Origin of the sequence: Acidicapsa acidisoli, from assembly GCF_025685625.1 — a bacterium.
In the GTDB taxonomy this organism is placed as follows: Bacteria; Acidobacteriota; Terriglobia; order Terriglobales; family Acidobacteriaceae; genus Acidicapsa; species Acidicapsa acidisoli.
In genome coordinates, this window is record NZ_JAGSYI010000004.1 from 403,700 (window position 1) to 461,370 (window position 57,671).

The 57,671-nt window shown below is 56.0% G+C and carries 47 protein-coding genes and 3 pseudogenes (2 of these 50 running past the window's edge); 24 read left to right on the forward strand and 26 right to left on the reverse strand.

Annotation, left to right across the window (positions count from 1 at the left end):
* Positions 1-1,468, reverse strand: the 5' portion of a protein-coding gene (locus tag OHL23_RS23670; RefSeq protein ID WP_263354507.1) for a tRNA nucleotidyltransferase/poly(A) polymerase family protein. Its footprint begins 533 nt before the window's first position; the window shows 1,468 of its 2,001 coding nt (coding positions 1-1,468); it begins with the start codon at positions 1,466-1,468; its stop codon lies beyond the left edge, outside the window.
* Between the two features lie 194 nt (positions 1,469-1,662).
* Here OHL23_RS23670 and OHL23_RS23675 point away from each other — a divergent pair, with 194 nt between their 5' ends.
* From OHL23_RS23675 to OHL23_RS23690, 4 genes are all read left to right on the forward strand, one after another.
* Positions 1,663-2,229 (forward strand): DUF6982 domain-containing protein, encoded by a 567-nt coding sequence (locus OHL23_RS23675; protein WP_263354508.1) that lies wholly within the window; start codon positions 1,663-1,665, stop codon positions 2,227-2,229.
* Positions 2,230-2,269: 40 nt separating this feature from the next.
* The gene (gene lpxD, locus OHL23_RS23680; RefSeq protein ID WP_263354509.1) at positions 2,270-3,334 is read left to right on the forward strand and encodes a UDP-3-O-(3-hydroxymyristoyl)glucosamine N-acyltransferase; all 1,065 of its coding nucleotides are present in this window, start codon (positions 2,270-2,272) and stop codon (positions 3,332-3,334) included.
* Complete coding sequence (locus OHL23_RS23685; protein ID WP_263354510.1) at positions 3,331-3,699, forward strand: hypothetical protein; 369 nt, start codon at positions 3,331-3,333, stop codon at positions 3,697-3,699. Before lpxD ends, OHL23_RS23685 begins: the two co-directional genes overlap by 4 nt.
* Positions 3,700-3,903: 204 nt before the next feature.
* The gene (locus tag OHL23_RS23690; RefSeq protein ID WP_263354511.1) at positions 3,904-5,790 is read left to right on the forward strand and encodes a sensor domain-containing diguanylate cyclase; all 1,887 of its coding nucleotides are present in this window, start codon (positions 3,904-3,906) and stop codon (positions 5,788-5,790) included.
* A 4-nt stretch (positions 5,791-5,794) separates the two neighbouring features.
* On the opposite strand, the gene OHL23_RS23695 is transcribed toward OHL23_RS23690, so the two are convergent.
* From OHL23_RS23695 to OHL23_RS23720, 6 genes are all read right to left on the reverse strand, one after another.
* A complete protein-coding gene (locus tag OHL23_RS23695) occupies positions 5,795-6,760 on the reverse strand; it encodes a hypothetical protein (RefSeq protein ID WP_263354512.1) in 966 nt (321 codons plus the stop codon).
* Between the two features lie 123 nt (positions 6,761-6,883).
* Positions 6,884-7,801 carry a glutamate formimidoyltransferase gene (gene ftcD / locus OHL23_RS23700; protein ID WP_263354795.1) on the reverse strand — a complete coding sequence of 306 codons (918 nt, stop codon included), beginning with the start codon at positions 7,799-7,801 and terminating at the stop codon, positions 6,884-6,886.
* Between the two features lie 158 nt (positions 7,802-7,959).
* Positions 7,960-8,724, reverse strand: coding sequence for an acyloxyacyl hydrolase (locus OHL23_RS23705; RefSeq protein WP_263354513.1), 765 nt, complete (start codon positions 8,722-8,724; stop codon positions 7,960-7,962).
* A 237-nt stretch (positions 8,725-8,961) separates the two neighbouring features.
* On the reverse strand, positions 8,962-9,711 hold the full coding sequence (locus tag OHL23_RS23710) for a YebC/PmpR family DNA-binding transcriptional regulator (RefSeq protein ID WP_263354514.1): 750 nt from the start codon (positions 9,709-9,711) through the stop codon (positions 8,962-8,964).
* Between the two features lie 183 nt (positions 9,712-9,894).
* Entirely contained in the window at positions 9,895-10,626 is a 732-nt protein-coding gene (locus OHL23_RS23715) for an FkbM family methyltransferase (RefSeq protein WP_263354515.1), read from the reverse strand.
* Positions 10,627-10,876: 250 nt separating this feature from the next.
* On the reverse strand, positions 10,877-12,421 hold the full coding sequence (locus OHL23_RS23720; RefSeq protein ID WP_263354516.1) for a histidine kinase N-terminal 7TM domain-containing diguanylate cyclase: 1,545 nt from the start codon (positions 12,419-12,421) through the stop codon (positions 10,877-10,879).
* Positions 12,422-12,665: 244 nt separating this feature from the next.
* Here OHL23_RS23720 and OHL23_RS23725 point away from each other — a divergent pair, with 244 nt between their 5' ends.
* The 6 genes from OHL23_RS23725 to OHL23_RS23750 are packed head-to-tail and all read left to right on the forward strand — an operon-like array spanning position 12,666 to position 18,285.
* Positions 12,666-15,308 (forward strand): glycoside hydrolase family 31 protein, encoded by a 2,643-nt coding sequence (locus tag OHL23_RS23725; RefSeq protein WP_263354517.1) that lies wholly within the window; start codon positions 12,666-12,668, stop codon positions 15,306-15,308.
* Between the two features lie 5 nt (positions 15,309-15,313).
* The gene (locus tag OHL23_RS23730) at positions 15,314-15,913 is read left to right on the forward strand and encodes a DUF1990 family protein (RefSeq protein WP_263354518.1); all 600 of its coding nucleotides are present in this window, start codon (positions 15,314-15,316) and stop codon (positions 15,911-15,913) included.
* Between the two features lie 47 nt (positions 15,914-15,960).
* A complete protein-coding gene (locus tag OHL23_RS23735; protein WP_263354519.1) occupies positions 15,961-16,260 on the forward strand; it encodes a type II toxin-antitoxin system Phd/YefM family antitoxin in 300 nt (99 codons plus the stop codon).
* Positions 16,257-16,643: a type II toxin-antitoxin system VapC family toxin gene (locus OHL23_RS23740; protein ID WP_263354520.1), complete on the forward strand. Its 387-nt coding sequence runs from the start codon at positions 16,257-16,259 to the stop codon at positions 16,641-16,643. Before OHL23_RS23735 ends, OHL23_RS23740 begins: the two co-directional genes overlap by 4 nt.
* A 47-nt stretch (positions 16,644-16,690) precedes the next feature.
* A complete protein-coding gene (purQ, locus tag OHL23_RS23745; RefSeq protein WP_263354521.1) occupies positions 16,691-17,386 on the forward strand; it encodes a phosphoribosylformylglycinamidine synthase subunit PurQ in 696 nt (231 codons plus the stop codon).
* A gap of 44 nt (positions 17,387-17,430) precedes the next feature.
* Complete coding sequence (locus OHL23_RS23750) at positions 17,431-18,285, forward strand: tyrosine-protein phosphatase (protein ID WP_263354522.1); 855 nt, start codon at positions 17,431-17,433, stop codon at positions 18,283-18,285.
* A gap of 117 nt (positions 18,286-18,402) precedes the next feature.
* Here OHL23_RS23750 and OHL23_RS23755 read toward each other — a convergent pair whose 3' ends face one another.
* The 3 genes from OHL23_RS23755 to ggt form a co-directional block, all read right to left on the reverse strand.
* Complete coding sequence (locus OHL23_RS23755; protein WP_263354523.1) at positions 18,403-18,621, reverse strand: hypothetical protein; 219 nt, start codon at positions 18,619-18,621, stop codon at positions 18,403-18,405.
* A 51-nt stretch (positions 18,622-18,672) separates the two neighbouring features.
* Entirely contained in the window at positions 18,673-18,924 is a 252-nt protein-coding gene (locus OHL23_RS23760) for a hypothetical protein (protein WP_263354524.1), read from the reverse strand.
* A gap of 172 nt (positions 18,925-19,096) precedes the next feature.
* Positions 19,097-20,869 carry a gamma-glutamyltransferase gene (gene ggt / locus OHL23_RS23765; RefSeq protein WP_263354525.1) on the reverse strand — a complete coding sequence of 591 codons (1,773 nt, stop codon included), beginning with the start codon at positions 20,867-20,869 and terminating at the stop codon, positions 19,097-19,099.
* 727 nt (positions 20,870-21,596) lie between these two features.
* Here ggt and OHL23_RS23770 point away from each other — a divergent pair.
* Both OHL23_RS23770 and OHL23_RS29025 read left to right on the forward strand, forming a co-directional pair.
* Positions 21,597-22,910, forward strand: a complete 1,314-nt coding sequence (locus tag OHL23_RS23770; RefSeq protein WP_263354526.1) for a glycoside hydrolase family 55 protein — start codon at positions 21,597-21,599, stop codon at positions 22,908-22,910.
* A 227-nt stretch (positions 22,911-23,137) separates the two neighbouring features.
* Positions 23,138-23,446, forward strand: a complete 309-nt coding sequence (locus tag OHL23_RS29025; protein WP_396127411.1) for a hypothetical protein — start codon at positions 23,138-23,140, stop codon at positions 23,444-23,446.
* On the opposite strand, the pseudogene OHL23_RS23780 reads toward OHL23_RS29025, so the two are convergent.
* Positions 23,422-23,520, reverse strand: a pseudogene (locus OHL23_RS23780) (IS5/IS1182 family transposase); the annotation flags it as partial. The gene OHL23_RS29025 and the pseudogene OHL23_RS23780 overlap by 25 nt on opposite strands.
* A 175-nt stretch (positions 23,521-23,695) precedes the next feature.
* On the opposite strand from OHL23_RS23780, the gene OHL23_RS23785 reads away from it, so the two are divergent.
* A complete protein-coding gene (locus OHL23_RS23785) occupies positions 23,696-24,634 on the forward strand; it encodes a phytanoyl-CoA dioxygenase family protein (RefSeq protein WP_263354527.1) in 939 nt (312 codons plus the stop codon).
* A 223-nt stretch (positions 24,635-24,857) separates the two neighbouring features.
* On the opposite strand, the pseudogene ribB reads toward OHL23_RS23785, so the two are convergent.
* From ribB to OHL23_RS23805, 4 genes and pseudogenes are all read right to left on the reverse strand, one after another.
* Positions 24,858-25,473: pseudogene (gene ribB / locus OHL23_RS23790) on the reverse strand (3,4-dihydroxy-2-butanone-4-phosphate synthase); the annotation flags it as partial.
* A gap of 430 nt (positions 25,474-25,903) precedes the next feature.
* Entirely contained in the window at positions 25,904-26,080 is a 177-nt protein-coding gene (locus OHL23_RS23795) for a hypothetical protein (protein ID WP_263354528.1), read from the reverse strand.
* Between the two features lie 115 nt (positions 26,081-26,195).
* Positions 26,196-26,498 carry a hypothetical protein gene (locus tag OHL23_RS23800; RefSeq protein WP_263354529.1) on the reverse strand — a complete coding sequence of 101 codons (303 nt, stop codon included), beginning with the start codon at positions 26,496-26,498 and terminating at the stop codon, positions 26,196-26,198.
* Positions 26,495-27,562, reverse strand: coding sequence for a hypothetical protein (locus OHL23_RS23805; protein WP_263354530.1), 1,068 nt, complete (start codon positions 27,560-27,562; stop codon positions 26,495-26,497). The genes OHL23_RS23800 and OHL23_RS23805 overlap by 4 nt, the downstream gene beginning before the upstream one ends.
* Before the next feature lie 346 nt (positions 27,563-27,908).
* On the opposite strand from OHL23_RS23805, the gene OHL23_RS23810 reads away from it, so the two are divergent.
* The 4 genes from OHL23_RS23810 to OHL23_RS23825 all read left to right on the forward strand — a co-directional run bounded on the left by OHL23_RS23810 (position 27,909) and on the right by OHL23_RS23825 (position 31,936).
* The gene (locus tag OHL23_RS23810) at positions 27,909-28,373 is read left to right on the forward strand and encodes a c-type cytochrome (RefSeq protein ID WP_263354531.1); all 465 of its coding nucleotides are present in this window, start codon (positions 27,909-27,911) and stop codon (positions 28,371-28,373) included.
* Between the two features lie 444 nt (positions 28,374-28,817).
* Positions 28,818-30,005 carry a glycosyltransferase family 4 protein gene (locus OHL23_RS23815; protein ID WP_263354532.1) on the forward strand — a complete coding sequence of 396 codons (1,188 nt, stop codon included), beginning with the start codon at positions 28,818-28,820 and terminating at the stop codon, positions 30,003-30,005.
* Positions 30,006-30,148: 143 nt separating this feature from the next.
* Positions 30,149-30,829 carry a WecB/TagA/CpsF family glycosyltransferase gene (locus tag OHL23_RS23820; protein WP_263354533.1) on the forward strand — a complete coding sequence of 227 codons (681 nt, stop codon included), beginning with the start codon at positions 30,149-30,151 and terminating at the stop codon, positions 30,827-30,829.
* An 84-nt stretch (positions 30,830-30,913) separates the two neighbouring features.
* Positions 30,914-31,936 (forward strand): aldolase, encoded by a 1,023-nt coding sequence (locus OHL23_RS23825; protein WP_263354534.1) that lies wholly within the window; start codon positions 30,914-30,916, stop codon positions 31,934-31,936.
* A 342-nt stretch (positions 31,937-32,278) separates the two neighbouring features.
* On the opposite strand, the gene OHL23_RS23830 is transcribed toward OHL23_RS23825, so the two are convergent.
* The 7 genes from OHL23_RS23830 to OHL23_RS23860 form a co-directional block, all read right to left on the reverse strand.
* Positions 32,279-33,523, reverse strand: a complete 1,245-nt coding sequence (locus tag OHL23_RS23830; protein ID WP_396127412.1) for a glycosyltransferase — start codon at positions 33,521-33,523, stop codon at positions 32,279-32,281.
* A gap of 41 nt (positions 33,524-33,564) precedes the next feature.
* The gene (locus OHL23_RS23835) at positions 33,565-34,884 is read right to left on the reverse strand and encodes an amidohydrolase family protein (protein WP_263354536.1); all 1,320 of its coding nucleotides are present in this window, start codon (positions 34,882-34,884) and stop codon (positions 33,565-33,567) included.
* Positions 34,877-35,653: a class I SAM-dependent methyltransferase gene (locus OHL23_RS23840; RefSeq protein ID WP_263354537.1), complete on the reverse strand. Its 777-nt coding sequence runs from the start codon at positions 35,651-35,653 to the stop codon at positions 34,877-34,879. The genes OHL23_RS23835 and OHL23_RS23840 overlap by 8 nt, the downstream gene beginning before the upstream one ends.
* Before the next feature lie 188 nt (positions 35,654-35,841).
* On the reverse strand, positions 35,842-37,338 hold the full coding sequence (locus tag OHL23_RS23845; protein WP_263354538.1) for a B12-binding domain-containing radical SAM protein: 1,497 nt from the start codon (positions 37,336-37,338) through the stop codon (positions 35,842-35,844).
* 265 nt (positions 37,339-37,603) lie between these two features.
* Entirely contained in the window at positions 37,604-38,239 is a 636-nt protein-coding gene (ribA, locus tag OHL23_RS23850) for a GTP cyclohydrolase II (protein ID WP_263354539.1), read from the reverse strand.
* A 174-nt stretch (positions 38,240-38,413) separates the two neighbouring features.
* Positions 38,414-39,229, reverse strand: a complete 816-nt coding sequence (locus OHL23_RS23855; RefSeq protein ID WP_263354540.1) for a class I SAM-dependent methyltransferase — start codon at positions 39,227-39,229, stop codon at positions 38,414-38,416.
* On the reverse strand, positions 39,226-40,473 hold the full coding sequence (locus tag OHL23_RS23860) for a nucleotidyltransferase family protein (protein WP_263354796.1): 1,248 nt from the start codon (positions 40,471-40,473) through the stop codon (positions 39,226-39,228). Before OHL23_RS23860 ends, OHL23_RS23855 begins: the two co-directional genes overlap by 4 nt.
* 1,184 nt (positions 40,474-41,657) lie before the next feature.
* Between OHL23_RS23860 and OHL23_RS23865 the strand changes: the two genes are divergently transcribed.
* On the forward strand, positions 41,658-42,470 hold the full coding sequence (locus OHL23_RS23865) for a YMGG-like glycine zipper-containing protein (protein ID WP_263354541.1): 813 nt from the start codon (positions 41,658-41,660) through the stop codon (positions 42,468-42,470).
* Between the two features lie 409 nt (positions 42,471-42,879).
* Here OHL23_RS23865 and OHL23_RS23870 read toward each other — a convergent pair whose 3' ends face one another.
* Positions 42,880-44,241, reverse strand: a complete 1,362-nt coding sequence (locus OHL23_RS23870; protein ID WP_263354542.1) for an eCIS core domain-containing protein — start codon at positions 44,239-44,241, stop codon at positions 42,880-42,882.
* Between the two features lie 1,215 nt (positions 44,242-45,456).
* Between OHL23_RS23870 and OHL23_RS23875 the strand changes: the two genes are divergently transcribed.
* From OHL23_RS23875 to OHL23_RS23880, 3 genes and pseudogenes are all read left to right on the forward strand, one after another.
* Positions 45,457-48,864, forward strand: a complete 3,408-nt coding sequence (locus tag OHL23_RS23875) for a TonB-dependent receptor (protein WP_263354543.1) — start codon at positions 45,457-45,459, stop codon at positions 48,862-48,864.
* A gap of 72 nt (positions 48,865-48,936) precedes the next feature.
* A pseudogene (locus OHL23_RS29030) lies at positions 48,937-49,284 on the forward strand (DUF4118 domain-containing protein); the annotation flags it as partial.
* Between the two features lie 36 nt (positions 49,285-49,320).
* Positions 49,321-50,172: a sensor histidine kinase gene (locus OHL23_RS23880; protein WP_263354544.1), complete on the forward strand. Its 852-nt coding sequence runs from the start codon at positions 49,321-49,323 to the stop codon at positions 50,170-50,172.
* 221 nt (positions 50,173-50,393) lie between these two features.
* On the opposite strand, the gene OHL23_RS23885 is transcribed toward OHL23_RS23880, so the two are convergent.
* Entirely contained in the window at positions 50,394-51,137 is a 744-nt protein-coding gene (locus tag OHL23_RS23885; protein ID WP_263354545.1) for an SDR family NAD(P)-dependent oxidoreductase, read from the reverse strand.
* Positions 51,138-51,631: 494 nt separating this feature from the next.
* Between OHL23_RS23885 and OHL23_RS23890 the strand changes: the two genes are divergently transcribed.
* The 3 genes from OHL23_RS23890 to OHL23_RS23900 are packed head-to-tail and all read left to right on the forward strand — an operon-like array spanning position 51,632 to position 56,145.
* On the forward strand, positions 51,632-54,895 hold the full coding sequence (locus tag OHL23_RS23890) for a WD40 domain-containing protein (protein WP_263354546.1): 3,264 nt from the start codon (positions 51,632-51,634) through the stop codon (positions 54,893-54,895).
* Between the two features lie 51 nt (positions 54,896-54,946).
* Entirely contained in the window at positions 54,947-55,714 is a 768-nt protein-coding gene (locus OHL23_RS23895; protein WP_263354547.1) for a hypothetical protein, read from the forward strand.
* A 5-nt stretch (positions 55,715-55,719) separates the two neighbouring features.
* Positions 55,720-56,145, forward strand: coding sequence for a hypothetical protein (locus OHL23_RS23900; RefSeq protein WP_263354548.1), 426 nt, complete (start codon positions 55,720-55,722; stop codon positions 56,143-56,145).
* Positions 56,146-56,409: 264 nt separating this feature from the next.
* On the opposite strand, the gene OHL23_RS23905 is transcribed toward OHL23_RS23900, so the two are convergent.
* Complete coding sequence (locus OHL23_RS23905; RefSeq protein ID WP_263354549.1) at positions 56,410-57,282, reverse strand: NmrA family NAD(P)-binding protein; 873 nt, start codon at positions 57,280-57,282, stop codon at positions 56,410-56,412.
* An 88-nt stretch (positions 57,283-57,370) separates the two neighbouring features.
* Positions 57,371-57,671 carry the 3' end of an SDR family NAD(P)-dependent oxidoreductase gene (locus OHL23_RS23910; protein WP_263354550.1) on the reverse strand. The gene runs 473 nt beyond the window's last position, so the window shows 301 of its 774 coding nt (coding positions 474-774); the start codon falls outside the window, past its right edge; the stop codon is at positions 57,371-57,373.

The following is a 57,671-nucleotide window of genomic DNA, read 5'->3' on the forward strand; positions in this document are numbered from 1 at the left end:
CGTCGTCGAGGCCGATCGAGAGGTCGAGATCGTCGCCCCCGAGGTCAAGACCGTCGAGATCGTCGTCTTCCTCATCCTCGTCGTCGCCCATGCCATCCGAATCTTCCTCGTCCTCATCATCCGCCTGAGCCTTGGACTTGGCATCTGCGCCTTTCTTGGCCCTGGTGCGCTTGATGGTTACTGGCGGCGGAGGCGCTGGCGGAGAATGCGGCTCAAGCAACGCGCGAATCTCATCATTCGTCGTCAATCCGCCATCGATGAGCTGCAAGAAGATCGTCTTGACCAGATCCGCATAGCCCGGCAGTTCCGGTGTAATCCGCATCTCCACCATCAGCGCGTATGGAACCTTCTGGCGGGCTTGTGGCCAGATCTTGAGGAAATTCTCGTACTTCTCTTTCACCGCGGCCTGTTTGCTGGTAAAGCCCAGCCAGAGAACAGCCTCAGCTGCATACGTCGTGAAGAGCGTATACGTCGCCGACGGAGCCGAATTCTCCTTGGCCAGCAGCACCTTCGCAAACTCGGCCGCCTGCGCGTCAAGATGGTTCCATTCCTCGACGAAACCCGGGCGAAGCAGCTTGCTCTTGAGTTCCGCCAGATCCTTCGGTGCCAACTTCGCCGTCAAGAGCTGCATCTGGGCCGCGGAGACATCGGGGTGAACGCCCTGGACCTGCAACTCGATCGACAGGTTGTGCAGCGCAGTCAGTTTGTCCACATCCGCCTTGGCTGCCGTCCACGCCGGATAGAGATGCTGCATCCAGCCTTCCGCTTCAAGCGCCTGCAGCACTTTGAGCGGATCTTCCTCGTGGCCAATCTGTTCCAGCTCGCGCGACCGCTCAAGCTCAGAAAGATGCTCAATCACCTCGTCGCCCTTGGCATTCTCATAGCGGGTCTGTGTCCGCTCTTCCAGCTCGAATCCAAGCCTGGCCTTTATGCGCGTGGCGCGAATCAGCAGCGCCGGATTATCCAGAAAGCCGTAATTGGAGACCAGCCGGAGATGGCGCGTCTCGATATCCGCAACGCCGTTCGCCGGGTCCATCAGCAGTCCGTAGGAGCCCTCGTTCAGAGAGATCGCCATCGCATTGACCGTAAAGTCCCGCGAACGCAAATCGTCCTGGATGCTGGTCCATTGGTACACCGGCTTGCCCGGTTTGGGAAACTCAGCGCGCCGGGCGCTCCTGAGGTCAAGACGCACGTTGCCTGGAAAACAAAGGTAAAGAGTCCGCGATTCCGTCTCTTCTCCCCAGATCTTTCCGCCCGCTTCGGCGAGCGCGGACTTCAGGTCGAGCGCGTTTCCATGGACGACGATTTCCAGATCGCGAACCGGATTTCCACACGTCAGGTCGCGCACCGCGTCTCCGGTCAAGAAAACGGTCTTCTGCGCTTCACGCGCCAGATCCCGTACAGTCCGCAAGGCATTTTGCTGGACGACGGACAAGCGGTTTTCCAGCAAATAGATATAGTCAGGCATTCCCTGTTCACTGCTCCTGTCTTGCTTTTGAGGTTCGTTCCCAATTCAAAATGGTTCAAATATCTGATGCAGCAAAGCTTAGAAAAGGTAGCAATCCAGCTTGCAACCAAAGTACGTTATCACACCGTAACCAGCTTGGCTACATCCTTGCGGCGTTCGTACCAGCTCGTGCGACAATCCAGCCTGTGGGCGCATTGCGTAAACCCGTGATCGTGCGCAAGTTGACGAGGGATTGGTGCGCCGGTTACGCAACCCCGAATCCCGCCGAAGAATTAGACGCACTGGAACTGCTGGACATTTCAGGAAAACTCATGCAAATCGCCTGGGAGCAGGTGAAATGGGTTTGCTACGTCCGCGAGCTCAATCCCGGCGACAGCATTGTACCCATTTCAGGGCCTCGAGTCCTAGCCGGCGATACAGGCAATTACGCGGCCAACCCCGAACGGCTGCTGCGTCGCAGATTTTCCGGCCGTCCGCGAGGCGCCGGACTTTGGCTCCGAATCACCCTCCGCGACGGCGACGACCTCGAGGGCCTCGCCGCCAACGACCGCTCTCTGGTCGACGGAGCAGGGTTGCTCCTGACCCCGCCCGATACCCGCTCCAACACCCAGCGGGTCTTTGTGCCTCGAAGCTCTATTCGCGAGCTGATCGTCCTCGGCGTAATCAACCCATCTCATACCCGCTCCCAAACCCACTCCGAAAAGCCATCTCTGCAGCCCGGCTTGTTTGAAAGAGAACACAACGACCAGCCGCCCGAGTGACTCCAGAACGGCCAATCCCAATTCCTTTACAATCGCTTCCATGAGGTTGGCAGAGCTTGCAGCGCGGCTGGGTGCGGATTTGCACGGGGACGGCAACGTCCAGATCACCGGAGTCCGCGGCATTGAAGAGGCAGGCCCCTCGGAAATAACCTTCGTCTCCAACCCCAGATACGCCGGTCTTGCCAGGACCACACAAGCCGCCGCCGTACTCGTCGACCCGGATTTTCCCGAAATCGCAACGCCAACCCTGCGCCTGTCCAATCCCTACCATGCATTCGCAGAGGCACTCGGAATCTTCTACCAGCCGCCCCACTACCCGCCGGGAATCCATCCCACCGCCGTCATTGACCCCACAGCGCAAATCGGCGAACACGCCCATATCGGCGCCTACGTCGTCGTCGGACCCCACACGCAAATCGGCGATCATGCCACCCTCCTGCCCCACGTCGTGCTTTACCCCGGCGTCTCGGTCGGCGACCACTTTTTCGCCCATGCCCACTCCGTCGTCCGCGAAGGCTGCACCCTCGACGACCACGTCACCCTCGAAAACGGCGCAATCGTCGGCTCCGACGGATTCGGCTTTGCCAAGGACGACGAGGGAAACTGGCAGAAGATTCCCCAATCCGGCCCAGTGCGCATCGGCAGTCACGTCGACATCCAGGCCAACGCCTGCATCGACCGGGCAACCGTCGGAGCCACCGAAATTGCCGACGGCGTAAAAATCGACAACCTCGTCCAGATCGGCCACGGCTCCAAAGTGGGAAGAAATACGCTGGTCTGCGCCCAGGCCGGTCTTGCCGGCTCCTCGATCGTAGGCTCCAATGCTATTCTGGCTGGCCAGGCAGGAGTTGCCGGACACTGCACGCTCGGCGATGGCGTGATCCTGACCGCGCAGTCGGGCGTCTCGCATGATGTACAGGCAGGCAAAATGCTCTCCGGCTCCCCGGCATTTGAAAATCGCCACTGGCTGCGAGCAGTCACGGCCTTTCAGCGGCTCCCGGAGATACTACGGCGTTTGAACCGTCTGGAGAGAACCGCCCTCGAAGGCAGACCATCGGGGCCGGAAATCAAAATGGATTCAGCCGCGAAAGAAGGCAGCAATTGAACGGCACCGGCGCCAGATTGTGCATCTTATTTATCGGCGCGTTTGCGCTGATCGCAAGTGGATGCAGGAGCTATTGGATCGACGCAAACATCGAAAACCAGACTGGCCAGCCGATCCACGAATTGGAGGTGGATTATCCCTCCGCCAGCTTCGGAACCAACACCCTGGCGTCCGGAGCGGCCATGCATTACCGCTTTCAGACGCGCGGCAGCGGGCCAGTCAAAGTCGAATACACATCCGGGGATGGAAGAACCACTCATGCCCAGGGAACGACGCTGGCGGAGCATCAGGAAGGCCAACTGACCATTCGTTTGCTGCCCCTCGGGAAGGTGGAATTCGTGCCAAAGCTTCAACCTGCCTCATAATAGAGATCAAACGATTCCAAATGAATTACTTCCTGTCCGCACCGCTCTGTACAAGCGGTACAGCCGAATGGATGCAATTTTGTGAAGAAGACAATCCGGGGAAATTCTTCTTCGATCAGGACTGCTTGGAATCGAACTGAACAGAAATTGAGCAGGCTGACCGACCGCCTATCATTGTGACCGCTGAAGGAACAGGAGGAATTCGTGCCAACCAGTGCATCAGAAAAGCGATGGTGGCGCGTGCATGCCTTCGGCCTGCGGCTTGCGGGACTCTTCGTCAGCGTCCTGCTCTCAATTCTGTGGGTCGGCACCTTCGACCGCACCGACTCCGGCACCAACATCATCTGGCTCGCCAACGGTCTTGTTCTGGCTTTCCTTCTCCTCGCTCCTCGCTGGCGATGGCCCATGTACCTCCTGGTTGCATTCGCGGCTATGTTTGTCGGCAGCGTGAGCATTCAGGAATCAGTCGGAATGAGCCTCCTGTACAACACGCTCAATCTGCTGGAAGTCTTGATCGGCGCTTTTCTTCTCAAGAGAAAATCCACCGATCTGCCAACATTTACCGACGGCCGCTACTTACTCCGCTTCGTAGGATTCGCATGTCTGCTCGGTCCGGCAATTGCCAGCGTCCCATTCAGCATCTTCAAGCATCTCGTTCACCACGAAGACTTCCTGGGTGCGCTTCTGGAATGGGTCATGGGAGACGGCCTTGGGATCGCCCTTGTCACCCCGACTTTTGTCGCGATTCTGCATAGCCGAATGCGCAAGACCCATCTTCTGCGCAAACGGTGGATCTATCCGGTCATGGTCATCGCGGTTACCGTGATCGTCTTCAGCCAGAGCCGCGTCCCGCTCCTCTTTCTCATCATTCCGTTCCTCGTCCTCGTGCTCACCCAGATCGATCTCGGATGGGCTGCGCTGTCTACCATGATTGTCGCCCTCATTGGTGGCTGGTACAGTGTGCGCGGCCAAGGGCCTTTGGCTCTGGCGACTACTGTCGGACAGGAATGGAAGACCGCCATCTTGCAGCTCTTCCTTGCCGCAACAATGTTCACACTCTATTCGATATCCATCGTCTTCGGAAACCTCCGCAAGACCCAGGCAGAACTGCGCCAGATCGCGGCTTTGCACAAACTCGTCGTCGACAACTCGCGCGACGCGATCATCCTCGGCGATCTGGATGGAACCCAGACTTATGTTTCTCCCGGAATCAAAGCTCTCACCGGATGGGAACCAAAGGATCTCGTCGGACGGCGTTCCCGCGAGCTCATCCATCCGGCAGATGTAGTGGAAGTGGATCTCGCCCTGCGCGCATTGAGAGCCGGATCGGAAGGCGGAACGCTGGAATATCGCGCACGCAAGCGCGACGGAGAGTATTTCTGGGTTGAGGGAAGTCTGCGCGTCTACCGAGATCCCGCCACCGGCCGGCCCATCGGTTATCTCAACCTCGTCCGCGACATCTCCGAGCGAAAGCGCTCCGAGGAACATCTCCAGTCCGCCTACCGCGCCATGGAGTCCCTCGTCGTCGTCGACGCCCTCACCGGCATCGCCAACCGCAGACGCTTCGATGAAGCCCTCGCTTCCGAATGGCGCAGGGCACTGCGCGACGGCGACAAGCTCTCACTCCTGCTGATCGATGCCGACCACTTCAAGCGATACAACGACACCTACGGGCACGTCCGAGGTGACAGTTGCCTCAAGCAGATCGCTGAAGCCGCCCTCGACGTCGTCCTGCGTCCCGGCGACCTCGTAGCCCGCTACGGCGGCGAAGAGTTCGCCGTCGTATTGCCTGGAACCGACGAGAACGGCGCCAGGGCAGTCGCCGAAGACATCTGTCAGGCCGTCCGCAACCGCCGTCTGCCCCACGAGGGCAACGCACCCGGCATCGTAACCGTCTCCGTCGGTTGCGCCACAATCATCCCCCAGCGCGGAAAATCCCAGCAGGACTTGATCGAATCCGCCGACCAGGCGCTCTACCGGGCCAAGGGCCGGGGACGCAATCGCGTCGTCGTCACCGGCGTCCCGTTTCGGCCTGAACCTGCTCCGCAAATTGTGGAAGTCCCCAAAATCCGCAGCGCAGACGAAAACTAGAGCCTTATCGCACCATGCTCTGGAACATCGAAGACTTCAGCAGCGAGCTGAACTGCGCATCCGAGCTGGCAAAATGCACATCCAGCCGTCCGGCATTCGAGCTGATGACCGTCTCATCCAGCGCCTGCTTGTCGGAATCCGACCCGCTCATCTTCTTGTAGAGCACCGCCGCATTCAGCAAAGAAGAGACCGTAGCGGCCGCAAAGTTGTCTCCAGTCACCACAGACATATCGAACTTCACACCGTGCTGGAAGTTCATCGTGTACCAGCTCGCCACCATGCGCTTCTTCACCGTATCGAAGTCCGCTACCCCACCGGCGTCGCCCAGCACCTGCTTCATCATCATCTGGGTTCCCTTCTGGTCCAGAACGCTCCAAAGCGGCTCGCCCTCGACCGTTCTCATCGAATCCATTACCTGGCCATTCGAGAGCACGCTGGGCGTCAGACCGTCCCGCACATCCAAAATCTCTTTCACCGACTGAAGTCCGCCAAAGATCATCGTGGACTCATCAAGAAAGACAACGCTCATGCCCGTCTTACCCATCGGGTAGATCTTGTTCGTCCGGACCACAGTAGCCTTGACCTTGCTCTTGCGGAAGCTCGCCAGCACGTCCTGCACCGGAAACTGCCCCTGCGCGATTCCCACCGTGCGCACTTCATCCCCGCCAGTTCCCGTCCGGTACAGAATGAAGGCCAGTTGCTCCAGGTCGTTGTTGTCGTTCAGGCCGGACTTCTTCAGCGCATCCTCCAGCTGCTTCAGTTCCGGCGGCATCACCTGTCCGCGAAGCGCCATCGCCGCATCGGAGTTCTGCATGGCGTGGTAATCAATAACCACCATCTGCTGCACATCGTGCGGAATCACCGAACGCGCATCCGACGACAACTGCGCCCCCCATGCCGTGACCGGAACAGATACTGCGGAAACCACCAAGGCGCCTGCCAAAGAACAATTCAGAAAAAGACGATTCATTCCACTCATCAAACACAACCTCCGAAACCGGCCGCAAAGATCGCTCCGATTCTCTCTGATTTTTTTGCTCTTCATCCGGAAACTACCGGACCTTCGCCTGAATCCAGGCGCAAAATCGACGGCCTAACTTTCTGGCCAGTCTTGCGGAGCCTCCAAACGACGCTCCAAGACCTTCGTTGCCGGATCGAACTCAGTTAAGAGACGCATCCACTCACTTTCCTGCTCATAAGCTATCTGGGGCAACAACCCAATCACCTCAGCCTCAACCGGCTCGGTCTTGTGTCGTGTCGCCAGCCGGCAAATCTGCGCATATACAGCCGAAACAGGAGTAGCTTGCAGATCTGTAATATTCATCGAGAGCTGAGCCCGGCCATGCGCCACCACTCCCATCGCCTTCACTCCCTTAAGTCCCCCTGAAGAAGCGCGTAACTCCTTGGCGATTGCCCTCACGAGAGAGACGTCCGTCGAATCAAAATAGATGTTATACGCAACCAGAAATTTCCGCGCGCCCACCGCACACGCTCCTGCCGTCGGATGCAGCTCCGGTCCGCCGATGTCCGGCCGGCGCTTCGGCTCCCGTCGCGCCGCCTCGCGAAGCTCCTCGAACTGGCCCCGGCGCACATCTTCCAGATTGGCCCGATCCGGCCGTGCCGCCGCCGCTTCATAAAAATAAACCGGAATACTGAATCGCCGCCAGATCTCGGCACCTGCCTGCCGCGCAAGAAGCGCGCACTGATCGAGCGAGATTCCTGAAACCGGCACAAACGGAATCACATCCGCCGCGCCAATCCGAGGATGCACTCCCTGCTGACGCGTCAGGTTGATCGATTTCGCCGCCTGACCGACAGCCCGCACCGCCGCCTCGACTACCGCGGCAGGAGCACCGGCCACCGTCACCACCGAACGATTGTGATCGGAGTCCATCGACCAATCCAGCAAGCGCACGCCCTCCACCCGCATAGACGAGACAATCGCCCGTACGCACGCCTCGTCCACGCCCTCGGAGAAGTTCGGAACACAGGCTACGATTGGTCCATCCATATCTTTCATTCCCGATCTTCCATTCCCCGATTTTCCATTCCGGTTGCGTTCGGCCAAGACTCAACTCGTTCAGATTTCGGAAGGAATTCTGTGGGATTCAGAGACTCTCGCGCCCAGCCAAACGCCAGCCTCTGACGCAAGCCTCCCATGACAGGCGGCTATTTCCACCAAGTGTAGCCCAATTGGAACTGAAGGCTGGCGTTGATCCCGGGATTCTTGTCGCCCAGAGAGGCGGAAGAGATATGCTCCGCGCTGAGCAGGAAATCAACCGAGCGGCGCGGACGGGTGAAATAATGCACGCCGAACCCTCCGCCTGAGCGGAAATTGAAAACCGACGTGCCACCGGGAGTGCCTTGCGGAACCTCAAGCGTAGGCGGAAACTTGTGCGACGTGTACACCACTCCCGCCGCCGCCTGGAACCAGGGCGTCAGCCGGGGCGTGCGAGTCGCAAAATTCCAGCGAAAGACCACCGGAGTGATGCTGGCGCCGGTAAACGTCCCCCCACCGAAATTCTGCGTAATCTGCGTGCCGCCCGCAGGTACCATCTGCGAGTAAGGCGACGGCGTATAAGCTTGCCACAATGGCATGATGTTGCCGCCAAATTCAAATCGTCCCGAAAGCGGCCCCGCGTGTATGATCGGCGTCAGATTCCTGCCCACCTGAAAACCAGCCGCAAAAAAATGGTCGCTGGAGTTTTGCGCGACACCTGTGCCCACGTTGACGAAGGGCCCAAGCTCCCACCGCCGCGCGGCGAGGGGCTCAAACCCCGAAGCTGGCGAACTCTGCGCCGCAGGCGCACCGGCAACCGCATCCACGGACGCCGACACGGCTGACCCGTCAGGACCAGTAGTTTCGGCAGCCACGGCAAACCCCGAGCCCAGTATCAGGCCAAGCGCGAACGTGCATTGGAAGAATCGATACAAAGGATTCCCTTTCCATGGAAGAACGATAATCAGCCAATCGGGCTGTCTCTCTTAGGATTCTCGCAGAAAGGGCCAGGAGGCAAAGAACGGGGATCAGGGGTCAGCGATCAGCAAATCTATGAGTTTCCCGAGTGCGATAGATTGTCGAGCATTGAGGCACAATCCAGAGAAATCCAGAAGCGCCTGATCGACTCTAGAAGAGTTTTTCCTGATCCCTGTTCTTTGATCCCTGATTCCCTAGTTCGCCGCCGCTTCCATCTGCTCGGCATCCATGTCGAAGTTGGAATAAACGTTCTGCACGTCGTCCAGATCTTCGAGCGCATCCAGCAGCCGCACCATCTGGTTGGCATTTGCGCCTTCGAGCTTCGTATAGGTGGAAGCGACCATCGTGACTTCACTCATCACGGTCAGGATCTTGGCCGCCTTGACTGCGTTGAGCACAGCATCGAAGGAACCGGGTTCCGTCAGAATCTCCCAGGTATCGCCCTCGTCGCTCACATCCTCGCCGCCGTGTTCAAGCACAATATCCATCAATTGCTCTTCAGTAGCTTCCGATTTCTCGACAGCGATGACGCCCTTCTTCGAAAACATAAAGCGAACCGAGCCGGATTCGCCCAGGTTTCCATGATTCTTCGAGAAGGCAAATCGAACCTCGCTGACCGTGCGGTTGCGATTGTCCGTCAGCGTATCCACAATCACGGCGACGCCGCCCGGACCGTAGCCTTCGAAGGAAATCTCTTCGTAGGACGCACCTTCCAGTTCGCCGGTGCCACGCTGGATCGCACGCTTGATGTTGTCCTGCGGCATATTCTCCGCCTTGGCCGCAAGAATCGCACTGCGCAGGCGTGGATTGCCGTCAGGGTCGCCTCCGCCGGCCTTGGCCGCTACGGTGATTTCCTTGATCAGGCGGGTGAAGATCTTGCCGCGCTTTGCATCCAGCGCGCCTTTTTTGTGCTTGATAGTGGCCCATTTGGAATGGCCGGACATGAGAGACCTCAGTGCAGATGACAGTACGCTGGCGCACACACGGACGAATCCGGCGCGCCCAACCCAAAGAAGTATAGCACTGACCACGGTATGGAGGCTCAAGCCTCTGATTTCAAATGGGTATGTGGGGAATCTCCGTAGCCCGATCCATGCTGCCCGCCCACCTCACGCCGATGCTCGCCGCTAAACCGGCGATGTATTCGGTTTCCCGTAAGCCCGGAGCATGATGTCCTGAAACCGGCACGGCTTCGGCGGCAACTCGGCGCTCAGATCGTATCGGAACGAATTATCTTCGAGGAGGCGCAGCATCTCGGAAAGACTTTCCTCGGTCCGAATATGGTGGTGGTATTCCATCACGATCGCTCGAACACCTTTAAGAGCTCCTGAGGCCGCAACCTCCTGCATTACGCCCATTTCCGCTCCCTCAATGTCAATCTTCAGCAGGTCGACCGGCCCATGTATAAAGCTCGACAAGGTGACACACGGCACCTGTTGCGTCTCGCCCCCAATCCGCTCCTGCAGGAGGCTACCCTTCAGAGTCGCGAGATGGAGTTGCGAATTGCTGAAAAACGTCGCCTCACCGATCGTGGACGACAGCGCAACATTGTAGAGAGAAACATCGGACAGACCATTCTCCGACACGTTACGCGAAAGCAGCTCAAACATGCTTTTGTCGGGCTCAAAACCGATGACCTTCGCCTGCGGGAACAACTTCTTAAAGAACAGTATCGAGATTCCTATGTTGCTGCCGCAGTCCAGAATGAATGGCGTGTTTCCTTCCGGCAGGAACGCATATTCCCTGCGAACAAAAATCTCCTGCAATAGAAATGACAGCGTCGCCAGGGAAGATGCGTACAGTCGCATTCCCAGGATATTTACCGGCTTGTTGGCATTGTGAGCGCTGAACCTCGCCATCTTGACCCGGAGAGCAAGCGTCCAAAATTCAATGCAGGATCTGGCCACTTCTTTCCGCACATCTCGATTCACTCGGCCAAAGCGCAAGGACTCCGCAAGACTTCGTGGAAACCACAAAATTAGTCCCGCCACGCGACGCACGAACATTGAGCCAGGAACTCCTTCTTCAGCATCGGTTGGCTCGCATTCTATCGCGTTTCAGTAACACTTCAAGTTCAACGCGGAAGTTGGGATTGAAAAAAGGTCGCGCTCAAGCAACCTCGACACGATTACGCCCCAGAGCCTTGGCTCGATATAGCGCCAGATCCGCTTTCTTGAGCAGAATTTCCGGCGCCGCCTCGCCGTCGTTGTCGTGGCTCGCGATCCCCACACTTACGCTCACATGCACATGGCAACCATCCGCGAGAACGGGCTGCTCGCAAACCGTCTGGCGAATGCGCTCCGCGATCACCTGGGCTCCCTCCATCCGCGTCTCAGGCAGCAATACTGAGAACTCCTCCCCTCCATAACGCGCCAGCAGGTCCGTCTTCCGAAGACTCAGTAAAAGCAGTTGCGCAACAATGCGCAGGACAGCATCCCCAACCGGATGTCCATATTCGTCATTCACGTCCTTGAAGAAGTCCAGATCGATCATCAAGACAGACAGCGGCAGTTGATTCCGCGTAAAGCGAAGACACTCAATCTCCAGCGCCTGATAAAAACGCCTGCGATTTGCAACGCCGGTCAGCGGATCCGTCTCAGCGCGACCGCGAAGCTCCTCGCGCAAACGTACCTGCGCCGTCACGTCGGCAAAGATCACCGCTCGTCCTATCAGCCGCGATGCAGAGTTAGAGGAAGCAGTAAATAGCGGCCATTTGCGAACCTCGTACGACAGAGGATCAGAGCCCTCCATCGTTATCTCGACCTCATCCTCCGTGCTCCTCACCGCCTCGACAAAAGTAGAAGTGTCGGAAAGCATCGAAACAACATCGGTTCCCAGATTCCTCTTGTTCAGAATCGGAAACATAGCATGGGCTGCGGGATTAAAGTCAAGCAGGCGATCGTGCGTGTCGAGGATCAGCACCGCGTCCCGCATGCTGTTGAAGATCAGGTTCCGCGCCAGTGGCGCAAGGTCAAAGATGCCGCAATGAAAGATGCCGTAATAAATCAACGCGCAGGTAAGACCAAGCGTGACCGGCGTAACATCCAGGCCCCACGGGCTCAATCCCGTCAGATAAACAAAATATCCGACAAAGGGCAGAAAGGATGCTGTCACCAGAATCATGGCCTGCTTTTGAAAAAGCAGAGAAGCATTCCGCAGGCCGGAAAGATAAATCCACGCCCCCACCAGGAACGCTACCATGAGATAGGCGTTGTCGAGCACCGACAGAGGTCCCCGCTCCACCATCAGCACCCGAAACGGACCGCGTTGCACCATCGTCATCGGCGCGGTATAGAAGAGATTTTTGTAATTGGTGTAGTGCCCAACGAAGGTGATTGCAGGAATGACGAACAGCAGCGGAGTCCGCCCTCGCCGCCCATTGTGCTTGCAGGCAGCGAGCACCCAAAGGCCACCGGCCCACGGCAAAGCAAGATACTCTACATCGAGCCAACGCCGGGCCGCGGTCGTCGTAGTCTGCGCGATCTCTCCAGCATAGCCAAAGGCGTACACAGCCATCGAAGCAACCAGAATCGCAAAGGCCGTTGCTTCCGGTGCGTCCTTGCGCCGACTCCATGTAATCGTTGCCAGAAACGCCAGCAACAGCGCGATTCCTGTTAGTAGAAATCGCGCGAGAACTACAACGTCGATACCCATGAACACCTATAAGCGAATCAGCAAATGGTCAAGATTTTGACTTTAGCTAGAGGAAGAATACAATAGCGTTCCCATCGCATTCGCGGAGATTTTTCATTTCGACACACCTTACTAAGAATCCAACATGCCCTTCACAAAGCATCGAATGGACGCACATTTACGCTCGTCCCCGGCACTGAATCGGCACTTCGTGCATCCATTATCCTTTTTTGGAACCATCGCAAGCACGCTAAAGGAGTATCCAGTGAGGTTCGCTCTCCGTAACGGTTTTCGCTCCAGACTTCAATCCAGACGCACCGCGCAAATCGCCGCAACCGTTCTGGCGCCGCTGCTGGCTCTTGGCGTCGTCGGCCCGCTCACTCACCGCGCCGCGGCCCAGTCCCACGAATCGGCGCACCCCCGGCATCTTTCCCTCGACGCCGTAACAGCCGCGCACACACTGCCCAACGGCCTGGAGATACAGGCAGGTTCGATCCAGTCAGGTTCCATCCAGTCTGGATCGGCAGTCATGCAGGTAACTGCCCTGCGCGACGACCTGCTGCGCGTTCGCATCGGAGCCACTGGGACACTCCCCGAAGACGCCTCCTGGGCCGTCCTGCCGGCATCAAGAACCGCCAGCGTGAATGTGAAAGCCGAAAACACGGACAAGACTGTAGGCTTCTCGACCGCAAAACTCCGCGTCTCCATCCAGCGCAATCCGCTCGCGATGACCGTGACCGATCTCGCTGGCAACGTCATCACGGAAGACATCCCAGACCACCCGATCGAGTTTCACGGCAACGAATTTCGCATCCACAAGCGCTCCCCCGAAGACGAACACTACTTCGGCCTCGGCGACAAACCGGGCCCGCTCGACCGCCGCAACGAAGCCTTCACCAACTGGAACACCGACGCTTTCGGCTGGCAGGAATCCACCGACCCCATCTACAAAACCATCCCCTTCGTCCTCACCTTCCGCAAAGGCATCGCCGCCGGCGTCTTCCTCGACAACACCTGGCGTTCCAGCTTCGAGTTCAACAAGGAACTCCGCGATGGCTACTCCTTCGGCTCCGAAGGCGGCCCGCTCGACTACTACATCCTCTACGGCCCCGCACCGAAAGATGTGATCCAGGAATGGGCCTGGATGACCGGCGCCACCCCGCTGCCGCCCCTGTGGACCCTCGGCTACCAGCAGTCGCGCTACAGCTACTACCCCGAATCCGAAGTCCGCCGCATCGCCAGCCGCCTCCGCAGCGAACACATCCCCGCCGACGTAATCTGGCTCGACATCGACTACCAGCTCAAAAACCGTCCCTTCACCGTCGATCCCGAACGATTCCCGCACTTCGATCAGATGATCCAGGACCTGAAGGCCGAGCATCTCCACACCGTCGTCATCACCGACCTGCATATAGCCAAACTCCCCAACGCAGGCTACAAACCCTATGATTCAGGCATCGCCGGAGACCACTTCGTCAAAAATCCCGACGGCTCCATCTTCTCCGGCGTCGTCTGGCCCGGGCCAGCCGTCTTCCCCGACTTCACCCAGAAATCCAGCCGCGATTGGTGGGGCACGCTCTACGCCGACTTTGTCCATCGCGGCGTCGCCGGCTTCTGGAACGACATGAACGAACCATCCGTCTTCGAAGTCGTCTCCAAAACCATGCCCGACGACACCCAGCACCGCATCGAAGAGCCCGGCTTCCAGACCCGCACCGCCAGCCATCTCGAAATCCATAACGTCTTTGGCATGGAAAACTCACGCGGCACCTTCGAAGGCGTTCTCAAACTCGCGCCAGATCGCAGACCCTTCGTGATGACCCGCGCCAGCTACGCCGGAGGCCAGCGCTACGCCGCCACCTGGACCGGCGACAACTCCAGCACCTGGAACCACCTCCGCCAGACCACCCCACAGCTCATCAACCTCGGCCTAAGCGGCTTCGGCCTCGCAGGCGCGGACGTAGGCGGCTTCGCCGGTTCCCCGCAACCCGAACTCCTGACCAAGTGGCTCGAAATCGCCGCCTTCCACCCCATCGACCGCGACCACACCTCCATGGGCACTTTCCCCCAGGAGCCGTGGGAAAACGGCACCACCGAAGACCTCAACCTTCGCCGCAAGTTCATCGAAACCCGCTACCGGCTCATGACCTACCTCTACACCACCGCCGAAGAGATGAGCCGAACAGGAATTCCGATGATGCGGTCGCTCTTCCTCGAATTCCCCAACGCCAGCAAAGACCGGCACCCCATCGACCTCAACACCAACAACGAATTCCTCATGGGCCCCGACCTGCTCGTCGCCCCGTCGCCCTACGAAGACATGCTCGACAACTACGACGCCGTCCTCCCGCCCGTAGGCTGGTACGACTTCTGGACCGGAAAGCGTATCGCAAACAAGGGCCAGGAATCCATGCGCCTCGGCAACGACAACATTCCCGACAAAGAACTCCAGATCAACCTCCACCCCAGCGTCGACACCGTTCCAGTCTTCGCCCGCGGCGGCTCTATCCTGCCCATCCAGCCGCTCGTCCAAAGCACCGAAGAAAAGCCCGCAGGCCCGCTCACCCTGCGCGTCTACCCGCCGCTCCGCGCCGGCAACCCCTGCGAAGGCAGCCTCTACCTCGACGACGGCATCAGCTACGCCTACCAGAAAGGCGACTACCTCCGCCTCAAATTCACCTGCGAACTCACCCCCACCGGCATCACCGTAAAAGTAAGCCCGCGCGAAGGCAGCTTCACCCCCTGGTGGACTCAATTCTCCGTAGAAATCTACGGCGCGACCAAACCTGCAGCCAGCGTAACCACAGCATCCGGCCCAGTCACCGCGACCTACAGCAGCGAACACCAGCGAGTAGCCGCAATAGTCCCCGACGACGGAAAAGGATTGAATCTGACCGTGACATACTGACGCTGATGTTCTCGCTCCTCAGGCCTAAGCAATCCTCGATCTACAGCCTGTTGGAGCAGGCCCGGAATCTCCCTGTCAGTTACGGCATCGCTCTTAACACTCAGCGCGGCACGGAAGAACATCCCATCCCCGAAGGCTACGTCCGCGACCACACTCGCACCACCATCGGCCGCGGCGCAGCCGCCTTTGACGCTGCCAAGGAAGCCTTTCGTCTGTGGCAGCAATTCGATTTGGGCTGGGTGCGCGTCGCAAATCCCGAGGCGAAGATCGAGCAAGAAGAGGTCATTGCTGTAGAAGCGCACTCCCTCGGCCTCTGGTCCGTCAATTTCAGCCGTATCCTCTATATCATCGACGAGCCCAACCACGAGCCCGTCCGATTCGGTTTCGGCTATGGCACCACGCCCCTCCATGTCGAGCGCGGCGAAGAACGCTTCCTGCTCGAGTTCTACCCAGCCTCCGGCGAGGTCTGCTACGACCTGTTAGCCTTCTCGCAACCATCAAACTGGCTTGCCCGGCTCGGCTATCCCTATACCCGCAGCCGCCAGCATAAATTCGCCCAGGATTCCCACCACCGCATGAGGCAGATTGCCAGCGCTGCCTCTTGAAGGACCGCCTTATCTTAGCTAAAATCAATTTAGCTAAGGAGCGCCGAATGCAAGCCACCATGCACGAAGCCAAAACCAACCTCTCAAAACTGGTCGCCCGCGCCCGCGCAGGAGAAGAAGTCATTCTCACCAGCGGCAAATCGCACGCTCCAATAGCCCGCATTGTGCCGATTGCCACCGCCGAAGCCCCGGCCTTGAAAGAGCGTCCTATTGGTCTTTACGCGAAGGAGATGGGTTCAGGACCAATTTTCCTGGAACCAATGACGGAGGAAGAACTCGCCCTATGGGAGGCTCCCCTCGTGTCTAGCTGGACGAGCAATGCGCCGCTATCGGACGATTCCGAGTGAAACTCCTCCTCGACACAAACGCTTTGCTTTGGATGATGAACGGTAGTCCCCAACTGAGCCAAAGAGCAAATGCGGCTATCAGGAGCTTGAGCAATGAAGGGTTTGTATCTATTGGCAGTATCTGGGAGGCCGCAATCAAGCACCGGAGTGGAAACCTTCCTCAAGCCGCTACATTGCTGAGCGATCCGCGCGCAGTTCTTGCCAATTTGAATCTCACCCCGCTACCACTCCACTTGGAGCACGCTAAGCTGGCCGGTTTGATGACAAATTCCCACAAAGACCCCTTAAACCGAATGATTGCCGCTCAGGCGATCTTGGAAGGCTTGACGTTAGTCAGCGCGGACGCCATCTTCGACTCCATGCTGGTTACCCGGCTCTGGTAGCCTCCACGCCAATGCCCTGCAAGCCCATTAACTGATAACCTTGAAGGATGAAATTCGGAGTACTCGTCTTCCCCGGATCGAACTGCGATCACGACGCCTACAACGTAATCGCAGAAATCGCGCACCAGCCCGTCAGCTTCCTCTGGCATGACTCCGAGGACCTCGGCAACGTCGACGCCGTGCTCGTTCCCGGCGGATTCGCCTATGGCGACTACCTCCGCACCGGCGCCATCGCCCGCTTCTCGCCCGTCATGCAGGCCGTCAAGCGCTTCGCGGACGGCGGCGGACTCGTCCTCGGCATCTGCAACGGCTTTCAGATCCTCGCCGAATCCGGCCTTCTGCCCGGCGCGCTCATGCGCAACGCCGGCCTCAAGTACATCTGCAAACAGGTCCACCTGCGCGTCGAAACCACCAACAGCGCCTTCACCAACCAGCTCCGCACCAGCGAAGTCCTCCAGATCCCCATCGGTCACATGGAAGGCAACTACTACTGCGACGCCGAAACCCTTCGCGAACTCGAATCCGAAGACCGCATCGCCTTCCGCTACGCCACGCCCACCGGCGCAATCGCCCCCGAAGCCAACCCCAACGGGTCGCTCGGCAACATCGCCGGAATCCTGAACCGTGGCCGCAACGTCCTCGGCATGATGCCCCACCCCGACCGCTCCAGCGAAAAACTCCTCGGCTCCGCCGACGGGCTCAGGATCTTCTCATCGATGATCGAAGCGCTTGCCACTCGTTAATCGTTGCGCAGGGTAGTGAAGAGGAACAGGAAATCAACTCCCCCATGATCGATATCCATCACCACCTCATCTACGGCGTAGACGACGGAGCGGCCGACCTAGAAACCTCAGTCGCCATGGCCGAAGTAGCCATCGCCGAAGGCGTCACGCACATCATCTGCACCCCACACTCCAGCGACAGCTACCCCTATCAGGCCGAACTCAACGCCGAGCGCATGGCCGAGATTCAGGAGCGCGTCGGCGACCGCATCGAACTCGGCCTCGCCTGCGACTTCCACCTCAACGCCGACAACATCCAGGACGCCCTGCAAAACCCGCTCAAGTACTCGATCCGCGGCAAAGGCTACCTGCTCGTCGAGTTCCCCGAAATGGCCATCCCGCCCCAGCTCGGCGAAGCGCTGCACCGCCTGCAGGCCGCCGGATACACCAACATCATCACCCACCCCGAGCGCAATCCAGTCATCGTCCGCCGCCCCGAGATGCTGGCCGAGTGGATCCGCATGGGCTGCGTCGTCCAGGTGACGGCCTCGTCCCTCTACGGCCGTTTCGGCAACTCCGCCGAAGCCTTCTCCAACGAACTCCTCGACCGCAACTGGATCCACTTCCTCGCCACCGACGCGCACAATCTCGACTGGCGTCCGCCGCACCTGAAGAAAGCCTACGACTACGTAGCCAACCGTTCCGGCGAAGAAACCGCCCGCCGCCTCTGCGTCGAAAACCCGCGCGCCGCCATCGAAGGCGCCAAAATGGCCCACCAGCCCGAAGCCATCGGCATCTGGGACAGCCAGCCCCTTAAATTCCAGGAGACAGTGAGATCCACCCCGAAACGCTCGACCGAATCGAACAAAACCGAAGGTCAAAAAACCGGCGGCTTCTTAAGCAAGATCTTCGGCAAGTAATCCGCCCACCGAGGCGGCTACACCTGCCTGCCTTCCCTTGACTAGCCTTTCTTTCCGTCGCACTTACCTTTCTTTCTATCACTCCCCTAGGGAGTCCGCTGGTGTTCCTCGTAGTATTCAGGTTCGTTCGCGCGATGGCATCCGTACCCCTGTCCGGCTCACTGCCCCCGCATTCTGAATCTGCAGAATATGCACCTCGCTCACGCCGTCGCTGCAGACCACCCTGCCAGCGTTGGGGGCGATGCGGCAAAACGCAATTCTCGTATCTAGGGAGAACGAGGCGATGCGCCTTCCGTCGGCGATGTCGAAGACCGCGACGTTCTGTCCCTGGGCCATTGCGATCCAGCGCGGAAACGTCGCAAGCGATACCTTCTCTATGTCATCGCATCACCATGGCACCCGCCACTCGATGACTCCGCGGTAGGCATCGAGCAGCACCGACGAATCGTCCTTGAAGGACAGCAGCAAATGCGTATCCCCCACGGGCAACATGACTTGCCACCCGACTCCTGCAGCCACCTTGTGAACGAATTTTCGGCTTTTCAGATCGAAGATGCGGGTAAATCCGTCCCGCGAGGCGGCAGCCGCATACCGTCCGTCACCGGTCACGGCCACGCGCCCCATGTGTTTTTGCGGCATCGGTGGAATAACGCTCGGTGGCTCAGGTTTGTAGGTCCACAACAGTCATGATCTGTTCGCCCATCTCGTCTGTTGCACTGCAAAGCAGATTCGCGCCGTCGGGCGCTAAAGCTGCATCTTGGATGGCTACCGGGAGATCAAGCGGCGGATCATCTAATTAGCCGGCTTATCGTTAATAGGGTGGTTGTTCGGGAATGGCCTGTCCATCGGCTCGGGGATCGGAGGCGCCGAAATTTACGCCTAGAGTGTCGTCGTGCATGACCGCATTGCCGCGTCCCATCACCTGCGAGTAGCGCGGTACGAGGTTAATCTGATGACCTTGAGAGGCGAGTTGCTCAAGGACCACGCGTGGGTAGCCGTCCTCAAGATTGACGGCGCAGCCGGAGTTCCCTTTGTTGAAGCGGGCAGCGTCCATGGAGGCCTGGATATTCATGTCGAAGTCAACAACGTTGGCAACGAACTGCGCGTGCGCCTGGGCCTGGTTGAAGCCGGACATAATACCGAAGCCAATGGTCTTGTCATCTTTCTGCATCATGGCCGGGATAATTGTGTGCAGCGGACGCTTGTGACCTGCAAGCGAGTTGGGCTGGCCGGGCTCCATGTAGAAGCCGCTGCCGCGGTTTTGCAGGACGAAACCGGTGTGCTCAGGGACAAGACCAGCGCCGAAGCTACCCGCGTTCGATTGAATGAACGAGACGACCATACCGTCGCGATCGACTGTGGCGAGATATGTGGTGTCGGATTGCAACTTGTCGAGCTGCTCCTTGCGATCCGAGGGGAGTACGCTACAGTTGGCTTTCTCGGTAATGCCTTTGGCGCGCTCTTTTGCGAGTTCCTTAGAAATGAGTTTTTGGGTGGGAATGTTGCCGGTGTGCGGATCGCCGACATAGTGAAGCATGTCGGAATAGGCCAGTGCTTTGGCCTCCATTTCGATGTGCAGTGTTTTAGGTGAGTCATGTCCCCACTCGCGAAGTGGATAGAGTTCCATGACGTTGAGCATTGAAAGAGCGGCGATGCCCTGAGTATTCGGAGGAGTCTGGTAAATCCGCCAGCCGTGATATGTAGTGGAAACGGGCTCTACCCATTCGGGCTTGTAATCGGCGAAGTCGGCTTTGGTGAGAAAGCCATTGTTCTGGTCAGAGAGCCGGACAATGGCATCAGCGATAGGACCGCGGTAGAAAGCGTCGGCACCGTTCTTCGCAATCTGGCGAAGGCTGTTGGCAAGGTCGGGGTTGCGGAAAATCTGCCCAACCCGCGGATAGGTTCCATCAGGAAGAAAGACGGAAGCGAAGGCGGCCCGGTCCTTGAATCGCACGCCGTACTGAGCCCAGTTGTCTGAGTCAGTCTCAGTGACAGGAAAGCCGTTTTCAGCCAAAGCGATCGCAGGGGCAAGATCCACAGCGAGCGGCAGTTTGCCGAACTTTGCGTGTAGGGACTCCCATCCGGCGACAGCTCCGGGAACGGTGACAGCATAGATACTACTGTCGTCCATCGTTGTAAGGCCTTTGGCCTTCATGGCCTCGATGGTCTCGACCTTGGCGGACCAGCCGCTCGCGTTGATGGCGTACATCTTCTTCTCTTTCGGGTCCCATACGATGGCGAAAAGGTCTCCCCCGATGCCGTTCATCATAGGCTCGATGACGCCGACGGCCGCATTCGCCGCGATCGCCGCATCAACGGCATTGCCTCCTTTGGAGAGGATCGTAGCGCTGGCCTGCGAGGCGAGAGTCTGAAGAGTAGCCGCAATGCCGTAGCGGTTAGTGGTCATGGAAAAAGCATTGTCGCGGGAGGGCTCGGCAGGATGCTGGCGGGAGTCACGGACAAATCCGCCACCGGCGATGGGAGTTGGAACACCCTCAGCAGGCGCGGAGTTGAACTGCGCCTGCGCAGTATGCACAAGCAGCAGAAAAGAGAGGATGCCAGGATACAAGATGCGAAGAGGCATAATGGTCAGGCCTTGTGGAAAGGATGCAGCTAGTATATCGAGGATTTTCCTTTGTTCTATAGAGAGGTCTGGTTTGTGTCCTCCAGTAGCAATTGCTCCGGCGTCAAAGAGCAACTCAATCGTTCTACAGGAGGGCGTTTGAACGAAGCCGCTGTCGCGGCGGCGGCTGCATTTATGGCGTGTAGTGAGATGAGCCGGTAGCGTTGTGGGTCACAAGGAGGATTTACCTGTGACCCGTCTTCGCCAGAGGATGCTGGATGAGCTTCAGCACCGTAACTATTCCCCGCATACTGGGCGGCAACAAACAGACCCGATCGGGACTGTAATCCTTAAAGCGCGAGACACTCTCTTGCGCCTATCTCTCAGAACGAAATCAAATCCCTTATCAGTTCTCACGTAGACACTCAAGGCCCGATTTGTGGCTCGGTGTTTTCAGGGGCATGAATGCCCCTGGAAGGTTCTGGTTAGGCTGGGATCGCGCTGTGCGCGAATGGGATTGCTTTGCTTGGTCCCACCCTTGCAGCAAACCTGACGCCCTGGCGGGTTACCCGCTGGGCTGTTTGTCGTTTGCCAGCATTCGCCAGTGCTGGGAAGGATTAATTGTATAAGGTGCGAAGGCTTCAGCGATCCGGCAAGAGCGCTTGACATTCAAATGACATTTATGAGGCCCTGTTTCAACTTAGACTGGCATTATTCCTTTTCTCCGATGATGCGTCGGAAGCCTCCTATGAAGCGTATCTTGATTTCCATCGCGGCCATTCTTCTGCACGGCGCTTTGTTCGCGTGCTGCAGCCGTGCGCAGACAACGCCGCTACCGGTTGCCGATCGAGAAAACTGGGCAGCCAACCCAACGGTGAGCCCTGAATCGAGTCAGGGACCGAACCTGGGATCGACCGTTATCAACGTCTTGAATTACGGTGCCAAAGGTGACAGGGTCACGGACGATACAGCGTCGATTGATTCGGCGATGACGGCCTGCGTAACACGGCCCCGTCCGAATAACGGATGCGTTCTGTATTTCCCGGCCGGCGTGTACATCACCACGGGAGTGAGTCTCAAGTCATTTGTGAATCTGAAAGGAGATGGCTGGGGAACAACGGTCATCCAGCTTAAGCCGCACACCGATGCGGACGTACTGACCGTTCCAGCCGACGTGTTCAATTTCAGCATTTACGGATTGACGCTGGATGGAAACTCCGCGAGAGGCGGAACCGGCAATTGCTTCTCGACCGCCACGACTCCTACTGGGCCAGGAGAATGGAATACCGCGAACAAACGGACGGCGACGATCAATGCCATGAAGCTGGGCCATATAGAAGAAGTTATGTTTTCAAACTGCTCGAGAGACGGTATTCATATCAATGCCTATAACTACATGCTGACCTTCGATCATTTCTATGTTTTCAACAACGGCGTGTACGGCGTGTACACACAGGGGACGAACAGTGGCTTCTCGAACTTCCAGATCGAGCGCAACGGCACAGCGGGCATACATATCGCCAACGCAAACAATCGATTCACCTCCGGGGAAGTGATCTGGAATGGCGCAAGCGTCAACACCGAGGCGGCAGTCTATGTGTCAGGCGGCCGCAATATCCTTACGGCCGTCGAGGCGGAGGACAATTACACCAACGGATTTTTCGACAGCGGCATTGACGACGAGTTCAGCGGTTGCGTGTCCGATTCCAACGGCTATGTCTCCAAAAATCCGGGCGCATCTTCGCGTAGTGCGAGTGGATTTATCCTAGCCGGGACAGGTGGGGTATACGTGGGGGACAAGGTAACGAGTTATCGCGGCCGCCTTCCGGACGGAAATTTTACAACCGAATGGCCGTACAGAATTGACACCTCAAACCAGGCGAGAGTCGACATCAGCTACGACAGTACAAACGAACCTCCGCACGGGTCCGCGAGTTCGGTACCGCAGGTTGGATCTCCTGCTGCTGGCCATGCCGCTTGCATCAAGTCTGCCGGACCACCCGTTGTGATCGGATTTTGCTCCACTGCTGTCAGCCCTTCTGGTGCTTGTAGCTGTAATTGAGGTGGACTTAGCCGTGGATATTAGCATTTATTGATTTGAATTGGTCTCTGGCGCTGGGCGTGTGGGGAATAGTGAAGGGCTCTGGCATTATAGTGCCTGCGTGAGAACCGTATCGATGAAGGACGTATTTTGACTTTGATTTTGTGCTGGATGCAGTGGTTGTTATTGGAACAGCTTCTGATTGAAATGTCTTTACTCGGGCCATTTCGCGTGGATCGTCGAAACACTTGAACTACCTGATTGAGCAGGACCTCCGAGGGATCAAGTTCCGGGCCAGGCCCATGCTCGGTTTCAAGAACTATGATTGCGCGGCCGCAACGATCGCGGGCATCAAACTGCTCCGCCTCATCGGCAAGAACCAATTCTCGCTTCGTCACTTGCACATCAAAGACCACACTGCACCTACGATCTGGAATGCAGTGCTCGCCGCGTGTACCAAGGGCCAGCCGAGAGGCCACGCCATGCTCGCCCTGGGACCATACGACACGATCAGAACTTCCAACTCGGACTACGGAACCACCGTCTCCATCGTCTGAAGAAACTGTTCCCGGCGGTTGGCGCGTGCAAACTTCTGAAAACTCGGCTGGCAGGCAAATGTTATCTGGCGCACCGCGATCTCTACTCAACTACAAAGTAGCAGTCGTCTATATAAGACAGCTCCCAATGTCTCCTTAACAATTCAACTACAAAAAAAAGACAAGCCAAAGACACACCTATCCACACAAATCTCATATCCTCACTAGAATGCCGTGGCACGACTAGAGTTTTGGAGGAGGACAAGACGCGTGAACCCTTTTTATCAAATCCATTCTACCGATCTCACATCATCATCCTTGCGAGATGAGATCAACACAAGGGGCTATGCGCTCATTCGAGACGTGTTACCGCTGCAGGCTGTCAATTCCCTTCTTAGAGACGTAACCCAGATGCTGTATGCCGAGGGATGGTTACTTCCGCAACACGATGCGATGGAGCGCCTCGCGAACATGGACGCAGCCTGCGGCGATCCAGACCCTGCGTTCAAGCGGGTCTATCAGGAGATATTTAACCTCGAATTGTTCCATGCTCTTCCGCATCATTCATCGCTGCAACGGGTGATGAAGATGCTCGTTGGCGATCAACTGCTGATTCACCCAAAGCCCATTGGCCGCTTGATCTTCCCTCATTGCGAGCGGTTGGTGGTTCACGCACACCAGGATTATCAGTTTATGGGCGGTGATCCGCAGTTCTATACTGCGTGGATACCTCTTCATGACTGCCCCACTAACGTCGGTCCTTTGAGGATTCTGGAAGGTTCTCACCGCTTCGGTTTTCAAAGTCACGAAAAGGAAAATCTTCACGTTCCGCAGATTCCGCCCGGAAGAGAATTGGGAGAGGGATGGGTTGGCGGTCAGGTCAACGCTGGGGACGTACTCATCTTTCACAGTCTGACTGTACATGCTGCGTCCCCGAACCTCTCTAAGGAGCTTCGTCTTTCGCTTGACTGCCGATTCCAGGATTCAAGACGCGTCCTCAATCCCTCTAATGTTGTCTTTGCAGGAGAGTCAGGAAAATCGTGGGAGAAGACGTACGCCTCATGGAGATCAGATGACCTCAAGTACTATTGGAAGAAAATGTCACTAACATTCGAACCCACGAAGCCAGAGATACTAAGACTCGCCGAGACAGCGGCCTCTCCTTCTGCTCGCGCGAAGTTCGCCAGGATAGCGAGCCAACTGGACTAATATTTCAATGTTCTCTTGACGCGTCCTGCGACGTTCAGGCCCCAATATCTTGTGTTTATGATTTCACACTTGGATCGCACTCTCGTGACCGAGGCAGCCTAGGCGCTATCAGCCTTAGCCAGGCTGATGCCCTCTTCTCTACAGGTGATACTAGGCAGGGAAATCTCATCGAAGTGCCCACATCCTGGTTGCAAAGGTGCCTCAGATAACGCGTTCATAAAGATTTCGCCTTGCAGGCGATAGCGGATGAGTTCTGCAACCGTTAGCATTCCCATACCATGCTCATCGCAGAATTTGATCAGGTCGGGAACACGAGCCATTGTGCCGTCATCATTCATAATCTCGCAGATTACGCCTGCGGGTGTGACCCCAGCCAATCTTGCCAGATCGACGGAAGCTTCTGTCTGTCCAGCTCGCACGAGAACTCCGCCGTCACGAGCTCTCAGCGGAAAGACGTGCCCCGGACGTGCCAGATCGTATGCAGTCGACGCCGCATCAATGGCTACGCGAATCGTGTGCGCACGATCATGGGCCGAAATTCCTGTTGTCACACCCTCTCGGGCCTCGATACTCTCGGTGAAGGCGGTAGCGAAGCGCGACGTATTGTCCAGCACCATCGGTCTGAGACGCAGATAATTGGCGCGGTCCTCCGTTAAAGTGAGGCAGATGAGCCCACGGCCGAACTTCGCCATAAAATTGATCGCTTCGGGCGTCACAAATTCTGCGGCCAACGTCAGATCGCCTTCGTTCTCACGATCTTCGTCATCCACTACAACAATCATGCGGCCATTGGCAATATCTCTAACTGCCTCTGGAACAGTTACAAACGGTGCGGACATGTATCTCCCTTCTATGCACTCCATTCGAAGTGTCGCATCCTCGCGAAAACACTCGCATCAAGTTGTGGCGTTCATCTCTGCGCCTACTTCTCTATCATCATGACCATAAACACCTTTTACATTTGTCATTTCCATGTCTTTCCTTTGCCTTAAACTATGTGCACTTGACCGATGTCCGCGACGGAAGTTGCTGAGCAGTAAATACACCGCTATTCAAATGTTGACCGCCCAAATTGCCTCAAGATTTGGATCAGGAGACCACTCCAGCATGGAGTCGTCATCATCTCTTCGGGGCTGCCCGGACGGATCTTCTATCAACCGTCCCTCATGAAGCAAGAGACCACGTTTGGAAAAGGTCACCCGCGCTCAATAAAAGACGATCTGCGTGAGACGCTGCAATTGCGAGGCCTGGTTTTATTATTCGCGTGCGTTAGCACGCATGGATTTCAAGGTCGTGTTGTGGCATGAACAGGCCGCTAAGGTGGGAGACTCGCATGTTCGGACCGAAAGGCAGAAGCAGAGTTAGCTGGATCACCTCACGCGCTACGTTCATGTACCCGGGGAGGAGGCGGAACTTGGCGAGCTCCGCGCCGAACGTCCTGAGCATCAGCTTCACCTGAATAAGTTAAGCCGCCCTACGTGCCCGATACCAGCCCCTAGCTATTGATGTTCCATAGCTAGGATCTGGGAGAGTGACGGCAGAGTTTTTCCCAAGATTGAAGCTACGGATTGAAGAAGCGGAGCAACGCTTCCTCATCATGTTTGCTGAGGCTGGCGCGGACGCGCATGTGGCGCACAACAGTGCCTGAAATGCGTGGCGAGAAGCCATCCGGCGCATTGTGGCAGCGAGAGCAATGCTGCTCAAAGACACGCTGTCCTTCATCCTGCGACTGAGCGGCCTGTTTGTGCGTTGCGGAGGTCTTGGCTGACGCGGCGATCGGGGTACTGCTTTGCTGTGCGACTAGCGAGAGGGCAGAGACCGCGGCCAAGGTCAAGATTACCGGGTAAAAGTGCTTCAAGTTCATGGCTGCTTTCCTTTCCAAGCCGGGAAGAGGAAGCGGTACACAATCCCTGTCTCCCAGATATTGACATTGCCGGTGGATGCGAATTGCCGAGAGTAGCTGGTTAGAATCCTGGTATTGTGGGGCAGATTGTAATCAAGTCCGAAGTCGATTCGCTGCGTGTTCACCGACGGAAGGCTATCGCTTGCCGCATTGTCGCGACGGAAGGTCTGCTGGATACGAAATACCGGCTCGATACGGCCAATGGCGCTATCAAGGCCTCCGAATGCCTTGGTGCGATAGTCGGCTTCTACCCAGTAGCCTTGAGCGTGATGGCCGCGCGCAAATTCAGAGCGCAGGCGGAATGCCGTATCTTTCGGCTCCCACCAGACATGCGCGCCGTAGAAGTTCTCATGGATTCCCTGCAGAATGCGATCGTAGGAAAGACCCACTTCCAAACGCTGATCCGGCAAGTAGAGGCTCACTCGGCCTCCGTTGCCGTGGGCGCTCCCAAACTGCTGATTGCTGCTGCGAACGGAATAGAAGTATGAGTAGTCGACTGAGTATTTGCCACGCGAAATAGCGTTTCCCCGGATCATCCCGCCCAGTCCGCTGCCGACCGAAAACTGTCCGACAGAGGCAATCAGTGGACCATCCTGGAAGTTGCCAATCCATATAGGCGAGAGGCGTTCGTTGTAGACGTTGAAGGGAAGCAAATAATCGCCGGCTACAACCGTAATATGCGGTGTAATGACGATATCGCCTTGCAGGTAGGTGAACCCGGCGAAATGAGTGTGATCATAACCTGGATCACTTCCGAATTGCGGCGAGAAGCTTTCGAGAATAGCCGCGCGCGATTCCACCATGAGGTGGTTGCCAAGAGGCGCTGCGACCAGCGGCTCAATAATGGGCATATAGGTGGTATTGCCGCCGTTGGTGTTGCTGAAGAATCCAACACCTCCGGAGAGGAGGGGCGTGTCCTGCGCAAAGCCGAAACGCGCAGTAGCGAGTACGGCAACTGCGATTCCGAGGCATAAGATCGAACGTGCAGTAGTTTGGGGTCTGAGAGTAAAAGTCGGACGCAACATTAGAGCAACTTTAGCGAATGGCAAACTGCCATGTGTCGCGGAAACGTCTGCCACTTGTCAATTAATTGTCACTTCGCATGATACGGCTCAATTTCTGCTATGACAGCGGATGAGATCACGGAATCTGACGAGCAGGAACGATTGCGTTACAAATTTACGGTCAATAAACAGAGCAACAATGCGGTGACAATCACCTTACAGCCACATGACAACCCTCGAAACCGAGCAGAATAAATTGGAAACAGTTCGTTGCCCCATTACTTTCACTATCTGGAAGTAGAGATGGTGCGGATTAACACACACTAATACCGTGCCAGAACAGCGTGACAAGACGAGGATTCTTCGTTTGAGCAGGGTCCAGGAACTGCGCGAGTCCGTGCTGCTAATGTTCTGCGAGCCCGTGCCTCCGGAACATGCGCGGTTGATCATGAACTGGACCAAACACACGATGCTGGTAGACAGCAAAACCGAGAGGAATCCATTAATAGACAATCCTGCGGGAGTCACTGACGGCAAGGAAGCATTCTTGCGTTATTGTATCGTGTGCCATGGACTGGATGGCCAGAATACCGGCGTTCCCTTTGCCGATCGTATGTCTCCGCCAGTTCCATCGTTGGCAAGCAAAGATGTTCAGACAGACACAGATGGACAGTTGAAGTGGATCATCGATTACAGAATCTGGCCATTGGGAATGCCCGGATCTAAGAACACGCTGAGCGACGAGGAAATCTGGCCAATTGTCCTTTACCTACGCCACTCGCCGCCTGCGGGCAACCTGGGCAAACCGGAGATATACACACTAACGCGATGAGTGTCGCTCAGCTTAAATCGCCGATGGCTCGGCAATGTGTTTTCGCTGATCTGCATTCATGCCTCCAATGCGCAGCGATAGTTTTGGATTTTATCCGCGGGTAGCGATACAAGATTGGACCCTTTCGATGATAGATCGTTACCTGGTTCAACCTCACGGGAGGAGTGGTCATGCTGTTGTTGATGCTCTTGCTTACGCTGCGTATGGGGATCCGGGGCATTACCATCACCAGATTGGGCCATGCCATTATATCTCTCCTGCTGTATATCCCGCTGCTTCGTCACCTTCCAGCTAAACCGCCTGCCGATGAGACTCTTGCATCGCTAAAGGACTTCGTTGACACAGTCGAGGTGACCTCATGATTTCGTTCGTTGTGACCAATGGCGCTCGGCCACCCTATCTAGCTCACATCCGTTTGTTCAACGTCGACCTAGGAGTATCCACGTGAAGGTTCTGATTGCGCTCGCTTCCAGTTCAGGCCAGCTTTCGGGCGTGCAGCGCCACGCGATCAGCCTGGCACGCTGCTTACTTTTGCGCCGTGAGATCACTGCCGTTCACTTGGTGGCAGCACCGTGGCAACATGGCTTTGTTCGAGATTCGGCGCCTGTCGGCGATGTGCGATTGCATCTCCATAACGCACCTATTGGCAATAGTGCTCTTAGCAGGAACCGTTGGTACTTCTTCCACCTACCACAACTGGCAAAGGATCTGGGCTGCGACGTTGTTCATCTCGCCTATCCCATGCCTGTCATCCGCCGCGCATTCCATTGCCCGGTAGTCGTCACTCTACACGATCTTTACCCGTATGACATCCCGGATAACTTCGGATTTCCAAAAGTACTCTTCAATCGCTTTGCATTGTGCATATGCCTTAATGCCGCGAATGCAATTACATGCGTGTCGCGGTACACGTTGTCCCGACTGGAGGAGCTCCAGCCCGCACTTGTATCGGCAAAATCACTCGTTATCTATAACTCTGTCGAACCACCAAAGATTCCTCCGACAGGGATCTCTCCACCCCAATGGAAAGATCAACCCTTCCTGCTCTGCGTCGCGCAACATCGCCGAAACAAAAATATCGCACTTGCATTACGAGTTTTTGAAGCACTCCTCCGTACCCAGCGGCTTGCACTGGAAACACGATTGGTCATTGTAGGAATTCCGGGCCCTGAGACATCGGCGATCGAACAGTTTGTCTCAACCGCTGGCCTAAAACAAAACGTTGTCTTTCTGAATGGAGTTTCCGATTCGCTTCTGCATTGGTTCTATCGAAACTGTTTACTGCTGCTAGCTCCTTCGACTATCGAAGGCTTCGGCCTTCCCGTTGCAGAGGCGCTTCAGGCCGGCTGTCCGATCGTCTGCTCAGACATCTCGGCCTTCCGTGAGCTAGGCGGAGATTATTGCCACTATGTCGAACTTGGCCCAAAAGAGGCTGAAGGATTTGCTGATGCTGTATGTGCAGTAGCTGACCAAGGGCCCCGAGAGCCGGTCGCGATGCGTCACCTTTCCGCCGAGGTGATTTCAGCTCAGTACTTGAAACTCTACAGTTCACTGTTATCTGCACCCGACGTACAAGCCAGCTTACCGGAGAAGCCTGTCTTGTCTTCGCCCGAAAGGCACTTCCCTACATGAGCCGCAAACTTCAACACGAAACAGCAAAAGTCCTTGGCATCCCGGTGGAACCATTCGACATGGAGAGCGCAGTTGCACGTGTCCAAGAAGAATGTGAAGGTCAGCGGAAGGGCTACATATGCTTCATTGGTGTACATGGAATTATGGAGGCCCAGCGGGATCCCGAGTTGGCACAGGTCTATGCACGAGCGACCCTGCTGGTGCCTGATGGAATGCCCACGGTGTGGGTAGGGCGCATGCAAGGTTTTCGCAACATGCAGCGCGTTGCCGGACCAGATCTGATGCAGGAGATTTTCCGACGTGAGGAGTTTGCACACCGCACTCATTTTCTTTACGGGGGTAAGCAAGGTGTAGCGGCTGATCTCAAATCGACCATGAGACGGCGCTTCCCCTGGGTGCGAATCGTCGGCACATACACGCCGCCATTCCGCGATCTAACTCCAGAGGAGGAAGAGACTGTAACCGCACAGATACTGGCGTTGAAGCCAGATATGATTTGGGTGGGAATCAGTACGCCTAGGCAGGAGCGCTTCATGATGCGAATTCTTCCGCTGCTCGATTCCTGTCTGCTGTTCGGCGTTGGCGCAGCTTTTGACTTCCACACAGGCCGCATCAAGGATGCTCCGCAATGGGTGAAGCGAGCCGGACTGCAATGGCTGCACCGACTCATTCAAGATCCGCGCCGGCTTTTCTGGCGTTACCTTCGGAATAATACAGCCTTCTTGTGGCATATCTCGCTGCAACTCACAGGCCTACGCACCTACCTGCAGGCGGAGATTAACGCATCTTTTGCAAGTAGGTCGCAGACGATCGCTGACCAGTAAACATTTAGACTCTTCTGAGATCGCTATGTAGCTCTGGCGTAAGATGGACATCCAAGGAATATCAATCTTAACAAGGGAACTGAAATGGCCGTAAGCAACAGACAGATGGGAAACCCAACATCCAACACAACCGAGGAATACAAGCCGATCAAGCCACAAGAAAGCCTGCTTTCCGATATGAAGTTGCCTCTTCGCAAAATGTTATACCCTCTAGGTTATGCTGTTGAGATCATAACCAACGACCCGGATGTACTGGAGGCAGCGAACGAGAGTTTCGGCCACGCGCGGTTTCGACGCGAATGCAAGGTATTGAAGATACACGTCGGAGTCAGTGACGGCGTAAGCTCTGAATGCCCTCCAGAACCCACAAGACGTCAATACAACCACCTGTATTCGCTCGTTGCAGACGTTGACAATCAGGCTCTTCTGGACCTGACAACCTGCACCAGCTTTGTGTGGCTGACGAAGGCGACTGTAAACAACAGGCTCTACCTCAGATACAATTTTCTCGAAAAAGCCGTCTATCTCTTGCTTGGCGCATCGGTTGTAACCGATCTGCATGCCGCCTGTGTAAGCAAGAATGGCAAGGGGATCCTGCTCTGCGGTGACTCGGGCGCGGGGAAATCAACACTCTCCTATGCCTGCGCGCGTGCTGGATGGACCTATACTTCAGACGACACCAGTTACCTGATCAACGATGCTGAAAGTCCACGGGTCATTGGCCACTCCCATCGCGTTCGCTTTCGTCCAGCCGCGAAGGCTCTCTTCCCTGAATTGGAAGATCGTTCGTTGACGCCGCGTCTGGAAGGTAAGCCCTCTATCGAGGTTCCAACCTCCGAGCTTCCAGTCCTAATGACACAGAGCGAAGCGACAGTGGATTCGATCGTCTATCTCAAACGTTATCCGTCAGCAAGAGGAATGCTGATCCGACTGCCGGCGGGAACAGCAACAGAACGCGCTTGTGGTGAGCTGTACTCAGCAGGAGAGATTCGCGAGAAACACAAAAAGATACTCGTGCGACTTTCTGAGATTCCCACATATGAGCTCCGGTATTGCAACCTTAGCGATGCCATCCAGCTTCTTGATTTCCTCGTCCATGGGAAGTGAGTTAACTTAAAGGTTTGGCTGTGGATTCATTTGCAGCATCCGCGGGATCTTAGGGGACAACCCCACGACGAACAATAGCTGTAAACCATACGCTTCAGCCACAGTCCGTGCTGTAAAGCAGTCCTTTCGAGTTTTCCTCCCACGAGGGATCAATCTGCGTATACCGGACATCTGCGATGCGAACCGTGTTGCCGGCCACTTGATTGCACAAACACAGATTCCATACGCTCCGGTCGAACCGGTTACAAGCCAAGCTACGTGCGTCGAGCGAGAGGGCGCGGAAATGGTGCGATCAGCAACGTCGATGTCTTCACTCGCAGCCTCCTTATACTTGTCGTTTCTTCATTGTTGATTGGACTTTGCGGAGAGGGAAGCGACATGGCGTTCAAGAGCAGACTCTATCAAATCGGCGGCACGTTCAGCTCCGTTGACATTTCGAATCTTGCCTCGCAGTGCGAGCGCCGCAGTGCTATAGCTCTGATTGGCAAGAAGCTTTTGTAGCGATGAAATAACTTGGTCCCTCGTCGCCCCTTCTGCAGGGAGGACTTCGGCAACTCCCAACCAAGCCAAACGATCCGCTACCGCTGGCTGATCGTAGCCTGTCGGAATAGCCAAGATGGGCTTCCCTTGTCTGAGCGTTTCCAGTGCTGTGTTCAGCCCACTATGGGTGACGACAATCTTAGCCCTCTTAACAAGCTCAAGCTGCGGTGCTTCCTTTACCACTACCGGACGCCCCACAAGATCACCAAAAGACTCCGGGATGCTTCGACCGCCCAGTGTGATCACAAGCTGCAGGTTGAGTTCGTTGCATGCCTTGGCGACAAGGCGGAAGATGGTGGAATGCACCGCTCGGGCAGTTCCTAAGGACATGTAAACCAACGGCCGACCGTCTAGCCTGTGCCATGGAAACTCAACCTGCGGTCTTGCATCGTCGACAAAAGGACCAGTGTAGTAAAAATTGCGAGGCAGGCTCGAGCGAGGAAAATCCAGACACTCCGGTAGTTGCGCAATATGGGCCACGGCTGGGAAGTCTTTATTCATCCTTCGAATTGGCCCTAAGCCGGCCTTGCGTCTGTAATCATCTAATCTCCAGCGCACCGGGCCACGCAGCCTAAGTACTGACACCTGTAATAAACAGTCCTGCAACCACACTCTCGGGGAGCGTTGATGTCTGCAGCTCGGCGATCGACGTGACACGGACCACTTGAAACTGAGGGGCACCGATGTAGAGATTATGAAGTATGGTATATCCAGCATCTGCGCCAATGTTGGACCCGCCAACACGATCTCATCCACAATGAGGACGTCGACTCCACACCGCGCAAGAGCAGACGGTATTTCATGCAGAGATTTCTTCACGTCATCGGCAATGCGATCAATATTCTTGCTTAACGCGGCGAAGTAAGATGAGGAGTTATTGCAAACATCGTTCCGCCTTGTTTCTACAGATAGAGGCTTAAGGACATCGATGGGATGGAACTCCAAACCATGCTGGCGAACTTGAACCTCAATTTCTGGTTTGTGAAAAAATGTAACCCTGTGCCCACGGGCTGTAAGCTGCCTTGATAAGACCATCAATGGGTTCATGTGTCCGGCCCCGCTGTGCGAGAGTATGCCGAAGTGAGCCATCAGATCCTCTCAACAACCGGCGTTCCGCTTTCACTTTGTGTGACCTCTGCGGCTCTGGCCGAATGAGGAATGGATACCGGCTTGCCCCCAAGTCGAACCTGCCCGGAGCCAAGCACTTGCTCGGTCCGCCGCAACAGTTCTCTAACGGGGGCGCGGAGCCATCGAATTGTTCCGCCGATCGACAGAGGCTCAAGCTCTTGAATTATCTGAGACGGAAGCCGATCCAGGATTTCTTTCGACGCTAGCTGGACTTGGCCCGCAAGCATTACAAATTCGATATCTACCATCGACATTGTTGCAAACCTCTCAGCAGCATCGACTCCGCTATCTCTTACTGCGATGAGATCGGCAATACCAGACAACATGATCGATCCTTCCGAGCGCCTCAATCGGAGAATAGCCGCGGGAGCTTCGGTCACCATACGATAGGCGGCCTGCGGCGAGATATTGCAAGCGCGTATTGCGAAGCGGACTTCGTCGAGAAGATCGCCTGTTGCTGTCAAGGGAGAGTCATTCCCTATTGCCAGATTGTTGATCTCGCCGAGAAGAGATAGGTCTGGAACTTTTCCGAAGAGGAAATAATTTGACGATGGGCAGACAATGAGTGAAACGCCGCGTTCACGCATGAGTGCAACGCCCTCACGATCCATCGCCAGGCCATGCACAAGTACAGTATGTGCGTCGAGGATACCTTCTCCATCAAGCTGACCTAACTCTTTGCTTGCTCGATCGTCGATTCCTTCACAGGCATGCATGATGAAGGGGTACCCCTTAGGCGTGGCCGATCGCGCTGCCACAATATCTCCACCGAGCGCGTAGGAGTGTCCCCACCCGTATTCTCTGATCACCCTTATCGGGAAATTATCTCTTGCCAATTCCGAACGGAATGGATTGTGATGACTTACGGTCGTAGCTCCGCAGAGAAGATTACGTATGCCTCCCCACCATACCCGCAATTCTTTGGGCACACTTCGCTGAGTAGCAATAACGTCGGGATATGTGTTGTGGATATCGATGCCCCAATCGATGTAGTTTTGGTAGGGTGGGTTCGCCAGCCTGGGGAAAAGGGCGAAATCGAGATGATCGTGTGCGTTGACCAGACCGGGGAAAATCAAAAAGCCGTCAAGGTCAATCTCAGTGGACTTCCATGCCGCGGAGAGCGAGAGGCTCAGATTGCTGTGGATGCCCGCTATGCGCGATCCAGTGACCTCGATCGAAGCCTGCGTGGGTTCCTCCAGCCTGACGGCGCAACGCGCTCCTCGAATCAGGAGTTTCGTCTGCCGGTTGCCCCCGGAAATAGCAGCTTCAGGATTAGTCACGTGCATTCTTTCGAGCGGAATAGATTCGAAATTGGGATGGTTCACGCCTGTTGCGAAGCTTTGCCATGAACGGCCGCATCGCCCACTTGAAACCATAGTTTGGAGACTCCACAGTCCATCGGATCGACAACTGCACTTCTAAGGCACGCAGGCGCTCGTCGGTGAGATATTGAATGCTCTTGATCGAGTCCGAGGCAGTTCCGTAATGGCGAAGGAACGACGCGTGACGTTCGGTCACCATTTGCCTTCCACTCGCCTCGCGGGAGTACCAAGGGGTGTCACTGATAATGACCAACCCGCCCTTTTTGGTGCACCGGAACGCTTCGCGCAGCGTGGCCTCATAGTCTTCGGAGTAATGGAACGACGCGTTGAATACGACAGCGTCAAATTGCTCGTTGTGAAAGGGGAGGTGAGCGCTTTCTGCCTGAAGTCGAGGAAAAAATTCGTGCAGGTGTCGTCGATAATGTGCAGCGGCCCCGAGGCCATCCTGGTTGTTGGTGAGCAAGTCCACGGCGACAGGACGATACCCTGCAAGCGCAAGACGATAGCTCATCCAGCAATTACCAGCGCCAAGATCCAGTATCTTCTTTTCCCCGTTTTGCTGAATCTCCTTCCGTATATGCTTGATCAGGTAGTCGTAAGTTCGTGCCCGGATACGCCACTGCTTGGCATTTCTTCCAGAGGTGTCGGCGTAGGGAAGACCGAGATAGAACTCCTCACGCTCGCTGCCACGCCCCTCTGCAACTCTGATGCGCTCATAGTCTTGCATAAACTTTGCGTAATAGACTTCTCGCTCTGGCGGGATGGCGTGCACGATATCATCGACGATTTTTAGTCGAAATTTGCATGCGTGGCAATCCAACCCATCTGTATCGCATCCGCAGCGAGGGCACCGTAGACGGACACCTAAATCGAGTCGGACATTATCAGCGATGCAGCTGCGTGATGGAACCATACCTAAGCTTTCTGAACAAGAATCAGGTCTTCGACCGGAACGAGTCCGGACGCCGCGAATGGAGTCACAGTGTCTGGAAATTCAAAAGCGTCTTCACAGCGGCTGATTGGTTCGAGTTCTTCGACTTTACGCCATAGCGCTTCTACCTCAGAGGTCGCCTCGCGTGACGTCTCCGACACATGCCATGCGTCTACCTCTGCGTGCAAGGCGTCGCGCACGCAGCGATAGAAGTCAGTCTTATACGCGGCTTTGAACATGATGCACAAATCATCGCTGTCGGCCCAATTACGCTTCTGCCCAAGCTGCGCTTGGACGCGTTCATAGAACACGGTGCCAGGAAGGGGATACGAAAACGATACTCCAATATCGTCAGGACGCAGCTTACGAACCAAGGCGATCGTTTGCTGCAATTCTACCCAAGTCTCACCGGGGTAGCCTAATTGCAGGAAGAAACAAGCACGGATACCTGCTTCCTTCAATCGATGGCGTACAGCTATAACCATGGATAAGCTTAGGCCTTTATCCATCGCATTCAGAATGGCTTGCGATCCAGATTCAACACCCAGCCATACCTCAGCACAGCCGGCGGTCTTGAGATGCTGGACCGTTTGTTCGTTCATCAGGTCTGCGCGGGACTGTATTTTGAAAGGAATGGCTGCATCTCGTTTAGAAACTTCTGCAGCAAATTCTTCTACCCAATGTTGATTCAATGCGAAGACATCGTCGCCGAACCAGAGGTGCTGAACACCCGTTTGCTTCTTGAGCTGAAGCATCTCTTCTGCTACAGCCGAGGCCGGACGCAAGTGGAATTTATTGCCGGAAATTGGCTTTGCGCACCAATTGCAGCGATACGGGCAGCCTCGGCTTGATACGATGTTGGTTGAAAAATATCCGTGAGACTTGATCCATGCTTCGCGATACGGTTCAAGATCGATCAGATCGCGCGCAGGGAGGACAAGCTCCGTCCATGCAGGATTCTTGGATAGCTGCTGCCCGCACTGGATAAGGTCGCCAGCGTCGTCGCGTCTGACAAAACCGTCGATCTCCGGAGGCGGTGATCCCTTTAACAAAGAAGCGCAAAGGAGTACCAGTGTACCTTCGGACTCACCGCGCAGCACGTAGTCAAAGCCGTTCTCGAGAAACAGGGATGGATTATCAGTCGAGTCGGAACCGTGGACTATCACCCTGGCGCCCATTGCCCGCGCTGCCTGCGCGATCTGCGACGCTACTGCTCTCATACGCGTGAGGCACATCTTCGAGAGAAAATTGAAATCATCTTCGTAGACTGCCACGATCTTCGGCCTGTGCTTTATAAGCATGGCGGCGAGTGGCTCGGATGGCTCCTCCAGCATTGGGTCGAAGACAGCGACGGAGATGCCGCTATCACGCAAAGCGGTCGCGGCATAGAGCGTCCCAAGCGGCGGATAGGGCTGCATTTTTCGTAGCTGCTTTGAGTCATACGGCAGATGATAGGAGTGTGTCAGCAATACTTCTGCCACGGTTCACCTCGGGGGATTGAGCTCTTCCCTATTCAGCGACGGGGTTAAGATAACAAGTGTCAATAGCTGAACGGAGCGAAGTCGCTTTATCGCTCTTCAATTGAGGTTAACCTTAGGCTGCACATGCAGTTGTCTGGGAATTGTCAACTCAATGTCATCCTTCTGCGTGCTGTATATCGCTAACTTGGAGCCTTGCTCTGCCTGCCCACTTGGAGTTGTACATGTTTCCATCGGTGCTGCTGTATAGATGTAATGTCTTGCGGGTCTATGTTATCTCGTGAAGCACGCCTTCTGTATTGGAAAGATGACCGAGTCGCTCGCGTTTGGTGGCAAGATACTTTTCAGAGTGGGGATTAGCTGGAACGTCAGCGCTCAGGCGGTCAATAATTTCGATTCCAGATGAGAGGACGGCTTCGATCTTATCCGGGTTGTTGCTCATCAATCGGATCGATCGAATTTTGAGATAGTCTAGGACTCCGATGGCGAGCTCATAGTCACGCAGGTCTATCGCATGTCCCAATTGAAGATTAGCGTCGATTGTATCGAGCCCGTGGTCTTGAAGTTCGTAAGCACGCAGCTTCTCCATGATCCCTATGCCTCGTCCCTCCTGATGTTCATACAGGAGAATCCCCGAACCCTCACTGACGATCGTGCGCAGTGCCAAGTGAAACTGCGCGTGACAATCGCAACGCAGCGAGTGGAAGACTTCGCCGGTTATACATTGTGAATGAATTCGAACTACAGGTGGAGCCCCATGAATATCGCCATAGACCAAGGCTAAGCCAGTCTCGTCGCGTTCCCGATGTATATCGGCGTCGACTCGCGTGCCAGCGAAAGCGAGTAAACGAAAGGTGGCCCATTCAGTTGGAAGGCTGACATCTGCGACTTGTCTTAACTTCATCACTTGAATTATCCTCTGAAGACTTTGCGTGCTACTCATCGGCCCATTGAAGGTGTCGATTCTGTGTCGTTGCGTGAAGCATATCTCGGAGCCATTGCGACTGTGTCCCCAGAAAGTCTCGATAACATAAACAGATCGGATGCCAAGCAGGCCAGAAAGGTTCTGACATGCTGCTCACGAAACAGAGGTGCGACGGAATTGATACAGCACATGGTCGCCAAGCATCGCCAGCGGGCCTGCAAGAATACGATCTAGCGCCTCCATTCCAGCAAGCGCGCGCGGGTGATGCGAAATCCACGGCTCGGCGGAGCTTGGCGGTACTGTGACGCCGATACCCACACTCTTCTCCAACACAAACCAAGGCGCGAACGCACTTACGATCGCCGCGCGGCGATGATAGACGACCTGGAACTCTCGTTTCGCCAGCCTCGCTGGCACCTCATTTCGCCTGCATCTGCGAAGCGCAAGCTGTGGTCGACCGCGCAGTACCTCCACAAGCATTTCGCCTGGGCAAAACGTGCCGAACAATACCAGCATCGCGGGCGCTCCAGGTTTCAGGAGGCGGGCCAAACCTCGCGCCACTGGACTGAGATCAACGACGCAATTGAGCGGTGCAAAATTGGAAAAGGCACCGTCGAACAATGCGCTACCAGAGGACCGGTGCGCCGCTGCGAATGCTTCCATATCTTCCCCGGCGGCAACTTCTGCCGATGCGCCCAACGGGGCAAGCTTGGTATTCGCCAGCTGCACCATCGTGGGCGATGGATCGGTCAGAAGCACATCGAATCCACGATGGGCTAGAAATGCAGCATCTTCGCCAGTGCCACCGCCTAATTCAAAAATGCGACCACCGCTCGGAAATGCCTCTACCAGTAAGTTCCTGACGGCGCGACGTTGAGCCGTCACACTACGCCACTGGTTGAAACGCGAGTCAAAGACCGGCGCAATCGCATCGAAAGCCTGCGCGGCAGGGCGCAATGGAGCCGTCATCGTACAACTCGCTTCCTATACTGCTGCCAACGATGTAACTCCAATGCATATCGAAACCCTTCCACGATGTGAAACCGCAAACGTGAGACAACTTGATGGAGTTGCAGACGATAACGTCGACCTCGCAGAGATAAGGTCTCGTGTTTGGCTGGCTTCACGAGGGATGGTGGTAAGCGCAGAGGGAATAATGCGGTCCGAAGTGGACGCTTTGCCGGAATGCCCGCAGACACGAGTTCTTGTTGCAATAGCAGGTATAGTTTGTCTCCTGGGAACTTCTTGAGGACCGCATGGCTCCCGTACATTTCGATCCATGACACGATCGAAGGAGAAAGACCGCGGACTGTCCAGCTAGCAAACTCGTCTGGAGCGAATGGACCCATGACGTGAGTAATAAGGTAGGTAGCTACCCCGAGCCCCAATATTAAGCGAGGATCATCCTGGGCTACTGATCGAAGCTCGCCCCAAAATGCGCTATCGTCGCGGCGAGCGATCACATGACGTCGAAATTCCAGAAGGTGGGACGCACGGGAGAACTCGCTGCAAATATCCTTGTAGACGTGCATTCCTTGCCCTATGAAGAGATCTACCCTCGAAAGCACCGGCGCCTTGATTCCATAAAACTCGCGCTCCTCCGTCCGCTCAAGCATGAGCGGACGGCCTGATTGCTTGGCCTCGACATGCAGTTCCACCGACCTGCCAGGCAAGTCTTTATAGAAATCCCTTAGTGACACCACGGGTCTTTCATTGATCTTGAATTCCCAGCTTTTGCCACTCACCGCATATAGGCGGTAACCTCTTTTTTCAAGGATTTCTTTTGCCTGGATAATACATTTCTCAGAGATGAGATAGTCAAGATCAAACTGATGTCGCAGCTCCGGCCTCGTAACCGAAGTGGGGCTAAGCGAGAATCCTTTGATCATCGCATATGACAAGTTGGCTCTCTGTAGCTCCTTTTGGATCGCAGCTGATTCGGCAATCATGCCGTTGGTCCGCTGGGTGTTCTCGATCAAGTTACTGCGTAGGCGTGCAATTACTGCGGCGGGCAATAACTCCGACATTTGTAACTCCACCATGCGATCAAGGAAGTACAGGGCGAGGCCACTTATATCGAGCCAGTCTAACAATCTTCGCCACTCCTGCTTTGAAAGATGCAGGAGTGACAGACGCCGATCAGGCGGCGGATCGCAAAAGCTCAAGAGGACGGCCTCGCGTATCGACTGTTCCCTGTTCAGTGGTCTTAGCATACCCCTGGGGCTAATGGTCGAAGTCGAAGCCCCTCTGTCCAGATTCTCGGATCGGTTGCGCTGCGAGGCTTCGACACGCGATGCCAACAGATCACACCCTTCAGCTTCGGGCACACGGGTGCGAGACCACCTCTCTGTCGAGACCGAAATGATTGAACGAGTCACGATGTTTAGCCTAGGTGACTGCATAGCTCGGGTTGTCATCCCATCGTCACTGAAATGTAACCGTCTTGATAGATTCGCCCCTCCGCCCTAAGCGGCCGATGCTCTATTTAGGCAATTAACATACTTGACGCGGGTACAGCACGGGTGGGGGCTCTGGTGCAAATAACGAGGCTGATTGGAACCAATTCTCGCTTCGTCACTTGCGCACCAAAGACCACACTGCGCCTACGATCTGGAATGCAGTGCTCGCAGCACGTACCAAGGGCCAGCCGAGAGGCCACGCCATGCTCGCCTCAAATATTTGCACCAGAGCCTAGTGATAGAGGCTGGCGTCAAGCGGCTTCTAGTTGCGTGTGGAGCAGCTACCCTTCGAGTTCCCCGGACAAACTCCTGGTAGACACACCTGAGTCCCCAGATGCCTACAAGGTTGAAGCTCACACCGCGCATCGTCCCGCTCGCTCGGTGTTCAGCTCGTTCATGTAAATCTCGCAGCAGTATTCCATTGCGACTGTTGACCTCATGATCAAGAGGGCCTTCTCAGCGATTCCAGCACCAGCCTCAAACGTGGTCCAATAATCAACTGCATCGCGAATGCTTTCCTCGCCGACTATGAGTTCCAGTACCCGTATCCGTGACTCCGTTCCCTAATGCCGACTTGCCTGTCCAATGCTCTCCAGTCAATTGTCTCCTCTTCTCTCTGTCGCCTCGTTCCCACCTCCCATCGTCGCATGGAGCTTCGAGTACCAGAAGGATGGTCGCCAATTCGGACATTGCCTTCCACGCAGCAATCCCACCTGACAAACCGAAATGCCTGCAACGTAAGTTCACATCCTGATAGCGCGTGATGAGAGACCATGGCGTTCTTGACCGAGTTCAGCCAGCCAGAAAGTTCAACCAGCCAGGATTCGATGGGAAAGGAATCCCGTAGAACAAACGGCCCTTCGGCTCAAGGTGACTCCCAAACGTGCCCGCAATTTATATGAACCGGCGAAGTAGGCGGGGGCATCCAAGGGGACATCATGAGCCTAAAACTGAAATTCGGATTCCTGACTGTGCTGACTCTGGCGGCGTCGATGGCGTGGGCCGATACATTGGAGCTGAAGAACGGTAGCCTCATCAAGGGCAAGTTCCTGGGTGGCACGGATACTGAAATCAGCTTCCAGGTCGGCTCGACGGTACAGAAATATATCGTCGCGGACATCGTTTCGCTCAAGTTCGATTCGGAAGGCGCAGCAACCGCCCCGGCGCCGCAGCCGCAGAGTTCGCTTCCCGACAATCCAGAGGCGGCAGCGCCTGTCGAAGGGAGGCCGGCCAATGTCACTATCCCAGCCGGCACACGAATTTCTGTGCGCACCATCGATGCCATCGATTCCACTGAAAGCGCCGTGGGAGACCGCTTCTTGGCTTCGCTCGAAGAACCCCTGACCTGGGAAGGCATCACGGTAGTCGCGAAGGATGCCTTCGTCTATGGCCGGCTGACACAAGCGAAGGAGTCAGGAACCTTCACAGGCAGATCGCAGCTGCGGCTGGAGTTGACCGGGATCGTAGTGAATGGAAAGACGATGCCCGTCGTAACGGGAGAATATGAAGTGACCGGCAAGTCGCGCGGCGCCAGCACCGCCAGGAGAACAGCCGGCGGTGCGGCTCTTGGAGCCATCATCGGCGCCGTTGCAGACGGCGGCCAGGGAGCCGCAATCGGCGCAGGCATCGGCGCAACTGCCGGCGCATCCTCGGAAATCATCACTGGGGGCGACCAGGTAAAGGTGCCCAGTGAGACCCTTCTCAATTTCACTCTGCAGCAAGACATGTCGATACCGGTGCCTCAGAGCTAAAAAGCTCCTCTCGGACCCAAGTCAACATATCACCCCGTAGTTCCCTGAAAACCGAGTTATAGGTAAGTTCGATCGGAACCCCGGCTGCCGCCCCTGCTCTTTGGCTCGTCGTCGAGCTTCTGTTCAGCCACAGCCAGCAAACAGAACGAAGATTAGTCCTCATAAGCAAGTATTTGATCCACCCCAACCTTTGAGTTGTGGAGCTGCGGTCAAGTCTCCCAGTCTGTCGCGAATTGTTGCCATACGCCGGTTACGGCCGTTCTGGGGTCCGTGCCGATTCGATGGCCAACGTCGCCTGAATCCTTAAGCGAGCTTTCTGTTCCGTTGCTCCCAATAGGGGGCACCTCACGAAGATCGTAATGCTGTACGTCGTGTTCAGAATATATCTCCGGCGGTGCGATGCTCGCGATCAGAATTTTTTGACGATCTGCAGGCCAAAAGGCATGAACTCCGGCTTTCGCGGCAGTGAGTCTCCGGAAGGGTCTTTGAAGTCGGGACCGACCGACATGCCGATGCCCATCTGGATCATCACGTGGCCGCCGTCGACAGGCACAGTGAAGGCGGGGCCGTAGAGTTTCATGTTGGAGTCCTTGCTTACTTCGATGGAGCGCAGCGGGCTGAGCACGCATTGGTTGACGGTGACGGGGGTCTGGGCCGCGGTTTTTCGGATCTGTCGTTCCGTGGCTTTTCCGGCATTGGCCTGGAGTTGCTCCCACCATTTGTCGTTGCCTTTAGGGGGGCGGAGATAACGCCTCAGTTCGGGCATGATGACTTCGCGCACGAATTTCTCCTGTTCGGCGGGCGTTTGTAAGGCTTTCATGGCCAGGACCTGCTCGGCGACATGCCGAGTTACCATGGTGGCGAGAACGATGGCTTCCATCTGGTACTTGTTGGATTTGTAATCCTTGGCCATGGCGGGGTGCGACTTGGGGTCAGCCTTGGCGATCTCCTCGTTGGCTGCGGCATCGGGAACGCCTGCGGTTTGCTCATTACTGATGGAGGCGATGATTTTGAGCAGAGAGACGTTGTCGCCTGGGGGAACACTGCCGGTGATCAGCGTATCGCCGTGAGATGTGTCTCCATGCGTGAGCTCGACGAAATTGGAGTGAGCAAAGAAATCCTCAATGGCATGGAAGGCGCTGCCGACATGCTCAAAGGAGCTTTCCTTGGGTAATTCCTGAACAAACGCGAGGAACTCCTCCTGGATGTGCTGCAAGGGATCTTTGGGGACCACTCCGGGTTTTGGGTCTCTGGATTGGAACTTTTGCAGCTTCTCATTCCATTCAAAATTGTCGAAGTGGTCGTAGTCGTGATAGCCGCCGTACGTGTTTGAATTGCACATCAACAGCAAGTTCATGACAGCCGGTGCCTGGCTGTAGTCTCGGGCGGTGTTGCCTCTGTGGATGGCTTCAATCTCCGCCGGTTTCATTCCAGCGAGAGTGGCGGCGACTTGGTCGATGATGTTGTGAGTGTCATCTCCGAATCGGAAGATTTTATCCGGCAGCGGGGCCTGCTGCTGTTGGACAACATGAGCAAGTTCGTGGGCGAGGAGGTGTTTGCCGCGATCGGTGCCAGGGGAGTACTGACCAGGGGCAAACGCGATGTCCGCGCCGGAGGTGTACGCGAGTGCCTGGATCGATCGGGAGGATACTGCGGCCTTGGCATCGGTGTGCACACGGACGTGGGTAAAATCCTGGCCAAATCGCGACTCCATAAAGGAGCGGGTGTCGGTATCGAGCGGGTGACCACCTGAGTACAATGCTTCCTGCACAAGAGGCGGCGCCGTGGAGTTGGCCGGAGGGGCAGTGACGGACTTCCTTTGTAACTTCCCGGCAGTTGCGTTGCGTGCCTCGTTGCGGCAGTCGGAACAGATTCCGCCACAGGCACATTGCCGCTGAATTCGGGGGGCATTGCTAGCCGGAGTCAGAGCGAGAGACGGGCGCATGCTCATCACCCGTGCAGCGACACGGTCAGCTTCCTGTTCGAAAGCGTCGCCCGGTTGGTTGATGGACAGCTTTGCCTGCAGGATAGGATGGGCAACGGAATGGATAGGAATCCGGCTAGGATTCCATGCCGGGCGGAAATATAGCTGTCGCTCGGATGATGGTTGCGGTCCTGCAAGGCCACTCCGCTTAGCCTGCAGAGTTCCCGGACATAAGCGTTGTTGCGTCACCGCGCTTTTCCTGCCGAGCGGGGCAGCTATCAATAAATCGGCGCCAGCTGAGGATAGCGGCTGCTTTGGCACGAATGCCCGCATGGTGCTGTCCTTTGCGAGGTCGGGACAACCCCGCTTTTGGGATGAACCTTTGTACCACACCCTGATGCTGATTGAGCGATGCGTCGAGAGTGGTGATTTTCGTGAGCGTTCAAGACGTTTGTTGGCGGAAAGCTTCAGGCAATCCACTTGCATCATTCGCGATAGTTCGACCTCCGCGCAACCTGACTCTCTTTTCTGGTCCCCGGACATGATCTATTCGCCTTCCGTCGACTCGCGGCAATCGTAGAAGGTCTCGCCGTGCTCTATCAACCGGTCGCAGCAAGACTGCAATGCGCGTTAGTAAAGAATCAAGATTGGGAGCTGGAATTGACTTTATCGATCAGCACCCTTCTCGATGAGCCCAGTCGTGTCCGGGATTGCTGGGTGGGGCGGAGAACGGCAGCCATTAACCATTTTCTCGGCTCCCGGCTCGAACGCGGCATGGGTCACGCTGCGACTCACGTTTGGCTATAAGCCGCGAAGTGGTGCGACAATAATAGTCCCAAACCCCTAAGCGCGGCTCTCGCGTCTCGTAGGCGGATGGCGACAACAAACAGTGGGTAAGCATGTCGCCGTGCGGTCCTAGTATTTCGCGGAATGAATGCCGAGGCCGGGATAATCAACGTGCGGCATGGGTGGCTGCAGACAGGAAGCACCGGCGGTTTCAAGCTTGTAGGCGAGTTGCGGGGTGCGACCGTCACAAATCGACACCGTGAAAGAGATGTGATAGTGAAAGCACATCGCAAACATATCCTCTTGGCAGCGTTGGTTCTGGTGGCGGCGTTGTGTTCCTCGCTGGCCTTTGCTCAGGAAGAAACCGCGGTATTGAATGGCCAGATCACGGATCATGACGGCCTTGCGGTGGCCGAAGTCAAGGTGCAGGCGCTCAATACAGGAACCAACGTTTCGTACATGGCGGATACAAACGAGACCGGCCGCTACAATTTTCCAACTCTCCCAGTAGGCAGGTACAGCGTTACTGCGACGAAAGATGGGTTCCAGCAGGCGGTAGAACCGGGGGTGGAGCTTCACGTTGCCGATGTCATTCGCTTAAATTTATCGCTACAGATTGGCTCGGTGACTCAAAGGGTGACCGTAGAAGGCGGAGCGCCTCTGGTAGAAACGACGAGCAGCGAGATCGGTGGATTGGTAAACAGTAGACAGATCGGAGACCTGCCGTTAAATGGTCGCAACTACATTGACCTCAGCCTGCTGCAGGCAGGGGTAACGGATAGCCTGAATAGTACTGGCACAAACGGATTTGGAGGAATGACGGGCACAGTTTATAGCTCCAATGGGGCGCCTGTTATATCCAATAACTTCCTATTAGACGGGACTCAGATCACAAATCAGTCGAATTGGGGTACTGCCAGTTTCGCCGGAACGACGCTGGGTGTGGATGGTATTCAGGAATACAAGGTGTTGACGAGCGCTTATGACGCCTCGTATGGGATGGCCATGGGCAGCGAGATGGTGATAATCAGCAAGGGCGGCGCTAACCAATATCACGGGGACGTCTTCGAATATCTGCGCAATAGCTCCCTCAATGCGCGAAATTTCTTTGATGGCACAAAGACTCCACACCTGGAGAAGAATAATTTTGGGGCTTCGTCTGGCGGACCAATCAGGAAGGACAAAACCTTTTTCTATGCGGTGTACGAGGGATTACAGGAAAATCTCGGGTTTACGGCAAATGACCTGGTGCCTGCGGCCGGCTGCCATGGTGCGGCGGGCGCAATGATAACCGAAGCTGCTTGCCCCACACTCGATCTCGCACCGGGCAGCTCTGTGACAATCGCCAATGCCGACATTGCAGCAATGCTGTCGCTCTATCCGAATCCAAACAATGGTGCCAATGGCTACTTATTCGGCCCATCTACGAAGGTCGGAGTGAATTATGGACAGTTTCGATTCGACCAGAGCTTCTCATCATCCGATTCCTTTTTTGCCCGGTATACGATCGATTCAGCCAAGATAAACTCAGCGAACAATCAAGGCATGTCTATCTCCTCAGGCACGGCGTTCCCCCAATTCCGAGGTGGTGGGTACGATCTCGATCAGTTCATAACTCTTTCCGAGACACACGCAATCTCTCCGAGTATCTCGAACACAACGCGGCTTGCCTTCAGCCGGACCCATTTCGGTAGTTTCCCGATCAATGTGGGCTCGCTGCCCGCAGGGATTGAGCCGATCATAACGGGACGCCCGTTTGGTTCTTTCTCAATTACGAACCTTACGCCTGTTGGCATCGGCAGGCTGGTGGGTCCGCCAGATTCTCTTCACCTCCAGAACATTTATTCTTTCGGCGATGACCTGTACTATCAACGGGGAAAGCACAGCCTGCGATTCGGGACACTCCTGAACAGGTTCAATGAAGCACTTACAGTGCCGATAAACGCCCCAGGCAATGCGTCCTACTCCAGTTTCGCCAATTTTTTGCGAGGAATACCTCTAACGTACGGAGGCCCCCTTACCGGATCGGATGTTAACCGCTATTTCCTATTCAACACGTTGGGGTTCTACGCACAAGACGATTACCGCATAACCTCGCGTTTTACAGTGAACATAGGACTGCGGTATGAGTTCATGACCACGCCTCGGGAGGCAGATGGAAGGCAATACGCGATTCGAAATCTAACAACCGACTTCACGGTTTTACCCGGTGGCGAGTTAGCCGCCTGGATTCCAGGGCCAGTCATGCGTAACGGAACATACTGGAACTTCAGTCCTCGGTTCGGATTTACCTGGGATGTCTTCGGAGACGGCAGAACGGCGATTCGGGGCGGCGGTGGCATCTATTACGACGTCGGCAATTTGGGCGGCGCATTCGTCAACGAAGCCGACGGGTCTTACCCTGCGATTATATATACCGCTACGAATCCGGCGAACGCCGTTGTTACATTCCCAATAACGCCTCCAACTGTGGATTCAGTCCTCAGCAGCAATCGGGCGAACAGCGCAGTTACTGTCTACTATGGGGCCGGCCAGCCATACAATATCCAATACAATCTGATTGTTCAGCGCCAATTGACAAGAAACACAGCAGTCAGTGTTGCTTATGTCGGGACGCGCGGCGTGCACCTCTGGCAGCAACTCGAAGGAAATCCTACGATCCCGACAGCCATTATGAACGGAGTTCAGTATTGGTCTGATGCCGTTCCCCTCTGCCAGACTGGCGCCATCCCGACGTGCCGTATCAATCCAAATTTTGGATCGGTCAATACGAACAATACGGTCGGGGTTTCGCATTACGATTCGTTGCAGGTGGTGGTCAACAAACGTTTGAGGAGCGGTTTGGAAGCGCAGGCGACCTATACCTATGGTCATTCCCTGGACACACCGATAGGGCAACTTATCGCCGCCGATTGTGCAGGGGCTCCAGGAATGGACGTCGGCGTGAGTTCAAATACCAGTGCGTACGATTACGGACCGTCCTGCTTTGACGCTCGTCATAATTTTCGTATGAGTCTTCTGTACTACTTCCCGAAGCTCGAGTCGAACGGCCTGGTCTCAAAGCTTGTCAACGGCTGGTGGATGGGCAACATCGTCGCTCTCCAGAGCGGGTTTCCGTTTACGCCGATTCTGGCGACCAACCGGTCCAATTCGGGCAATCTCAGCACCATGCCGGATCGCGTCGACCTCAACACTCAAGCCATAACACAAGGGACGGTATTGACGAATGCTGAAGGCGGCGCTTATGTGGCTGCCACGAGCTTCATTCCGTACAATCCCCACAGGGTCATCACTGGAAATCCAAATCAGTGGTTCAATCCCAACATGTTCCATATGCAGCCGATGGTGCCATGCCCAAATAATGCGGCGCTTACCTGCGGGACTCTGGGGGATGCTGCGCGCGGGATTTTGCGCGGGCCAGATTTGGGGGAATGGGATTTTTCGCTCGTTAAAGACACAGCATTTCAGCTGTTGGGTAAACAAGGATCCATTCAATTCCGCACCGAAATCTTCAATATCCTGAACCACACCAACCTCGGCATGCCGACGTCCGCAACGGTATTCAATGGGGCCACCTCTGTTCTGGGGGCGTACCAGCAAGCACCGCTCGCGGGAGTGGGGCAGATCACTACAACCGCGACGACATCACGACAGATTCAGTTCGCGCTGAAGCTGATTTTTTAGTATAAAGATTCAATCGCCGGGAATATCGGGTGACCAATTGCAAGAGCCGGCCCCCTTTCATCGGAGTTGAGAGTGTCCAGACTCAATCAAATTCTGTCGCTCAAGCCGTCTCGGACTTGGAGCTACGGGTTTGCTGTTCTCTTGATTGCTTCAACACTGATCATTTCACGATGGGCGGCTCCGCATATAGGTTTTCCGGGAACACTGTTTCTCTGCGTCGTCATGTTGAGTGGGTGGTACGGCGGAGTCGGACCAGGCTTGCTCGCGACGACGCTCTCCTCTCTCGTGTTCCATTATTACTTCCTGCATCCGAACTATTCGTTGGGGCCAAAGCCCCCGGAATTGCCCCGACTTTTAATGTATATTGTGTCAAATCTTCTAATTGGATTCCTGAGTGCTGCGCAAAGGAACGCCAAAGAATCGCTTAGGCGCGCGCGTGATGACCTGAAACGTACTGTGCAGGATCTCGAGAATACCAACGAGGCACTTTATGCGGAGAGCCGTGAGCGCAAGCAAACCGAGGCGGCCTTTCGGCAGTCCCAGGCGGATCTGGCACGCGCCAGCCGTATAAGCAGCATGGGAGAACTGACTGCCTCGCTCGCGCACGAAGTCAATCAACCGATTACGGCAGGCATCGCGAACGCCAACGCATGCTTGCGCTGGCTATCCCGCGATCAACCTGATTTGGAGGAGGCGCGCGCGGCTGCGTTAAGATTCGTACAAAACGGAACGCGTGCGGGAGACATCGTCAACCGAGCCCGCTTGCTTTTCACGAAGGATAGTCTGCAACGGGAATTTGTCGATCTCAACGAGATTATTCGAGAAATGGTGCTTCTCCTGCATAGCGAGGCAACACAATTCGCCGTATCCGCCCGGACAGAACTCGCTGCAGACCTCCCTCAGGTGGTGGGAGATCGCGTGCAGCTGCAACAGGTGTTGATGAATCTCATGATGAACAGCATCGACGCGATGAAGAATGTGAATGGGACGCACGAACTCACTGTCCAGTCGCAGCGCGGTGAGGATGGCCAGGTATTGATCTCGGTCACCGATACCGGCGTCGGGCTTCCGCCGAGGCAGGAAGACAAGATCTTTGATGCATTCTTTACCACCAAGCCTCACGGCACGGGCATAGGATTGCGGATCAGCCGTTCCATTGTTGGAGCGCATGGGGGACACTTGTGGGCTGCTGACCACCCTCCGCGCGGCGCACGGTTTTCTTTCACACTGCCGATCAGCGGCGGGACAGGCGACTCAGCTGATTCAGGAGATCGCACTGGAACCGCTGACGGAACGCAAATCCCCTGAACTATCTGAAGCAACTGCGCGTGCTTGCAATACGGTTAGTAACGGGAAACGCCGCAGCGTCAGAGAGACTTGAAGGTCCTGGCGCGACGTTAACTCACTACATTCCAGTCACGATGCCGACAGATGAGTACCGATCCGTTAATCTATGCGTGACTCGGCGAAATGCATTTACTTGGCTTTGGCTCACTTTTGGACTTCTCCATAAACACGTAAATACCGGCCTAGCCGATACGATACTGACCGCCGTCTACGACAATTGCCTGCCCGGTAATGAATGCCGCATCATCGGTTGTCAAAAATAGAACTGCGCCAGTTACATCCTCGGGTTCGCCGAGCCGCTTGATGGCTTGCTGTTCCCAGGTGGAGCGCTTTTGCTCCTCGGACTGAGGCACGGTTGCGAGCGTGTTAATTAGACCAGGCAACACTGCATTCGCGGTAATACCATCGTTTGCAACATCATTCGCCAGACCCCGCATGAATCCAATAATTCCCATCTTTGAGGCGATGTAGTGGCTCATGCCTGCTATGGCTAATCCGACCATGTTTGAAGATATGCCGACGAAGCGGCCCCACCTCTTCTTCCTCATGGCTGGCAAGAAGTATTTCGCGCTCAAGAAGTGCGAGTCGAGATTAGTAGCCATCGTCTTTCGCCACGTCGGCAGATCGAGTTCTTCGATATGGCGGTTCGGGAAATAACCCGCGTTATTCACTACGATATCTACCTCGCCCACTTCCAGGCTCTTGAGGGATGCCGAACGCCAATCCTCTTCCCGAGTCACATCAAGTTGAAGCGCGGTTGCCGTGGGGCCAATCTTCCTTGCGGTCTCGTGCGGCTGTTTGAGGTCGGTCGCGATCACTCGTGCGCCTCGTTCCGCCAGTGCCAATGCGATCGCTTGGCCGATGCCTTGGCCGGCGCCGGTGACCAACGCTACGTGCCCCTCGTGTGTTCTTATTGAGGTTTGCATCTGGCCGTGCTCCCAAGCGGTTGCATTTCAGTTGTAACATGGACCTTCTTTCCGTCCCTGAACTTTCTTTGCACGGTTACGAAGATACGCGAGGACATTAGGTGCGTGACGGACTTCGGCCCGGGATAGAAGAACTTCGGTATACCACGGACCTAGCTTCATGAGCGGTTGACTCCCGATAGCGAGGAGTTCGGGACCCTTCTGAGCGGAGAATCGGCTTTGGAAGTTTAGACCTCTATTGTTGAGTTAACAGACCCTAGCGCTCATTGAACTCCGGTGGCGGCTTCTTGTAAATGAGTATTACTCACTTGCGGCCTGAAAATGAGATATTATTTGACCGGTAATATCAGGCGGATTCACTACGGGCGCAGTTTTCCCTGGAGCGTGGCGCCATGAGGTCACACTTCCAACACATCCGAAGGCCTCTCTGGTCAGCCAGGAAAAATCACAAGCTGAAACTGCTTGCATTCTTGGTTTTAGGCGGGTGTGCGCTCGTGCAAGGCTGGTTGCTTGCACAGTCCTCTACTGCTGAAAGCCCGGAATTGGTGGTGCAGACGGGGCACAGCTCGGATATAACTGCTGTGGCCTTCAGTTCCGACGGCAACTGGCTGGCTTCAGCGAGCAACGATAAGACCCTGAAGCTGTGGGATGTTGCGAACGGACGGGAAGTTCGAACGCTGAGCGGTCATTCCGATTCGGTCACGAGCGTGGTTTTTAGTCCGGATGGCCGGTTGCTGGCTTCCGGTAGCGCGGACATGACGGTAAAAGTGTGGGATGTTACGACTGGTCGCGAACTGCGCTCCATAGGCGGCCACACGGATATACCCAGAGTTCTTTCCTTCAGCCCGGATGGACGATCGCTCGCCTCCGACGCCTACCTTGAAAGCGAACTAACAATCTCGGATGTTGCGACAGGACAGACGGTACGCAAGCTCGAGCTCAATGACCATCACCAGGCTGTTCTCAGCCCGGATTGGCGATGGCTCGCGACGACGACCTACACACCATCCATCACAATCTGGAATTTCTCATCAGGGGAACGAGTCAAGAGTCTCGAGGGTCATGAGGAGATTGTTTCAGCAATGGCTTTTAGCGCGGATGGGCGCTGGCTGGCGACCGGCAGTGCGGATCAGGTAGCGAAAGTATGGGATGTCACGGCAGGCCGTGAGGTCTGCTCCGTGCGAAGAACCCGGACTCAAAGCATCATGATCGGCGGATTCTCCGGCTTGGCGTTGAGCCCGGATGGGCGTCGATTGGCCACGGCCAGTCTGCCAGAAGACGGCAACACGATCAGCATCTGGGATGTTGCGACGGGGCGCGTGCTGCAGACTTTGTCGGGCCACACCGGACAGGCCAACGCGGTAGCGTTCAATCCCGACGGAAAGCTCGTGGCTTCAGGCGGCTTGGACATGACAGTGAGGCTCTGGGATGCCGACACCGGGCTTGAGGCGCACACAGTAACCGGGCTTGGCTGGATCAATGTCGTGGCTTTCAGTCCGGACGGGCGCCTGTTTGCCACCGGTTCAGGACTTGATACTGCTGCGCGGGCCGTGACGAATAAGACGAGCCATAATTCCCCACCCGGAAATCGCGCGGGCACGCTGCCTACGTCGATCGTGAGCGTGTGGGAAGTTGCAACCGGCAGGAGGGTGAGTGCATTCACGCAACAGAAAGCCGGGGTTGACGTCTTGAAGTTTAGCCCGGACGGGCGCCGGTTGAGTGCCGAAATCGGGTCGCACATCAAGAGCTGGGACCTCGCCAGTGGCCGTGAGTTCGGGAACGTGAAGGGCGGCCATTTTGCCTATAGCGCCGATGGGCGCTGGCTGATTGTAGGAGCAGAGAAAAGCGTTAAGTTGGTAGACAATGCCACTGGACGCGAAGCAGGAGCCTTCCCGGTAGACTACATTCCGAACACAGTCGATCTTGTTGACGATGTCGCCCCCAGCCCTGATGGCCGATTGGTCGCCGCCGCGATCAGCTGGATTTCCAAAAAATCGAAACCGGAGAACCAGTTTGAGAGCGAGATCCAGGTGTGGGACATGGGCACACGAAAACTGGTAGCCGCTCTGCGGGGATACGAGAGAACAATTTCAGCCATCGCATTCAGCCCCGACAGCAAGCGGATGGCAGCAGTCGGCCAGGACGATAAGGCGATGTTGTGGGAGATCGGTTCAACTGACCCTGCACAGAGCTTTGATGTACCTACTCTGGCCAGTTTTCAATCGGGTATCGCGTTCAGCCCCGACGGGCGATGGCTGGCTGCGGGAGCCGCCGACAACAGCGTGGCGCTGTGGGATCTCTCTGCGGGAAATAAGAACTTTCGTCTCAGTGGACACACCGGGAGTGTGAGTGGCGTCGCTTTCAGTCCCGACAGTTCCTGGCTGATCTCGGGCAGCGCGGATGGTTCCACCCGCATATGGGACACCCGAACGCAACAGGAGCGTCTTACGCTGCTTTCTCTTTCCAATGGGAAAGACTGGCTGGCAGTTGCGCCTGACGGTCTCTTCGACGGCACCGCCGATGCGATGCAGGAGATAGCGTGGCGCGGAGGCGGCGACAACGCTACGGTGACTCCGCTGGCTAGCTTCTTTACGGACTTTTATCACCCTGGGCTGCTCGCCGACAGTTTGACTGACCATCCTCCACGCGCCCAGGTGGATATCGCGACGGCACTTCAGCTCCCCGGACTTCGCAGCCTGCTGGCGCAGAAGCTTGCACGTGTTGAGGTTCGCGACGGACAGCCAATCGTATGCTTCGAACAGCTTCCAGCGGTGGCTGTTCAGGCGCCGGCGGATGCTGGACCGGATCTGCCCGCTGAAGTCAATGGTTTCCGGGTGGTTCCGGACGATCATGCGTGTAAGTACCAAAAGGAATTGCCGATTGGAGCCGGCAGCACGAGCCAGATGACCCAGCTTCAGAATTGGAAGCCCGAGACGTTTGCAACCCCATGGGACGGCAAGCAATCTGCAACATCCCAGTCGACGCTTCATGTCATGACCGTGGGAGTGGGCGAGTATCCTGCGGAATCAGGATTCGATGTGCTGCCATATGCCGTGAGCAGCGCCAAGGCGATCGAGGACTTCTTTATCAGCCAAAGCAGCAACAGGAGGAAACCTTACGCACAGGTTAGGGTGTGGCCAGGATTGTTCGACAAGTCCGCTACCCGGAAAGCCCTGCGGGACCAACTGGCGGAGATTGCAGGAAGTATGGGCGACAACGATGTTGTCCTGCTCTATTTCGCAGGTCACGGCGTTGCGCCGTTGGGAGAGGAGATGTTTTACTTCGTGCCATATGACGGCCGGAGGATCGATATACGGAACACAGGGTTGAATACTGCGGCCCTTGCCGAGGCATTGCGCAACATGCCTGCTAGAAGGATTGTATTGATGATTGACGCGTGCCAATCCGGGGGAGCTGTGGAGGCGCTCGGCAAGATTGGGGAGATTAAGGCGCGAGTTGAAGAACAGCGTGCGCATCTCGAACAAGGACAGGTCGAGTCTCGCGAAAGCGGAGTTGGCGTGCACATTATTGCCGCGACTCTGCCTCTGCAATACGCGGTGCAGATACGCTCGAACCAAAGCGCCCTGGCGGCCACCATCCTGGACATATTGAAGGCAAGTCCGGGACAGGAAACAGTGAGCCAGCTGATCGCGAATCTGAAGGATCGTCTGCCGGACCAATCGGAAAAGGCGGTTGGCTATCGCCAAGTCCCTCTTACAGAATCTGTTGGTTTGGACTTTGCCTTAAGTGCAAACTGAGTTCTGCGGACCGCTAAAGTCGGCGATGCTCTGGCCCGAAAGGAGAGTGCCATGCGTCACCAATGCATAGTTTCGATTATTCTCACCTGTGCACTTGGGACACCGATCGCACCTGCTCAGGGAAGCCCCTCTGCGGGCGCCCTCCCGCAATCGGCCATCGGTGGCAATTCGGGCAATGTGCAGGTCAAAAGTGTAGTCAAGGTCTTCCTGAAGAACGAAGCGCCAGGCTACTCCATTGCGTACGACTACAACTTTCCCGATCGCACTTCGGTCTGGGTCAAAGACCTCGGCATCGTCCCCGCAAAGGGAAGCTTCCGCTATATCTCGAACGATTCATTGCTCGAATTTCGAGACGGTCCCGATGGAAAGGTGCTTGCCTCCGTCCCGTTGAAGGAGACTGTCATTGTCGCCGCGCAACCACCGGTCCTGGGCCTCCCGGACGAGACGTCATTTCCGGAAGACTTTCAGGCATTCACATGGGATTCGCGCCTGTCTTTCCAGGAACAGGCGAACAGTGTGCTGAACAAAGCATTTCGCTATCATCCGCGGCGGGATAAGGAAGTAACGCTACTCAAAACGACGTTCACGCCGCTTCCGACCCCGACCGTTGCAGCGGGCGTTACCGCGCAGATTGCGCTATTGCTGTCGTTTCCGTTTGATGCAGATTCGACCAAGTACTCGTTGCATGTCCAGACCCTGGTCATGGAGGGGCGCACTCACTCCGACAAGTTCCAGCCCACCAGCAACCCCATTATCCTTCGCTCCGCTGATGACTTCGTTAGGAGCCTTATCGATCAGATGAAGGCCGGAAAGGAATAAAGATCGTGACGATGAATCGAGCCCGGTACGGATTGATGGGAATGTTTTTCCTGGGGCTGATTGTACAACTCGTAGCCTTGTTTCACATCCGGACTGCAATGTGGCCGGAGGAGTTCCAGTCTGTCCTCTTGCGCATACTCGGCATCTACTCAGCCCAATTGGGAGTGGTATTAGGAAGCATATTTGCTCAGCCAAAGCATCGTCTGTCGAATCCACCAGCGGGACTGGCGTGGGTTGCGCTCGGACTCGTACTCTTTTGGAACGTTCTCCTCGCTTGGCGAACAATTGCATTCAGCATCGCTGAACAGGATTCACCTGCTGACTTGATGAAGTATCTCGATTCGATTGCAGCCAGCAGCTCATTTCTGGTCGCGGGCTCGCTCTCCTTCTTTTTTGGCAGATCGACTCACGCTCATTCCTCAACATCGTGAGGCACTTTTCCCGCCGACCAGGGCGTCTTTGCGCGTTCTTTTGAGGAGCGAAGCCAGCATGACGAAAGACCTGCCTCCGATTGCACTGCTAGAGGCCTGTTAGGACCGGAAATGCCCGCATTATTGAATGCGTACCGGACACCGAAGCGGGAGGGTCATCGCTTACAGCCAGGCACACCTGAGTGCGGCGTGCCTGGTCCAGATCATCTGTAATGCTTGCCCCATCTTGCAACGGACCGCCGCGTGACTCAACTCCTTGATCGGTTAGCTCCGACTGACAAGATGAGCAATCACCTCACGAACGGGTGTGGTCCCATCCACATGCTCGGTACCGGTTGCGCCGAAGTGAATCCATCCCGAATTGAAACCGTCGACCATCTCAGCTCGTGGAGCAGTGCGTCCTTCGGGCATCCCTTGAGAGACCCAGAGTTTCTCCCATTGGTCTCGCGGCACGGCAACAGCCTCCACTGGGCGGCCCAGAACATCCGCAAAAGCTTCTGCTATTTCCATGGGGCTGGTGCCCTCTGGCCCAGCGACCTCGATGTGCCGAGTTCCCTTCCAGTTCTGCGTCAATGTCTCCGCGCCAACCTTTCCGATGTCGGCGGTTGCCACCAAGGAAAACTTCCGATCCAGGGGATAGAGCTGGAATTGAATCTGGCCTTCGTCGCGGGCACTCGCGACGTCACCCGCCGAGTTCTCGAAGAACCAGCCTGCGCGAAGAAATGCGTGCGGGAACGGCAGATCGCCCAACGTCTGTTCGAGAAGATGTGAGCTGGTGATGAGACCCAATCCACTCGTCTGTTCGGCTCCGATCGAGGAGAGATAAACCGCCTTCGGTGGCCGGGCCTTCGAAAGAGCCTTGTGAAGGACTTCGAGAGCCGCCTTGGTCTCCACATACCCCGGCGCTGGGGCGAAGTTGGGAGGCACCATTACAAAGACGCCATCGACACCGCTAAACGCCGCAGTCAGCGCTTCCGCATCGTCATAGTCAGCCTTGAACAATTCGACCCCCTGTTTTTGCCACCCTGCGGCTTTCTCCGGGTTCCGCACGATGCCACGAACCTTTTCGCCACGCGCGAGGAGAGACCGTACAACCGCACCGCCTACGTTTCCTGTGATTCCCATAACTGCATACATGTGATTCGCTCCTTGTTTCTTTTTGTCGTTAGGGGTGGCTACAGTGAACGGAAGAGTGCGGCCACCGGAAAACCTCTATCGTTGTTTGTTACTCAGGAAGCGCGATGCCACTGAGCCGCTCGCAGATTGCCAACAGTTGATCCTGCTTCGAAACGTCCCGAGCTGCAGGAAGCGTTCCCTTTCGGCGGAGATGATAGAAGTACTCTCCCGTCACCAATGCCTCAGGATCGTCGCTCGCCGCAAGCCAGACCTGAGTGCGGTGCGCCTGGTCCAGATCGCCTGTTGCCTCGGCCCCGCCCATCTTCGTCTGAACCCAACCTGGTTCGAGTGCATTCGAGAGGACACCGGGCCAACGTCGTGCAATCCCGAAGGCGAGAAGCACATTGTGC

Bases quoted from the DNA above. Each gene is read 5' to 3' on its own strand.
- lpxD (WP_263354509.1), top strand. From the start codon at position 2,270: ATGAGGTTGGCAGAGCTTGCAGCGCGGCTGGGTGCGGATTTGCACGGG.
- OHL23_RS23695 (WP_263354512.1), bottom strand. From the start codon at position 6,760: ATGAATCGTCTTTTTCTGAATTGTTCTTTGGCAGGCGCCTTGGTGGTT.
- ftcD (WP_263354795.1), bottom strand. From the start codon at position 7,801: ATGGATGGACCAATCGTAGCCTGTGTTCCGAACTTCTCCGAGGGCGTG.
- OHL23_RS23710 (WP_263354514.1), bottom strand. From the start codon at position 9,711: ATGTCCGGCCATTCCAAATGGGCCACTATCAAGCACAAAAAAGGCGCG.
- OHL23_RS23715 (WP_263354515.1), bottom strand. From the start codon at position 10,626: ATGGCGAGGTTCAGCGCTCACAATGCCAACAAGCCGGTAAATATCCTG.
- OHL23_RS23720 (WP_263354516.1), bottom strand. From the start codon at position 12,421: ATGGGTATCGACGTTGTAGTTCTCGCGCGATTTCTACTAACAGGAATC.
- OHL23_RS23730 (WP_263354518.1), top strand. From the start codon at position 15,314: ATGTTCTCGCTCCTCAGGCCTAAGCAATCCTCGATCTACAGCCTGTTG.
- OHL23_RS23735 (WP_263354519.1), top strand. From the start codon at position 15,961: ATGCAAGCCACCATGCACGAAGCCAAAACCAACCTCTCAAAACTGGTC.
- purQ (WP_263354521.1), top strand. From the start codon at position 16,691: ATGAAATTCGGAGTACTCGTCTTCCCCGGATCGAACTGCGATCACGAC.
- OHL23_RS23750 (WP_263354522.1), top strand. From the start codon at position 17,431: ATGATCGATATCCATCACCACCTCATCTACGGCGTAGACGACGGAGCG.
- OHL23_RS23755 (WP_263354523.1), bottom strand. From the start codon at position 18,621: ATGGCCCAGGGACAGAACGTCGCGGTCTTCGACATCGCCGACGGAAGG.
- OHL23_RS23760 (WP_263354524.1), bottom strand. From the start codon at position 18,924: ATGCCGCAAAAACACATGGGGCGCGTGGCCGTGACCGGTGACGGACGG.
- ggt (WP_263354525.1), bottom strand. From the start codon at position 20,869: ATGCCTCTTCGCATCTTGTATCCTGGCATCCTCTCTTTTCTGCTGCTT.
- OHL23_RS23770 (WP_263354526.1), top strand. From the start codon at position 21,597: ATGAAGCGTATCTTGATTTCCATCGCGGCCATTCTTCTGCACGGCGCT.
- OHL23_RS23795 (WP_263354528.1), bottom strand. From the start codon at position 26,080: ATGCTCAGGACGTTCGGCGCGGAGCTCGCCAAGTTCCGCCTCCTCCCC.
- OHL23_RS23800 (WP_263354529.1), bottom strand. From the start codon at position 26,498: ATGAACTTGAAGCACTTTTACCCGGTAATCTTGACCTTGGCCGCGGTC.
- OHL23_RS23805 (WP_263354530.1), bottom strand. From the start codon at position 27,562: ATGTTGCGTCCGACTTTTACTCTCAGACCCCAAACTACTGCACGTTCG.
- OHL23_RS23820 (WP_263354533.1), top strand. From the start codon at position 30,149: ATGGAGGCCCAGCGGGATCCCGAGTTGGCACAGGTCTATGCACGAGCG.
- OHL23_RS23825 (WP_263354534.1), top strand. From the start codon at position 30,914: ATGGCCGTAAGCAACAGACAGATGGGAAACCCAACATCCAACACAACC.
- OHL23_RS23830 (WP_396127412.1), bottom strand. From the start codon at position 33,523: ATGAACCCATTGATGGTCTTATCAAGGCAGCTTACAGCCCGTGGGCAC.
- OHL23_RS23840 (WP_263354537.1), bottom strand. From the start codon at position 35,653: ATGCAAGACTATGAGCGCATCAGAGTTGCAGAGGGGCGTGGCAGCGAG.
- ribA (WP_263354539.1), bottom strand. From the start codon at position 38,239: ATGAAGTTAAGACAAGTCGCAGATGTCAGCCTTCCAACTGAATGGGCC.
- OHL23_RS23855 (WP_263354540.1), bottom strand. From the start codon at position 39,229: ATGACGGCTCCATTGCGCCCTGCCGCGCAGGCTTTCGATGCGATTGCG.
- OHL23_RS23860 (WP_263354796.1), bottom strand. From the start codon at position 40,473: ATGCTAAGACCACTGAACAGGGAACAGTCGATACGCGAGGCCGTCCTC.
- OHL23_RS23865 (WP_263354541.1), top strand. From the start codon at position 41,658: ATGAGCCTAAAACTGAAATTCGGATTCCTGACTGTGCTGACTCTGGCG.
- OHL23_RS23885 (WP_263354545.1), bottom strand. From the start codon at position 51,137: ATGCAAACCTCAATAAGAACACACGAGGGGCACGTAGCGTTGGTCACC.
- OHL23_RS23895 (WP_263354547.1), top strand. From the start codon at position 54,947: ATGCGTCACCAATGCATAGTTTCGATTATTCTCACCTGTGCACTTGGG.
- OHL23_RS23905 (WP_263354549.1), bottom strand. From the start codon at position 57,282: ATGTATGCAGTTATGGGAATCACAGGAAACGTAGGCGGTGCGGTTGTA.